We start from the raw sequence: 44243 nt of genomic DNA on the forward strand, positions 1-44243 counted from the left end.
TGGCGCAGAATGTCGATCGCGACTTGCGCAGCCAACGGCGTCGACGTGGCGCACATGCCGTTGGTCGCCATCACTGGTGACCGGCCCGGAAAATGAAAATCTCGCATGATGTCTCCCTACTTCACATGTGAAGTTTATCGGGAGTTACGGTTTATGCAACCAGTTGGTCCAAGCAGGCCCAAAAACGGTGCTTAGTCAGGGACGCGGAAGCTGAGTTCGTTGTGCCCTGTTGCGTGGCGATTGTAGCCAATGTCCTGTGCCAAAGACCGCACAAGCCCCCAGCCAAATCCACCTTCAGGCATGTCAAGAAGGTCGCGATCCAGATCAGGCATAACCCCATCCGGAAGCTGGTTGTCAGGCATCTCCGCACCATTGTCGCGCACTTCCACAAACCAACATTGGTCCGCGTAGTTGCAAGCAATCACAATTTGGCCGTCATTGCGCCCGGCCAGCGCGTGTTCCACAACATTGTTCAACACTTCGGCCAGCACAATTTCGAGCACACCCGCATTGCAGGCTGCAAACTCTTGTGCCGTCAACTTGTGACGCAGAGTCTCAAGCGCATTGCGCACCTCCGTGGGGGTGCCCTTAAGCTCGATGTGGATATCAGCCTTAGGTTTAATCAATCTGGGGTGTGTCCCTAACATCAGATCAAAAGTCAGATGACAATCGCGTCATCTAAAGAATTGTGAATACGGAACACAGTGTCCATACGGGTCAACCGGAAAACTTTATCCACATTTTCGTTAAGTCCCGCCAATTCCAACGGATTTTTACCGCCCAGCTGCTTCATGGCCGCCACAATGGCGCCCAAGCCACTGGAATCAATGAAATCCACCTCGGACAGGTTTAGAACCACGCGGCCATCTGCCGTGTCGGTTTCTTCGCGCATGCGATCTTTAAATTGAATGGCCACGGATGCATCAATCCGTGTTTCGTGAACAGATACCACCAGGGCATCACCCTCTGCCTTACTCGACAGATTCATATGACGTCTCCTTCACCTTTCGTCCTTGGCACAGTCTAGGCCGCAATGGTTACCAATGTATGAGCGCGCCCCGTGGATCTACGGAATTGCGCACCTGCCCCAATTGGCGCAAAGAACTTTGTAACATCCTTGCAAAGATTTTCAGGCAAGGCCAAGAGCAATTGATTGTGACAGGGCTGCGGAGGAGCAAAAACCATGAAAAAAGTAGTGATTGCAGGGGCGTCCAGGACGCCGATGGGTGGTTTTCAAGGCGCGTTTGATGGTGTGGAAGCTGCCGAGCTTGGCGGCACCGCGATTCGTGCGGCGCTTGCGGATGCCGGGGCCACCACCGCGGACGAAGTGTTAATGGGCTGTGTGCTGCCCGCGGGTCAGGGGCAAGCGCCCGCACGTCAAGCAGGCTTCAAAGGTGGTCTGGAAGAGGACGTTCCGGCCACAACGCTTAACAAGATGTGCGGCTCCGGCATGAAAGCCGCGATGATGGCGTTTGACAGCGTCGCGCTTGGCGACCGCGACGTTATGATTGCAGGCGGCATGGAAAGCATGACCAACGCGCCTTACGTTTTGCCAAAAATGCGCGGCGGGGCGCGGATTGGCCATCAGCAGGTGGTGGACCACATGTTCCTTGATGGTCTGGAAGATGCCTATGACAAAGGCCGCCTGATGGGCACCTTTGCCGAAGACTGCGCCGAGAGCTTCCAATTCACCCGTGAAGCGCAGGACGAATATGCGTTAAAATCTTTGGCCAACGCTCTGGAGGCGCAGAAATCCGGTGCGTTTGAAGGCGAGATTGCCGCTGTAACCCTAAAAACCCGCAAGGGGGATGTGGAAATTGCGCAAGACGAGCAACCAGGCAATGCCCGCCCCGCAAAAATCCCTCAGCTCAAGCCTGCCTTCCGCAAAGACGGCACTGTGACCGCGGCAAACAGTTCTTCCATTTCAGACGGTGCCGCGGCGCTTGTGGTCGCCTCGGCAGAAGCTGCCGAAGTGCAAGGTCTAAAAGTGCGCGCAGAGATTGTTGGTCATGCCAGCCATGCGCAAGCCCCAGGCCTGTTCACCACCGCGCCTGTGCCTGCCGCGCAGAAGCTGCTCGAAAAAATCGGTTGGAAAAAAGAAGACGTCGACCTGTGGGAAGTCAACGAAGCCTTTGCCGTGGTGCCAATGGCCTTCATGCACGAGATGGGCTTGAGCCGTGACATCGTAAACGTGAACGGTGGTGCCTGTGCATTGGGTCACCCAATTGGTGCCTCTGGCGCACGCATCATGGTGACGTTGCTGAACGCATTGGAAAAACGCGGGTTGAAGCGCGGCATTGCCGCGATTTGCATCGGCGGCGGCGAAGGCACAGCCATTGCGATTGAGCGTATTTAGGCGAAACTGCCGATAGAAATGCAAAACGCCGCGAGACTGTCTCGCGGCGTTTTTTTGTTTTTTGGCCTTAAGCCCCCAGAGCTTTGGCGATCCAAACCACCAAGACGCCCAGCGCCACGGCCATCAACCCCATAGTACGACGTTGGCCTTCGCTGAAGCTGCGCAGCATTTCCAGCAGCTCCTCAACGATAGAAGGGGCCAGTGCGTACACCAGCCCCTCCAAAACCAAAACCAACCCGAAAGCCAGAAGTGCGGTTTCAACCATCAGCGACCCTGGGAGTTGCCGAAGTAGTTGAAAAACTCGCTGTTCGGGGACAGCACCATCGAAGAGGTGCCACCGGTCAGCGATGCACGGTAGGCGTTGAGCGAACGGTAGAATTCAAAGAACTCCGGGTCCGCACCAAAGGCATCGGCAAAGATTGCGTTACGTTGCGCATCCGCTTCACCACGAGAGATCTCAGACTGACGTTTGGCATCAGACACAAGTTCCACCACGGTACGATCCGCCTGCGCGCGTTTGCGTTGCGCGGCTTCGTCACCACGGGCAATCTCGTCGGCAGCTTCCCGTTCACGCTCTGCACGCATACGAGAGAAAGTTGCTTCCAAGTTGGCTTGTGGCAGGTCGGTGCGCTTCAAACGCACATCGATCACCTCAAGACCCAGCGCACGCGCTTCGGTGATGGCGTTGTCGCGGATACGGTTCATCAGGCTTTCACGCTCTGTGGAGAGCACCTGATCAGACCGCACTGAGCCCAGCACTTCACGGGTTTGCGCCCGCAAGATGTTGTCCAGTCGACGTTCCGCCAACTCTACACCACCGGCACCAACGGCCTGACGGAACTGGTTCACGTCAGCGATGCGATAGCGCGCAAAGGCATCCACAACCAGACGACGGTCATCCAGAGGGGTTACCTCAAGCGGACCAACTTCGCGGCTCAGGATACGGTCGTCATAGGTGACCACTTCCTGAATGAGCGGAATTTTGAAGGCCAAGCCAGGATCTTCTTTCACAGTGACCACACGGCCAAACTGCAGAACCAGGGCTTTTTCACGCTCGTCCACAATGAAGATTGAGGACAGAAGGCCAGCGATCGCGATCACCAAGATTGGCAAAAGATACGTTGTCTTTTTCATATCAGTTGCTCCCCTTGCGCAGCTCGTTCAGCGGCAGATACGGCACCACACCAGAGCCACCGGATTGTTCGTCGATGATCACCTTGTCGATGTCGCCAAGAACCTCTTCCATGGTCTCAAGATACAAACGCTTGCGTGTCACTTCCGGAGCCTTTTGATACTCGGTCAAAACCGCCGAGAAACGGCTGGCTTCACCTTCGGCCTCGTTCACAACGCGCGCACGGTAGGCTTCAGCTTCTTCCAGGATTTGCGCCGCTTCACCACGGGCACCCGCTGTCACACGGTTGGAATAGGCATCCGCTTGCTTCTCCAAACGGTCCCGCTCTTGGGAAGCCGATTGCACTTCGCGGAACGCGTCTTTTACTTCCTCGGGGGGATCGGCACCGTCAAAGTTCACCCGCACGATGTTCACGCCGGAGTTATATGTGTCCAAAGTCACCTGGATCGACTCTTGCAGACGGTCGGTGATCACACCACGGTCCCGGTTGAGGATCGGCGCAAGCTCAGACTGCGCAATGATTTCACGCATCGCGGATTCAGACACCGCGCGAATGGTCTCACGTGGGTCACGTAGGTTAAACAAGAACTGCGCTGGGTCAGAAATGTTCCAAACCACCTGATAGTCGATGTCGACGATGTTTTCATCACCGGTCAGCATCAGGCCATCTGTGCCACGACCAGGAATTTCCTCGGTCTGTTCGTTTGTGACTGGCAGCACTTCGGCTGTGACCAAAGGCCATGGCGCAAAGTTCAGACCAGGCTCACCCGTTGCGGAGTATTTGCCAAGGAACAACTCAACAGATTTCTCTTCCGGTTTTACGGAATAGAAGCTGGTGGCGCCCCAGGCGACAACTGCAAGCCCCAGACCGGCCAGCACAGCGCCACGGCTGATACCGGGACCACCAGAGCCACCGGCGCTGCCGCCATTTTGGCCGCCTCCGCCTTGACCACCGCGACCGCCCATAAGCACACGCAACTGATCCTGACCCTTTTTCATCAGGTCATCGATGTCGGGAATCTGCGGGCCATCGCCCTCAGGGGGACGTCGACCGCCACCGTTTTCATTGTCGCGATTGCCGCCACCTTGGTTGCCTCCGCCTTGGTTGTTGCCGCCCCCTCCCCAGGGGCCGCCGCTGTTTCCTGCCATTCGGGATATTCCCTTCCTGTATCGTGTTTGGCGTTCCCCTAAATCTGAGGTTTGCGCCAGAAAAATCAACCCATATACGGCCTAAAGGCTGCGTACAGGGGCTTTCATGGTTACCAGTTCTTCAGACATTGTGGGATGAACCGCCACTGTCCGATCAAAGTCTTCTTTGGTTGCGCCCATCTTTACGGCAATGCCAGCCAACTGGATCATCTCACCGGCGCCCGGCGCAACGATGTGACAACCAAGCACTTTACGTGTCGCTTTGCTGACAATCAGCTTCATCAATACCCGTTCTGCACGCCCGGCAAAAGCCTGCTGCATTGGCTTGAAGCTGGTGGAATAAACCTCAACCGGCTCTTGCATTGCGGCGTCTTCTTCCGACAGCCCGACAGTGCCCATTTCCGGCTGGGTAAAGATCGCAGTTGGAATCAAATCGTGATCCACCGGTGTTGGATTGCCTTTGAACACAGTTTCCACAAAAGCCATGCCTTCGCGGATCGCCACTGGGGTCAGGTTCACACGGTCGGTCACGTCACCCACCGCATAGACAGACGGCACACCGGTCTGGCTGTACGCGTCCACAACCACCTCGCCTTTGCGGCCCAGTTTCACACCAATCTCTGCGAGGCCCATGCCGTCTGTGTTTGGCGCACGACCAGTGGCAAACATCACCTGATCAAACAGGCGATCACGCCCGTTGGAATCTGTCACCCGAATCTTGTCGCCGTCTTTCACCAGCGAGATCGCGTTGGTGTTGAGTTGCACATCAATGCCCCGTGTGACCATCTCTTCGCTGATCAGCGTGCGGGCTTCATTGTCAAAGCCACGCAGGATTTGCTCACCGCGGTAGAACTGCGTGGTTTTCACACCAAGGCCGTTCATGATGCCGGCAAACTCAGACGCGATGTAACCACCACCCACAATCAACATGCTGTCTGGCAGTTTTTCCAGGTGGAAAATTTCGTTGGAACTGATGCCCAGCTCTGCGCCGGGCAGCTCCGGCCAGACCGGACGCCCACCCATGGCCAACAAAATGTGCTTGGCGGTTTTCTGGGTGCCATCAGCGAGTTCGACAGTATGAGCGTCGACCATCTTGGCGCGCAGATCAAAGCTTTCGACTCCACTGTTTTTCAACAGGTTGCGATAGATGCCTTCAAGACGGTCAAGTTCGGCGTGTAGTTTGCCTTTAAAGGCGTCCCAGTCAAACGCGCCCGGCGTGATGTCCCAGCCATAAGCCTGCGCATCCTCAACCATGCCTGCGTATTCAGACGCAAAGACCATCAGTTTTTTTGGCACACAGCCCCGGATCACACAGGTGCCGCCATAGCGGTCTTCCTCGGCCAATGCGACTTTTACACCTTCGGCTGCCGCAACACGCGCAGCCCGTACGCCACCGGAGCCACCGCCGATGACAAAGAGATCATAATCAAAGGACATGATGTGCCTTCTTGTTAGTCCACCAGATCGGTGAACAGATTGTCTGTTTCAGCGAAGTCGAGCATCGCCTCTTCGATTGTGCCAGCGTTGATGTCGCGCACTTCCACGCGCCCATCGCCGTAGCCCACAACCACCGCATCACAAATATCGATGAACAGCCCGTTTTCAACCACACCCGGCATCTGGTTGATCACAAGTGCGAGTTGGCGGGCATCACCAATGCGGTTCAGATGCAGATCAAGGATATGGTTGCCTTCATCCGTTATGAACGGTGCGTCACCATTCATGCGCAACGTGCTGTTGCGGCCCAATACATCCATGCTCACAAGGGTTTCTTCAATCAACGCCTGTGTGGTCTGCCAGCCAAATGGCACCACTTCTACTGGCAGCGGGAAAGCCCCCAAGGTTTCGACCTCTTTGCCCACATCGGCAATCACAACCATTTGATCCGATGCAGTCGCCACAATCTTCTCTTGCAGGAGGGCGCCGCCGCCGCCTTTGATCAGGTTGAGGTCGGCATCAAATTCGTCCGCACCGTCAATAGTCACATCGAGCCATTTGGCTTCATCGAGACTGATGACCTCAATACCAACCTCTCGTGCCAGCTCAGCTGTACGGGTCGAGGTCGGCACACCTTTGATGCGCAATCCTTGTTCACGCACCATCTCACCGAGGCAGCGCACCAGCCATGCGGCGGTCGAGCCTGTGCCCAACCCAACGCGCATGCCATCCTCAACATAGTCGGTGGCGCGTTTGGCGGCGACAAATTTGGCCTTGTCGATGGGCGACAACTCTCCGGTCATTGCGGCAACTCCCTGCATGCTTTGAGACTTTATAAGAAAGAAGGGCGTCGGGCGCGAGGGGGGAATGTCGGAAATTACACGCCAAAGCCGCCTGATTGCGCCACCTCACCTCATACAAGCGCAAAAGACAAGCGGTTGACCCGCTTACCCGCGCGTGTTTCCTATCGGAAACGTCGCTTTTGCACTGCCAAGAAAGAGCGGTGCATCTTAGAAAGACTTCAAATTCCGCGCGCAGGACGAAGGACCACTTACTTATGTTTCTCTCAGTCTTTGATATGTTCAAAGTGGGTGTTGGCCCGTCTTCGTCACATACAATGGGGCCGATGGTGGCGGCTGCGCGGTTCCTCGACGCGATGCGCGCCTCTCCGTTTGAATTCCACGGGCTGCGCGGGTCTCTGCATGGCTCCCTCGCCTTTACCGGCGTCGGCCACGCCACCGACCGTGCAACGATACTGGGCCTCGCAGGCTTCCTGCCTGACAGCTATGACCATGAGCTAGCGGAAGCTGCGCTTGAACACATCCGCGAGACCGAAACGGTGCAGCCAGAAGGCTTGCCAGTTCTGAAGTTCAATCCACGCGAAGATCTGAAGTTTGACTTTGGGCCCAACCTGCCCGGCCATGCCAATGGCATGATCTTGATGGCAACCGACGCACAGGGCGACGTGACCTTACAAGAGACCTACTACTCTATTGGCGGCGGCTTTATCCTCACCGAAGCAGAACTGGCCGAAGGCAAAGCCACCGACGAAGGCACGCCGGTGCCCTACCCGTTTAAGTCTGCGGTGGAGATGCTGGAGATGGCTGAACATTCCGGCAAGACAATTGCCGAGATGAAAAAGGCCAACGAAGTGGCACGTGGCTGTCATGAGAGCCTGTCCAAAGGCTGCGCCCGTATCTGGCAGGTGATGAATGACTGTATTGATCGCGGGCTGGTCACCGACGGCACTTTGCCCGGAGGCCTAAACGTGCGGCGCCGCGCCAAAGCAATCCATGATGCCCTACAAGCCGAGCGCGGCATGAACCTGAATGCGCCACACACCATCAATGATTGGATGAGCGCCTATGCCATGGCGGTGAACGAAGAGAACGCGGCTGGCGGCCAAGTGGTGACTGCGCCGACCAATGGCGCGGCGGGCGTGATGCCCGCGGTGATCCGCTATTGGCTCGATCACGTGCCTGGCGCCACAGCATCACGCGTGGATGAGTTCCTGCTCACCGCCGCTGCGATTGGCGGCTTGGTGAAGTTCAACGCGTCGATCTCTGGAGCTGAAGCAGGGTGTCAGGCCGAAGTAGGCTCAGCTGCTGCTATGGCTGCGGCCGGACTATGCGCCGTGATGGGGGGCACGCCGGAGCAAGTGGAAAATGCAGCCGAGATCGCGTTGGAGCATCACCTTGGTATGACCTGTGATCCGGTCAAAGGCCTGGTTCAAGTGCCATGTATTGAACGCAACGGGCTGGGCGCGATCAAGGCCGTGTCGGCAGCCTCTCTGGCGTTGCGCGGAGATGGGCAGCATTTTGTGCCATTGGACTCGGTGATAGAAACCATGCGCCAAACCGGGGCCGATATGCATGAGAAGTACAAAGAGACCTCATTGGGTGGCCTCGCGGTGAACGTGCCAAACTGCTGATCTTAAGGCTGCGCAAACACGCAGCCATCTGAAATCAACTCCGGCGGTGTCATGCATAAGGCCCGTGCGACCTGAAACGCGGCAAGCACTTTGGGGACATAGGCGCGGGTCTCCGCATAAGGCGGCACCCCGGCGTGCTCTGCAATGCTGTTCTCCCCGGCATTATATCCGGCCAACACCAAAATAGGGTCGTCCTCAAATTTCTCCATAAGGAAATCGAGGAACCTCGCCCCCCCGGCAATATTGTCGGCCCCCGCAAAACTGTCTTCGACGCCAAAACGTGCGGCAGTGTCCGGCATCAATTGCATCAGCCCTTCCGCGCCCGCACCACTCACAGCATCCGACTTCCCCCCGGATTCCACCGCGATCACAGCCAACACCAACGCGGGCGAGACCTGCGTGCCAATCGTGCTGCGCAGTATGTCGATGCCATGGCCCTGCACAATGGATTGCAATGTCGTCAAGCGCGGCGTGGGCACGCCGTGCCCTACAGGCGGCTTGGACACTTTGTTCAAAGCGTTCTCCAGACGACCGGGACCGGAATCATCTAAGTTTGGTGAGACCTCTTCCCAAAACCACGCCATCGCACCAACTGCGGCTTGAGACGGGGAGTCGCCTGCGGTGCCCGCGTCCTGCGCCTCCGGCACAACCACTGTTGGCGTGATCTGGACATTGATGCGGCTGCCCTGCCCTGGCTTGGGAGGCTTCACGCGTTTGGCCGAGAAATCGGGAAAAGGCTTGGGGGCCTCGGCAAAAGCCGACTCACTGGCCGCAAAACCTACCAAAACGGACAGCGCTGCGGCCCACACACTCTTTTGTACCAACATGTTGATTGCCTGCTCAGGTCATTTTGCGCCAGTTTCGCAGATTTTGGGCATTCAGGCCAGTTTTGCTGCCTCATTGCTGCCCAAGTCTCCCGATTCGGCCCCAATCCCCTCACATTGGCAGCACCCATTAACAAGATATGAAGATTTATATTCCGATATTTCAGTCGGTTAAACGGAAAACAACAACAATCAGCATTTGATCCAAAATCGAACCACTTGCGCCCAATTCCCGCCCCATTCGAAGGGGATATTGCTGTCATACCAAGTCGAGCAGGCATGAGAGAGACACGCCAACGACGCCCGACACGGTGACACAAATTATCTGATCCTTTGGAGGGACACATCATGATCAAGTTTTTCAAAAACTTCCGTAAAGACGAAGCTGGCGCCGTAACTGTTGACTGGGTTGTTCTGACCGCAGCCGTTGTTGGCCTGGCCGTTGCAGCTTTCACCGCAATCGAAAGCACAACTTCCACACTGACAACCGAAGCTGCCGTGGCTCTGAACGCTGCTGACGCATCTTCCGGCGCAATCGCCACCGAATAATAGCAGCCTCGTTCTGCAGGGCGTGCAGGCCTGAATGGCCTGCCCCCACTTACCAAACACATCTATTTCTGGAGTATTCCAATGATCAAATTCATCAAAAACTTCCGCAAAGACGAAGCTGGCGCCGTAACTGTTGACTGGGTTGTTCTGACCGCAGCCGTTGTTGGCCTGGCCGTTGCAGCTTTCACCGCAATCGAAAGCACAACTTCCACACTGACAACCGAAGCTGCCGTGGCTCTGAACGCTGCTGACGCATCTTCCGGCGCAATCGCCACCGAATAATTCGGATGAGTTTCTAAAAAGGGCGCGATTATTGCGCCCTTTTTCCCAAACCGAGGGCCTCCCTCATCTATTGCTGGAGAACGCACATGAAACCGTTCATCAAAAACTTCCGCAAAGACGAAGCCGGCGCAGTCACAGTTGACTGGGTTGTGCTGACCGCGGGCATCGTGGGGCTGGCCGTCGTAGTGTTTGCTGCCATTGAATCCGCAACTGCGACACCGGTGACCGCCGCAGCCGTCACAATCAACGGTGCTGACGCAAACACAGCTGCCTTTGCAACTGAGTAAACACCGATTCTCAAATATTTGAGCTTTGCACAGGCGCCCAGAACGGGTCGCCTGTTTGCGTTTTGATGGCACAGCTGTTTCCGATTGCCCTCAAACCAGCGCCGTGGCTCCCAGAATTCGCCACATTTGCCACTCAGACTGACCCATGAACCATTCCCATTGCGCCCTTTGCGCGGGGATCAACATACGAGGTGGAACCCATGCGTGCTATTTTTGCAGCCGTTATGCTTTTTGGATTGGGGATCGCTGGATTCGCGGTCTACATGGCGCAGAATTATATCAAGGGCTACGAAAACGCCCTGGAACAGCAAAAAACCGAAAGCCCAACCGTTGAGTTGGTGGACGGGTATGTTGTTGCGCGCCCAATGAAATTTGGCGAAAAGCTCGCTCTGAAAGATGTGCGCCGCGTACAGTGGCCCAAAAAAGCCGCTCCCGAAGGCATGTTCACAGACGCCGAAGTGTTGTTCCCAGACGGCAACAATCGGCAGCGCGTGATTTTGCGCTCCATGGAGAAAGGCGAGATCCTGCTGGCAGCCAAGGTCACAGAACCTGACGAAGAAGCTGGCATCACCTCGCGCCTGAAAAATGGGGAGCGCGCCTTTACCATCAAAGTTGACGTGACCAGCGGTGTCTCCGGGCACATCCGTCCAGGTGACCGCGTGGACATCTATTGGACCGGCCGCATTGAGCGTGACGAAACCAACCGTGGTGAGTTCACCAAGCTGATTCAAGCCAACGTGAAGTTGGTTGCCGTGGATCAGTCGGTGAACGAAGAGCAAGCGGAAGCCAAAGTTGCTCGCACCGTCACCGTCGCCGCCACAACCGAACAGGTGCCAGCCCTGACCCAGGCGCAAAGCTCCGGTCGCCTGTCCCTGTCCTTGGTAGGCGCAAACGACAACACCGTTGCGGAAGTCATCGAGGTGGATCAACGCATGTTGCTTGGCATCGAAGAGGTGGAAGACGCCCCGGAAGTACGAAAGATTGTCCAGGTTCAACAGCCAAAAGTCTGCACAATCAAGAACCGCAAAGGCGCACAGGTTGTGGAAATTCCGATCCCCTGCACCAACTGACGCAAATTTTAACGATCTGATCGTAGTACAATTTTCAAAGGCGCCACCACCTCGGGCGCCTTTGTTTGTTTGACCAAAGCCAACTTAATCCCTGACTGCCCTGTGACACTTGTCCCACAGGGCAGCGCCTCAACAAACCGCCGGAACCCTTTGATTCTTGCAATATTTCGACACTTGGCGCAGAGTGGCTGAAAATGTGGGCAAAAGACCCGCGAACCGAGGCGTGATCGAGAGGCAGGTCACATGACACTAAAAAGTATTTTTGGGGCGGCCCTTTTGGGAGTCGCCGTTGGGGTTTTGCCAATGATGGCACCCCCGTCATTCGCGGATTCTCTGCGTGTGGTGCGAAGTGGAACATCCTCTTCGCTCAGCGTGCCGATGAACCGCGCGGTTGTGGTGGAAAGCGACGTTCCTTTTGCGGAACTGTCCATTGCCAACCCAGCCATTGCGGACATCTCGTCGCTGTCAGACCGCACCATCTACGTGCTTGGCAAATCGCCGGGACGGACCACGCTGACCTTGTTGGATGCCACTGGCAAACTCATCACCAACGTGGACGTGCGTGTGGCGCCGGATCTCTCAGAGTTCAAAGAACGCCTGAAGCAAATCTTGCCCAACGAAAAAATCGACGTGCGCTCGGCCAACGATGGCATCGTTATGTCTGGCACGGTATCTTCCTCGCAACGCCTGCAACGGGCGCTGGATTTGGCGGAACGCTACGCACCGGAACGCGTGTCCAACCTGATGGTTGTTGGCGGTGTGCAACAGGTCATGCTGAAAGTGCGCTTTGCAGAGATGCAGCGCAGCGTGTCCAAAGCACTGTCGACCGACTTCCAGATTACCGGAAACGGAAACATCCTGCAGACCGGCTTCTTTAATCAGCCAGTTGACGCCACAACCGGACAGCGGCCCCTCAATCCTGGCACCCGCGGTGCTGGTTTGTTTAACTTGAATGCGGGCGCCTTCGAAATCAATCTGATGATCCAAGCGCTGGAAAGCAAAGGCATGGTACGCACCCTTGCGGAACCAAACCTCTCCGCGCTGTCCGGCCAAGAGGCAAAGTTCCTCGCCGGTGGGGAATACCCCATCCCAGTGGCGCAAGACGGTGGCGAAATCTCTGTTGAGTTCAAACCCTTTGGTGTCGAGCTCAACTTTGTGCCCCGCGTTGTCGATGGCGACCTGATCAATTTGGAATTGGCCACCGCCGTGTCCGCACTGGATGAAGCCAATGGCTACAACGACGGCACCGTATCCATTGCAGCCTTTAGCCGCCGCGAAACCTCGACCACCGTCGAAATGCGCGACGGGGAAAGCTTTGCGATTGCCGGTCTGTTGCAGGACAACTTCCTGGACAACAACGCGCAGCTGCCTTGGCTTGGTGATGTGCCGGTTTTGGGCACCTTGTTCCGCAGCGCCGACTACTCCCGCTCCCAGTCCGAACTGGTTGTGATCGTGACCGCTCATTTGGTCACGCCAACCCGTGGCGAAGCACTTGCTCTGCCAACGGACCGGATCAAACCACCTACCGAGCAGGAACTGTTCCTGTTTGGTCATGTCACCAGCGGTGCCAAAAAGCAGCGCGGGGCGGCTGGCGAAGTTGCCAAACAAGACTTCACCGGCTCCTACGGCTACGTGATGGACTAAGGAAAGGCTGAGACATGTATCAAAAACTCGCCGCACTTGCCCTGCTGTTGATCACCGCCTGTTCAGACGGTGACAACAGCGCAGTGCCCTCTTGGGTCCGTGAATCCGGCTCCGTCATTGACAGTGGAACCTTTGGATCAGCAACATCCAACAACATTGGCATTCAAAATGGCGATAAGTCATACGTACTAAGCCTCGCCACCCGATTTGCCGAAGAAGTGCCAACCATGGTGAACTTCGACTTTGACAGCGCTGTGCTTGACCAAAACGCGCGGACCGTTCTGCGCCAGCAAGCCGAATGGATCCGTCAATTCCCGGAAGTGCGCTTTAAAGTCTACGGACACACGGACGCAGTGGGCAGCAACAGCTACAATAAGTCACTTGGTATGCGCCGCGCGCGCGCCGTTGTGTCTTACCTGTCCAGTCAAGGCATCGGCCGCAATCGACTGGAAGCCGTTGTGTCTCTTGGTAAAACCCAACCGCTGATTGCAACCGGAAACCGCGAGCGGCGTAACCGCCGTACTGTAACCGAAGTCACCGGTTTTGTGTCTAAACATCCAAACATCCTGGATGGGCGCTATGCCTCGGTCATCTACCGCGAGTATGTCGCAAGCGCGATTCCACCCGCCAAGATCACTGGCTTGTCATTGACCGGCGGCGGCGGCGAATAACACATACAAATCAAAGCACTAACAAGAGCCGGCCCCTGGGTCGGCTTTTTTGCGTTTCAGAAACGATCCGTCACATTTGAGAGGATCGTCGCACAATACCGCACAATTTCGGCTTTTTGGCCCCAATGTTGCCCAAGTTGGGGGTGATCTTCATTCCCGAGGCAAAGTGTGTCTGACGCGAGTCGGGCCGCCGGCAATCGGGGTGATTGACGGGCCAATGCCAAAAGAGGTGGGCACCTCTGCACAACAACAGGCGCAAGATGCGCCAGAGGACTTGAGGCTGAAGATGAGTAGCGAAGCGCTGCAAACCGATCAAAATCCAATCCTGGCATGTACAATCTGCCGGGATGTGCAGAATTTTGAACTTCTGATCGTGGATATGGAAGAAGCTCTTGGGGAACAATGGGGCGACCTCGGCTTTGAGGATGCCGTGCCATTCATGGCGCAACCCGAAGCGGAGCAGCTTGAATTCATTGCCATCGCGATGGATGACATGGATGAGGATTCGCTGGATGAGCTCACCGAGATCATCACAGAGGCACGCAACCGCAACATTCGCACACTTTTGATCGCTGAGGACGTGACCCCTGCGTCTTTGCACACATTGCTGCGCCACGGCGCCGATGAGTTTATCCCCTACCCGATTCCGCCCGGCGAATTGCAAGCCGCCATCGACAAAATTCGCGCCGCCGCCAAGGCCGCCGAGATTCCTGCAGCATCACAAGTGAAGCTGGCCGCCACCGAAGATTCACGTGAAGGCGTGTTGATCGCAGTGCACGGCCTTGCCGGAGGCACAGGCGCCACCACTTTGGCGACCAACCTTGGTTGGGAATTGGCCACAACAGGCAAAGATGCCCCCAGCGTATGCCTGGTGGATTTGGATCTCCAGTTTGGCACCATGTCGACATATCTGGACATGCCACGGCCAGATGCTGTGTTTGAGCTTCTGACAGACACCGAAAGCATGGATAGCGAGAGCTTTGGCCAGGCGTTGCAAACTTACGAAGAGACGCTGCATGTTCTGACGGCCCCTGCCGAGATCATTCCCTTGGATCTTGTCAGCCCAGATGACATTGCACGCATGTTGGAGATGGCGCGCAAACACTATGATTATGTGATTGTCGACATGCCATCAACGCTGGTGCAGTGGTCTGAAGTCGTGCTGCAGGCGGCTCATGTCTACTTTGCCACCATGGAAATCGACATGCGTTCGGCACAAAACGCCATGCGCCTTAAGCGGGCGTTGCAGGCTGAAGACCTGCCATTTGAAAAACTGCGCTATGTCATGAACCGGGCACCGAAATTTACCGATCTGGCTGGCAAAAGCCGCGTGAAACGTCTGGCGGAAAGCCTGGGCATCTCGATCGATTTGAACATGCCGGATGGCGGCAAACAGGTGACCCAATCTTCGGATCACGGCCAACCTCTCGCCATCAGCGCTGCGAAAAATCCGCTGCGCAAAGAAATTGCCAAACTCGCCGCCAGCCTGCACGCGCTGGATCAATCCAGCGAAAAAGCCGCGTAACAAAGGACCGTCGTAATGTTTTCCCGCTACAAAAAGTCCGAAGCAAAGCCTGATGCCGCGGTTGCCCAAAAAGTCGCCAAGGTTGATGCTAAGAAGGCCGATCCCGCGCCAAAACCTACGGCTGCTGCCCTTGAGGCGGCTGTCGCAGAGAAAAAGGTCATGCGCCGCCCGATTGTCGAAAAGACTGCGGGTGTGGTTGTCGCCGGTGACAAGGAACGCCGCCGCAAGGAACGCCTGGGCGAAATCAAGCTTGAGCTGCACCGCGAGCTGCTGGACAACCTGAACCTCGCCGCCCTGGACAAAGCCTCCGAGCGCGAGCTGCGGGCGGAAATCACTGCAATTGCCACCGAAGTGCTGCAGGAAAAAGCAATTGTGCTCAATCGCGAAGAGCGCACAACGGTGTTTCAGGAGCTCTATGATGAGGTCACCGGCCTCGGTCCGCTGGAAACCCTGCTGCAAGACGAAACCGTCAACGATATTCTGGTCAATGGTCCCAAACAGATCTTTGTCGAGCGCGCTGGTAAGCTGGAACTCACAGACATCGTCTTTAAAGACGAGCGTCACCTGCTGCGCATTATCGATAAGATCGTATCTGCTGTGGGTCGTCGGGTTGATGAATCCAACCCGTATGTGGATGCCCGTTTGGCTGATGGCTCGCGCTTTAACGCCATGGTGTCCCCCATTGCGGTGGACGGCTCACTCGTCTCCATTCGTAAGTTTAAGAAAGACAAGCTGGGCATTGATGACCTGGTGAAGTTTGGGGCGTTTTCCGAGGAAATGGCCGCCTACTTGCAGGCAGCGGTATCCACCCGCCTCAACTTGATTGTGTCTGGCGGTACGGGTTCCGGTAAAACCACAACCTTGAACGCACTGAGTTCGTTTATCGACAACGCCGAGCGCATTCTGACCATCGAGGATACAGCGGAACTTCAACTGCAACAGACGCACGTTGGCCGCATGGAAAGCCGCCCGCCAAACGTCGAAGGCAAAGGCGAAGTGTCCCCACGCGACTGTCTGAAAAACGCCCTGCGTATGCGCCCTGACCGCATCATCGTTGGCGAGACACGTGGCGAGGAAGTGATCGATATGCTGCAAGCCATGAACACCGGCCACGACGGCTCTATGACCACCATTCACGCCAACAACGCACGCGACGGTATTTCACGTCTGGAAAACATGATCGCCATGGCCGGGATCGAGATGCCACTCAAAGCAGTGCGGTCTCAGATTTCCTCAGCTGTGAACCTCATTGTGCAGGCCTCCCGTCTTCAGGACGGGTCGCGCCGCATGACCTCGATCACCGAGATCACCGGCATGGAAGGCGACGTAATCTCCATGCAGGAAATCTTCCGCTTCCAGCGCACAGGTTTGACGCCGGAAAACAAGATTATCGGCCATTTCACCGCGACCGGCGTGCGCTCGCACTTTTCCGAGCGCTTCCGTCTCTGGGGTTACGATCTGCCGCCTGAAATTTATGAACCGTCTGCGGGGTAATCAGACATGCCATTTTCACCCGAACTCATTGTTTACGGACTGATTTTTGTCGGCGTCTTTGTCTTGGTCGAAGGTGTCTACCTGACAGTATTTGGCAAATCCATCAGCCTCAATAGCCGCGTGAACCGCCGGTTGGAGATGCTGGATAAAGGCGCCAAACGTGACGAAGTGTTGGAACAACTCCGCAAGGAGATGAAACAACACAGCGAGAGCAAAGGTATTCCGCTCTATTCGGCGCTTGCAGAAAAGGCACAAAAGGCTGCCATTGCGTTTACGCCCATACAATTGATCCTCATCATGGTTGCGGTCACGATCTTTGCGTTTCTGGGCCTGACCATTGGCACCCAAACCGGCGTGATCACACGCGCAGGCATTGCGGTGATGATGGGCGTTGGTGGTGTGTACACTTGGGTTTCGATGAAGGCTGGTAAGCGCATCTCGATGATCGAAGAACAGCTGCCCGATGCCATTGAATTGATGGTGCGCTCCCTACGGGTCGGCCACCCGTTTTCTGCCGCGCTGCAAATTGTCTCCAAAGAAATCGACGACCCTCTGGCCACCGAGTTTGGGGTGATCTCAGATGAGGCCGCTTACGGCCGCGATCTGGGCGAAGCGCTGAAGGACATGGCGGAACGCCTCGATATGCAAGACATGCGTTTCTTGTCGGTTGCCGTGACCATCCAGCAGCAATCCGGTGGTAACTTGGCCGAGATTCTCGCAGGTCTTTCCAAAGTGATCCGTGCGCGCTTCCGGCTGTTTCGCCGCGTAAAAGCGATTACGGCTGAGGCCAAATGGTCCGGCAAATTTCTATCTGCCTTCCCGGTGCTTGCGCTGATCGCAATCAACGTGATGGACCCAAATTACTATGACGAAGTGAAAGATCACTGGCTCTACATCCCTGGCTGTATCGCCGTGGGCGTGTTTCTGGGCATGAACCTCATTGTCATGAAAATTCTGACCAACATCAAAGTTTAAGGAGATCCCGCGATGACCACTATGGAAGCCCTAAACATGATGCTGACCGATATGCTTGGACCACGTGGTCCGATGATAGCGATCCTGGTCCTGGGCCTGTTCTTTGCTCTTCTCGTGGCCGCCGCCGTCATGGCGCGCCAAGACGACCCCATTTCCAAACTCAACAAGTCGCAGACCCAAAAATCTTCGGCGCGGGCCACAAAAGAAGAGCGCCTGCGCCGCAAGGCGTCCAATGCCAAGCTCGACAAATACAAAGCTTTCCTTGAGCCGCAAAGCGAAGAAGAGCTGAGCTCGGTGCGCCTCAAACTGATGCAGGCCGGATACCCATCTCGCGACGCGGTCCGGGCCTTCCACTTGGCACAGATGGTGTTGGGCATTGGCGGCTTGGTGCTTGGCGTAACCTACTTTATCCTTGTGAAGCAAACCGATCAGTCCTCCACAACGGACATGTTGTTCTGGACCCTTGGCCCCGGGGGCGCTGGATATTTCCTGCCCAAATACTGGGTTACCCGCCGCGTGGAAGAGCGCAAAGAGGAGATCACCGCTGGTTTCCCCGACAGCCTTGACATGATGCTGGTCTGCGTCGAAGCGGGTCAGTCCTTGGATCAATCCATTGTGCGCGTGGCCGGTGAATTGCGCGCCTCCTACCCTGCGCTTGCTCAAGAGTTCGAAATTGTGGCCCACGAAATGAAGGCCGGTAAAGACAAATCTCAGGTTTTGGCCGACATGGGCGAACGCTGTGGTGTGCAAGACGTGTCCTCCTTTGTGACCGTTTTGATCCAATCGGCCACCTTTGGTACCTCGATCGCCGAAGCGTTGCGGGTCTATGCTGGCGAGATGCGTGACAAACGGGTGATGCGCGCCGAAGAAGCGGCAAACAAGTTGCCAACAAAGATGACATTGGCCACTATGGGGCTCACTGTACCGCCGCTGTTGATTATCTTGGTCAGCCCTTCTGTGATTGGGATCACCCAGCTCGGCCAGTGAGGCAAAAACGAGCAAAAAAGCGTCCCAAATGACACACCTCCGGGCTTTGGCCCTGATGACCCTGACTTGTGCTGTAGCCGCCTGTGACCCAGGCGGCTTTGGCGCGTCAAACGACAGCCCTTACGCCCCATCCGTTGATCACGGAGGTGAGGCCGTTGATGGGCTGGTTGTTGGCTGGCGGCTTATGGAAGCTGGCGAAACCGAGTTGGCAATGGACGCCTTTGTCCGTGCAGGACTTGAGCAAGGCCGCACCCCGGATGTGCTGGCCGCCGTGGGCACTGCGAACCTTGTCATGGGACGTCTGGGCCAGGCCGAAGATCTTTTGCGCGCGTCTATCGAGGCTGACAACTCCCACCCTGAAACGTGGAACAACCTTGGCATCACGCTTCTGGAGCAGGGCAAGTTTGGCGAGGCAGAACAGATCCTGCGCCGCGCTTATGCGCTGGACAATGGCGAAAGTGACGCAATCCGCGATAATTTGCGCTTGGCACTCGCAAATTCGAATCAACCCGTCTATGGTGACGTAAAAGAACAAGAATATAAATTGGTGCGGCGGGGTAGCAGCGACTACGTGATCCGCCAGACGCCATGAATTGAGAGCAAGAGCAGCAAAGGACGCAAACATGCGCCATCCTGTTTTGGGGACTATTTGTGTGGCCGGGCTAGTCGCGTTGACAGCTTGCGCTGACAAGAGTGATGAAAGCGTTGAACGGGCCATTCAGGACGTGAACGCGGTGGATGAGGCGAACCTGTCTGACGTGATGTTGACGGTTGCCGATCCCAATGAAGGCATCGCCTATTTCCAACGCACCTTAAAAGGCAACCCCGACCGCATTGATATTCAGCGTGGCTTGGCTGTGTCTTATGTCCGCGCCAAGCGCTTCACCGAAGCCGTGCCAGCATGGAAACAGGTTACCAAGCACAAAGACAGCACGGCCAACGACCGCGTGGATATGGCCGACGCACAAATCCGTGCAGGTATGTGGGACGACGCTGAGAAAACACTCGACAGCATCCCGCCGACCCATGAAACCTTCAAGCGCTACCGCCTTGAAGCGATGATTGCTGACAGCAACAAAGAGTGGAACCGGGCTGACAGCTTCTATGAGATTGCTGTAGGCCTGACAACGCGCCCGGCTGGTGTGATGAACAACTGGGGCTACTCCAAGCTGACCCGCGGGGATTATACCGAAGCGGAGCGTCTGTTTGGTGAAGCCGTGCGTCAGGACAGCACACTGTTCACCGCCAAAAACAACATGGTTCTGGCCCGAGGTGCCCAACGTCAATACACGTTGCCAGTGATTCCGATGGTGCAAACCGAGCGGGCACAGCTTCTGCACACGCTGGCACTGTCTGCGATCAAGCAGGGCGACACCGAAACCGGAAAAGTGTTGTTGCGCGAAGCGGTGGAAACCCATCCGCAACACTTTGAGGCCGCGGTGCGCGCCTTGGATGCACTCGAAAACGGCTAAGGTTTCTTGATGCAGGTTTCCAGCACATTTGCGCTCTGGGCTTTGATCCCAGCGTTGCCGCTTTGTGTCTACATTTTTTGGGTGGACATGAAGTATAAGAAGATCAGCAACCTGTCCGTCTGGGCGCTGTTTGCGATCTTTGTTGTGGTAGGCTTAACCACTTTGCCGATCATGGAATTTGCCTGGCGTTTCGCCAATTATGGCGTCGTGTTTGCGGTGCTTCTGCTGATGTGGATGGCACGTCAGGTCGGTGCTGGTGACGTAAAAATGGCCGCTGTGGTCGCGCTTTTTGTCGACAAAAATGATGCCAGCTACATGTTGATCATCACATTTGCATCCATTGTTGTGGCCGTCTTGGCCACGTTGATTGTCCGCGCGACGCCTTTGCGCAAGCTTGCACCGGATTGGGCCGCTTGGAAGCTCAAAGCCTCTGAGAACAACATCAATGTTGGCAAAGGCGATCAGATCACCATTCCGATGGGCACGGGCATTGGATTGGCCCTCTGCACCTACCTTTTGTTGGGCGTTCTGCACGGTCAATAGACGGCGCGCACCTTGATACTGGCCCGATGCGGCCCAAAAAACGCCACCTTTTGATTGTTTATGGGATGGAAACAGACCGAGGGCTAAACGGCCCTCTCTCAGGAGTGTTGCGTCGATGAATATGCAGACCGCCAACGTGATGGCCCCCCCGCCCCCCAAGCGGATTGAGGAGATGAAACTCCCACGGGTGATGATGCGCGACATCCTTCTGAAAACAATGTTCCGCAAAAACGTGGATATGGTCACCGACATTTCCAAAGCCATCTGCCTACCTTCTGCGGTGACGCAAGAGCTGGTGGATATGGCGCGTGAGCAAAAACTGCTTGAGGCCACCGGCACGCTGAACGCCAACTCCGGCAATGAAATGGGTTATCAACTCACCGATGCGGGCAAGAACCGCGCTTTGGACGCTTTGGCCCAGTCTGAGTACTTTGGCGCGATGCCAGTGCCGCTGGATGTGTACCGCGAGCAGGTGAAACGCCAGTCGATCCGCAACATTCAAATCTCCCGCGATCAGCTCACCGGCGCGATGGGCCACCTGATCCTGCCGCCGGACCTGCTCGATCAGCTTGGCCCTGCTGTGGGCGCAGGTCGCTCGATCCTGATGTATGGCCCTCCCGGCAACGGTAAATCTTCGATTTCCAATGGCATTCGTGACGCTATGGGTGACAAGGTCTACGTGCCGCACGCCATCGAATATGCCGGTCAGGTGATCACCGTCTATGACCCGATTGTGCACTCTGCCGCTGAAGGTGATGAGCAAGACATGTCAAGCCTGCGCCGCGTTGCCAGGTTTGACAGCCGCTATGTAAAATGTGACCGCCCAACCGTGATCACCGGGGGCGAATTGTCCCTGAACATGCTGGACCTGGTCTACAATCCAACAGCCCGCACCTATCAGGCGCCGCTGCAACTCAAATCCACCGGTGGCATTTTTATCGTGGACGATCTGGGCCGCCAGGAAGAGTCGCCTCAATCCTTGGTGAACCGCTGGATTGTGCCGCTGGAAGAAAGCAAAGACATTCTTGCGCTTCAGTCTGGTGAGAAATTTGAAGTGCCCTTTGACACGTTGGTTATCTTCTCCACCAACTTCCATCCAAACGAGATTTTTGACCAAGCCGCCCTGCGCCGGATTTTCTACAAGATCAAAATCGACGGCCCAAGCCAGGAGAACTTCCTGAAAATCTTTGCGCTGGTCGCCAAGAAAAAGGGTCTGCCGCTGGATGAGACATCTCTCATTCACCTGCTCAAAACCAAATACCCCACCATCGACAACACCTATGCCAACTATCAGCCGGTGTTCCTAATTGATCAGATCATCTCGATCTGTGAGTTTGAGGGCATTCCTTACCAAATGCGGCCCGATCTGATCGACCGCGCCTGGGCCAATATGTTTGTGAAAGACGAGCACATCGTCAAGTAATCCCAAAAGGCCGCATACCGCGGCCTTTTTTATGCGCGCCACTTCGCCTACATAACGCGCATGTCTCCGCTTGCACATATCGCCGCCCTTCCCGTTCGCCTGTATCGCTTGGTGTTCAGCCCGTGGGTTGGCTTTAATTGCCGCTATCAACCAACATGTTCAGCCTATGCGCTGGAAGCGCTGGAAAAACATGGCGCGATCAAAGGCAGTTGGTTGACCCTGCGCCGCATTGGCCGGTGTCATCCCTTTGGTAGTAGCGGATATGACCCCGTCCCTCCCTGCCGCTGCGACAGCGAAGACAAGCCGTAACCCTGCGACCAAACACACACAAACACGTCTGGACACCCGCCATAAGAGTGCTAGCCTGACGCCATTCAATTGTCCTTCAGGAGATTTCCCATGCGCCTTTCTCATATTTTGGCCACCACGGCCGCACTAGCCCTGGGCAGCACTGCCGCCATGGCTGACAAATTTGTCGGATACGGTGCGGTTGATGGCTGGAACGTGCACATCGACACGGAAAAAGGCACCTGTATGGTGGAAACCAAAGACGGCTTGGACAACGTCATCCAAATGGGCCTGACCAAAGATCGCGCCATTGGCTACATCGGTATTTTCACCAAGGCCGACACCAACATCCGCACCGACGTCAAACAGGATGTGGCGCTGTTGATTGGTGAAAACCTCTATGTTGGCGAAGCCACCGGCATGCGCGGCAACATCACCAAAGGCTACAGCGGCGGCTATGTGCTGACCGACGACCCTGAGGTGTACGACGCCATTCGCCGTGCGCCCACCATGACCGTGTTCCCGGAAAAAGAATACTCGTTCATTGTTGATCTGGCTGGCACCGCCAAGGCGCTGGATCTGGCCAAGAAATGCAACGAAGATCAACTTCAGTAATCGGCAAATCATAGGCTGTGCGTGGTTTGTGAACACGCGCAGCCCCCGCCAAAAAGGAAACAAACTGTTTCCCTGAGCCCTTTCAAGCTCATGTTGTTAAGCCCTCCCCATCTCGGACCCATTTGAGAGCGCTATCAATTCGGCGCTGACACGGCAGAAGCCCAATAAAGGCAGGCTTTCGCAAGACACTGTCTCAGTCAATCACGCCTGCAGCCCATCACTATGATATCGTGTGCCTCAAATCACACGGGGTCTGGTTTTCCTTACGAGCGCTTGCGGTCCGATGCCAACCTGTGGATATCCTTGGGGATAGATTGACCCTGGACGATCCTTTCGCATAAGGCACGGCATGTTAGACGACCTCAATGATATCCATCCGCTGTTTCAGGACGCGCCTTCTTCGACCAATTTCAAGAAGTTGCGCAAGCGAATCGTGCGTCAAACGCGCGAGGCCATAGAACAGTACGGCATGATCGAACGCGGTGCGAAGTGGCTCATATGCCTTTCCGGCGGTAAGGATTCCTATACCCTGCTCGCAGTTTTGCATGAGTTGAAATGGCGCGGATTGCTGCCGGTTGAACTTCTGGCCTGCAATCTGGATCAGGGACAGCCCAACTTCCCGGCCACAGTTCTGCCGGCGTTTCTGGAAAAGATGCAGGTGCCGCACCGCATCGAATACCAAGACACTTACTCGATTGTGAAAGACAAAGTGCCCGAAGGACGGACCTTTTGTGCGCTGTGTTCCCGTCTGCGCCGCGGCAACCTCTATCGCATCGCCCGCGAAGAGGGGTGTAGTGCCGTGGTCCTTGGACATCACCGGGACGACATCCTCGAAACCTTCTTCATGAATCTGTTCCATGGTGGCCGTCTGGCCACCATGCCGCCCAAGCTTGTTAACGAAGAAGGCGATCTTTTTGTCTATCGCCCGCTGGCACATGTGGCCGAACAGGATTGTGAGAAATTCGCCAAGGCCCTGAATTATCCCATCATCCCGTGTGACCTATGCGGGTCTCAAGATGGCCTGCAACGCCAACAGGTTAAGCAGATCCTTGATCAGTGGGAGGCCAACAGCCCAGGACGTCGCCAAGTGATGTTCAAAGCTCTAACCAACATCCGTCCAAGCCATATGATGGATCCAAAACTGTTCGATTTTACCGGATTAATTCGAGAATCAGTAAAATTTGAGGAAAATTCGGATACCATCCCTAAGCTACGTTAACTGAACACTTAAGAGAATCGATGACACTAAACTAAGATTTATGCGTCATAGGACACCACATATGCAGTCTCGACTGGATACATTCTTGGCTTCGTTCCGGGCTTACTGGGCTCGGGAATCTTCTGTGCGACGTGTGGTGCCTCTGCTGTTTCCCCTGGTGACGTTGGCGGCCTGGCTTGGATTTGGCGAAGTTGGGCTTTTGGTCTGTGCGTTCCTGTTGCCGGTGCCGTTTTTGATGCTCTCTCCGTTTGCGACAGGCAAACGGCGCAAGAAGAGCGAAGTGGACGGCTTGACCGGGCTGCTCACGCCGGCTGGTTTTGAACGCCAGATGCAGGAAAAAATGGAAACCCTTGAAGAAGACGGGCGCACCACCGCTTGTTTCTCGATCAAGATCGACAATTTTGCACGCCTGCGTGAAAACCACGGGGATCAAGCCGCCGAAGAGGTGTTGCGCTATGTCGCTGAACGCCTAAAAAACGCGCTGCGGTCCGGCGATTTAGTGTCTCGTTCTGGCGATGCGTCGTTTGCCGTGGCTTTGGAGCCCATTGCCTTTTTTGACATCGAAAGCGGCATTCAAATGGCAACACGCTTTCAAACCGCTATCGAAGAGCCCATGCCGCTGCAGATGGCGTCCATTTACGTCAGCTGCTCCATTGGTTTCTGCCTGTCCTCCCGCCTCAACCGCCCCTCCGCAACGGCGATGGTTCAGGCCGCAGACATGGCCATGTGTGAAGCCCAGCTGACCGGCGACAGCAACATCCGCGCCTATTCCACAGATATGGGCCGCAAGGTGATTTCCCGCCGCAAAACCCAAAGCGAAGCAGCGCGCACCTTGCAGCGCGACCAAATTCGCGCCTGGTTCCAACCGCAAGTGTCCACAGACACAGGCCTTGTGACCGGTTTTGAGGCCTTGGCCCGCTGGGAACACCCAGAACGCGGCATTCTGGCGCCCATCCAGTTCCTCGATGTGCTGCACCAGACTGGTCAAATGGGCCAGCTGGCGGACCTGATGCTGCGCCAATCGCTCGACGCAGTGCGCGCCTGGGACGACGCAGGGTTCACGGTGCCAATGGTCGGCGTGAACTTTGCCGGTGAAGAACTGCGCAGCCCCACGTTGGTGGAGCGTATCCAATGGGAATTGGACCGCACTGAGCTCGAAGCAAAGCGTTTGGGCATCGAAGTGCTTGAAAGTGTTGTTGCTGGTACGCCGGATGACATGGTCGTGCGCAATGTCGAAGCCATCAGCGCTTTGGGCTGCACCGTGGATCTGGACGACTTTGGCACAGGTCACGCCTCGATATCTTCAATCCGCCGCCTGCCAGTCAAGCGCATCAAGATCGATCGGTCTTTTGTGACCAACATCGACAAAGACCCCGATCAACAGCGCATGATTGCCGCAATTGTCACCATGGCTGAGCGTTTGGGCCTGGAAACATTGGCCGAAGGTGTTGAAAACTCAGCAGAACACGCAATGCTGGCGCAGCTTGGCTGCTCTCATGTGCAGGGGTACGGCATCGCCCGCCCAATGCCGTTTTATGAGACCATCAAGTGGATGACCGAGCATCAAGAAAAGATTGGTCCCGCGCTTCAGATTGGCAACAAGCCACAATAAGCGCCGCAGCGCCCTTGCATCTACGGTATCCACACACGCAACGAACCGCCGCGTTTCGTGCCAATTGGGCCGAATCCCCTTGACCTTTGGCCGCCACCTCTGTTGAACCTCCCCAACCTTTCAATGACAGATGGCTTGCGGCAATGGACGATCAGAACAAGAACCTCATCCTCGCGACGGCGCTCAGCTTTGGCGTCATCCTGATCTGGTTCGTCTTGTTTCCCCCTCCTGAGGCCACTCAGGATCCAAATGCACTGACTGCAGTCGAAAGCATCGACGCGGTCACGCCATCCACCGCACCGGCCACTGCCACCACAGATGCCGCGGACTCTGGCGCGGCCACATCCGTTGAGGCCACAGCCGTTGCCAACGCGCCACGTGTGGAGATCGACACGGCGCGTCTGTCGGGCTCCGTCTCCCTGCTGGGTGGCCGTCTGGATGATCTGAAACTCAACGACTATCGCGAGACGCAGGAACCGGATTCACCCATCGTGACCTTCCTGTCGCCCAACGGTGAACCAAACGCCTACTACGCGCTTTATGGCTGGGCACCAGGTGCCGGCCTGTCTTTGGATCAAGTGCCGGGTTCCAACACGCTTTGGGCCGTCGAAAGTGGTGAAACCCTCACCGTTGAGACCCCAATCACTTTGAAATGGGACAATGGCGCTGGCCTGATCTTCCGTCGCACCATTTCGGTCGACAAAGACTACATGTTCTCCGTTGAGCAGACCGTGGAAAACACCGGCGCAGGCACTGTTGCTCTGGCACCCTATGGCGTTCTGGCGCGCTACGGCGAGCCGGATGATCTGAAGAACTTCTTCATCCTGCACGAAGGCCTGATCTCCATGGCCGACGGCGAGCTGACCGAAACTGACTACGATGGCATGACCGACTACACCTTCGATCAGCGCGAAGGCGCGCCCGCGGAAGTGTCCCAGGTCGAAGCCAACGGCTGGATCGGCTTCACCGACCACTACTGGATGGCCACATTGATCCCTGAACAGGGCAAGCCGTTTAAATCTGTGGCAAAATACGACGCATCGCGCGACATCTACCAAACCGAAGCGGTGATGCCGACCATGCAGGTGGCCGAGGGTGAAACCGCTTCCGTCAACTCGCGCCTGTATGCGGGCTCCAAAGACTGGGGCAAAATTCGCGCCTACCAGAACGACGAAGGTGTTGAAGGCCTGCTGGAATCCATCGACTGGGGCTGGTTCTCTTTCCTGACCAAACCAATCATGTGGCTCCTGATGTGGCTCTATGGTGTCATTGGCAACATGGGCTGGGCGATCATTGCGCTGACCGTTGTTCTGAAAATCATCGTCTTCCCGCTGGCGTACAAATCTTATGCCTCTATGGCGAAGATGAAAGAGCTTCAGCCACAGATGGAGAAGCTCAAGGAAAACGCGGGCGACGACCGTCAGAAGATGCAGCAAGCCATGATGGAGCTGTATAAGAAGGAAAAGGTCAATCCGGCGGCTGGCTGTTTGCCAATCCTGATCCAGATCCCAATCTTCTTCTCGCTCTACAAAGTGATTTTTGTGACCAAAGAGTTGCGTCACGCGCCGTGGTTTGGCTGGATCACCGATCTCTCCGCGCCGGACCCAAGCTCAATTTTCAACCTGTTTGGCATCTTGCCCTACGGCGTACCGGAGCTCGGCTTCTTTGAAATCTTCTCCTTGGGCATCCTGCCAATCCTGCTGGGTATCTCCATGTGGCTGCAGCAGAAGCTGAATCCGGCCCCAACCGATCCAACGCAGAAAATGATTTTTGCCTGGATGCCATGGGTCTTCATGTTCATGCTTGGCAGCTTCGCCTCTGGTCTGGTGGTGTACTGGATCACCAACAACGTGATCACCTTCATCCAGCAGTACGGCATCATGCGTCAGCATGGCTATAAGCCGGATGTGTTTGGCAACATCACATCCAGCTTCAAGAAGAAGCCGCCGGAAGAGGACGCCAAGTAATGGGAACCGTCTCCGCACTTTGGCGACACCCGATAAAGGCCCACGGACGCGAGTCCGTGGGTCATATCTCTTTGGTGGAGGGGCAAACCTTCCCCTGGGATCGTCGTTACGCCGTTGCACATGAGCGCGCCAAAACCGAAGGCGGCGAATGGGCCCGCTGCGTCAATTTCTCCCGCGCAGCCGGCGCCCCTTCCCTGCAGGCAATCACTGCCAAGGTCGACGCAGCCAGTGGTAAGATCACCTTGCAGCACCCGGACCTTTGGGAGCTGACCTTTGATCCGGAAACCCAAGGCGACAAGCTGATTGATTGGGTTCGCCCCATCATGCCCAAAGACCGTGCCGCAAGTGCCAAACTGGTGCCCGCCGGGGAATTTGGCATGACCGACAGCCCCTTCCCATCCATCTCGATCCACACCACAGCCAGCCATCGCGCCATCGAAGGCCGTCTGGGGCGCAAGCTCGCCACCGAACGCTGGCGCGGCAACATCTGGCTCGATGGCTTTGCCCCATGGGAAGAGTTTGACTGGATTGGCAAAACACTCCGCATCGGCGAAACCGAAATTGAGGTGCGTGAACGCATCACGCGCTGCAAAGCGACCACGGCCAACACCGACACAGGCCTGCGCGACGCGGACACTTTGGGTGTTCTGAACGAAGCCTTTGGCCATCAGGACTTTGGCGTCTACGGTGTGGTGACCAAATCCGGCGATATTTCTGTCGGCAACACAGCAGAGGTGCTCTGATGCAGCTTCCCTTCCCCTTTGTCGAAGATCCTGAACCAATCGCGTATGAGCGTGGCCGTAAGCTGTTTGACGGCTCCAACTCCGAGTTCCTCAAAGGTGTGGTGGCCATGGATGGCCTGCCGGCGGGTGACCGCATTGAGGTCTGCTTTGCGGGCCGCTCCAATGTCGGCAAGTCCACGCTGATCAACGCGCTGACCAACCGCAGCCGCCTGGCACGCGCGTCCAACACACCGGGTCGGACGCAGGAGATTAACTTCTTCACCTTGACCGACAGCCACTATCTTGTGGATTTGCCCGGCTACGGCTACGCCAATGCGCCTCTGGCAGTGGTGGAGAAATGGCAACGCCTGCTGAAACGCTACCTCTCTGGCCGCGCCAACCTGCGCCGCGCTTTTGTGCTGATCGACACCCGTCACGGCATCAAAGATGTCGACGAAGAGATCATGTCGCTGATGGACAGCTCCGCTCTGACGTTTCAGGTCGTGATGACCAAAGCGGATAAGGTCAAAGAGAAAGACCGCGAGAAGATCTTCAAGCAGGTCCGTGAGAAGCTCTCCAAGCATCCGGCAGCCTTTCCCGAGATTGTGCTGACCAGCTCTGAAAAGGGCGACGGCATCGCCACGCTGCGCTCGATCATCGCGGGTCTCGAATAACCCATGCGCTTTGTGACGTCTTTGGTGCTTCTGCTGGCCATTATGGCCTCAGCGGCCATCCCTATGGGATGGATGCCAAAGACGTTGGCGGATGGCCAAATGGTGCTGGTGATCTGTACTGGCGATAATTTTGCAGAAGTCATCGTCGATGAAACCGGGACACCAGTGCCGTTCCACGAACAGACTGGCGAAGAGCGCAGCCCCTGTGCTTTCTCCGCCATTGCCGAGGCCGTTCAGGTTCTGAATGGCCCCTTCCCGATGCCGCTTTCTGCGTCCCTGACAGACCGCTGGCAGCATCAGGACTTCACCAACAATAGTGCTGGCTTTCACCGCCGATATGACGCCCGTGGTCCCCCAACTCTCTCCTGAGTTCTCAACACAATCAAACACAACATAAGCCGCCTTGCAGTGCCAAGCGCGGCCCATCAGGAGATGTTCCCTCATGGCCAAGGACAGCCAATTTGCCGACGTGCGCGCAGAGCAACCCAGCGCAACGTCTCTTTCTCAAAAACTTTATTTCGCCGCCTGGCGCTGGCACTTCTACGCCGCGCTATACGTGGTGCCTTTTTTGATCATGTTGGCGGTGACCGGCATGATGATGATGTTCATCACTCAGTTTGACGGCCGCGACGGTGAAAAAATCACGGTTACGCCTCAAGAGACCGCGTTGAGTGTCTCCGACCAAGCCACTGCCGCCACATCCGCGGTGCCCGGCTCTGTAGTCGAATACATCGGCCCCAAATCCGACGCCCTTGCCACCGTGTTCCGCATCAACACTGGCGACAATCACCAGATGGTGGCCGTGGATCCCTACACTGGCGCGGTGCTGGGCAACTGGGACCGTCGCACCGGCTGGTATGATTTTGCTGACAATGTGCACGGGTCCCTGTTGCTGGGCGATACCGGGGATCGCCTGATCGAAATCGCAGCGGGCCTTGGCCTCGTGCTGGTGCTCACCGGGCTTTACCTCTGGTGGCCGCGCGGCGGCGACACCTCGGTGTTTATTCCCAACTTGAAGGCCCGAGGCCGTGCACTTTGGAAGAGCCTGCACGCGGTCACCGGGTTTTGGATCTCGGCGTTGTTGGTGGTGTTCCTGATCTCCGGCCTGGCTTGGGCAGGCATCTGGGGCGGCAAATATGTACAGGCCTGGTCCACCTTCCCGGCTGAAAAGTGGAACAACGTGCCACTCTCAGACAGCACCCACGCCAGCATGAACCACGGCAACCAAAACGATGTGCCTTGGGCGCTGGAGCAAACCCCAATGCCGGCCTCTGGATCTAATGTAGGCGTTACCGGCACCGCTGAAGGTGCACCTGTTGACCTCAACAGCCTTGTTGCCTTGGGCCGCGACCTGGGACTCGAAGGTCGTTTCCGTGTGGCTTATCCGCGTGACGACACCGGCGTCTGGACCATCAACCAGGACAGCATGAGCGGCGACAGCGCAACCCCAACCGTTGATGCAACCATTCACGTGGATCAATACACCGGTAAAATCCTCGCCGAAGTCCGTTTTGCAGACTATTCGGTTGCGGGCAAATCCATGGCGGTGGGCATTCCGCTGCATATGGGCCTCATGGGGCTGTGGAACCTGCTCTTGAACACCGTGTTCTGCCTCTTGGTGATCTTTGTCTGTGTCTCCGGCGTGGTCATGTGGCTCAAACGCCGCCCCGCCAAGGCCCTGCGCCTGGCTGCGCCTCCCGCGCCTTCAGACATGCCCCTGTTCAAAGGTGTTTTGTTGATCGCGGCCTTGCTCTCCGTGGCATTCCCGCTGGTAGGCGTGACGCTGCTGGCTGTGTTGGCGTTTGACGTGTTAGTGGTGGGCAACATTCCCGCGCTGAAACGCGCTCTGTCATAACCTACCCGCCCTGCCCGCACCGGTGGGCGGGGCAATTTGAGGACCTTGCATGCAGCTCACAGGAATTGGTGTCGCAGGATGTGGCCGCATGGGTGGACCGATGCTGGCTGCGCTGCGCAGCGCAGGGTTTGACGCCTTTGGCTACGATGTCCGGGCTTCATCAGAGTTCGGCGACCTCGCCCCCCAAATGCGAGCACTAGACACCTTCCGAAAAGACCTGCAAATCTTGATCACAGTGGTGCGCGACATCACCCAAACCGATGACGTGCTGTTTGGCATGCAAAACCTGATCAACACCGCACCCAAGCTGCAAACAGTGATCATTTCGTCCACCCTGTCCCCCAAATACGTCCGCGCTCTACGGGACCGCGTACCAACGCACATCACCCTGATCGACGCCCCGATGTCCGGTGCCGCCATTGCCGCAAAGGAGGCGCGCCTGTCGTTTATGTTGGGAGGAGACACAGAGGCTCTGGCCCATCATCAACCACTGTTTGACGCCATGGGCGCGCATTTCCATCCCATGGGCGACTACGGCGCAGGCATGCAAGCCAAGGTGCTCAACAACCTGCTCGCCGCCTCCAACACCGCCATGACGCGGCTGGTGCTCGACTGGGCGGATCAAGCGGGCATCGACGAAGAGGCGCTCTTGAGCCTGATCCACACCTCTTCTGGTCAAAACTGGCTGGCCTCCGGTTTCAACAACATCGAATTTGCCCGCGATGGCTGGGACCAGGACAACACCATAGGCATTCTGACCAAAGACGTGGCCTCCGCATTGGACGCCGCCCCGATGGGCGCTGACACCACCCTACCAGAGACCGTGCGCAAGGCGATTTTTGCGCTCAAACCGCGGCCCTGACGCGCAGGGCTTCATTTGGCTCAAAATATCCCCGCCGGAGGCACCTGTCCTTGCCGCCCTCAAACCGCCGCTTCAGGCGCACACCCGTTGCACTCCGCCCCCATTTCCGGCATGACACCCCAATGAACATTCGTACCCGCGCCCTCGCTGTCCACCTCCTCACCGCCACCGGGGCGGTTTTTGCAATGCTGGCCATGCTGGCTGCTGTGGATGGCAACTGGAGCCTGATGTTCCTCTGGCTGGTGGTGGCGTTTTTTGTGGACGGCATCGACGGTCCGCTTGCGCGCCACTACCATGTAAAGAAAAACGCACCTGAGTTTGACGGGGTCTTGCTCGACCTGATCATCGACTACCTCACGTATGTCTTCATCCCGGCTTATGCGCTGTTCAAATCCGGGCTGATGGACGGCTGGACCGGCTGGTTTGCGATCATCATCATCACTTTTGCTTCCGCGCTCTACTTCGCGGATACGCGCATGAAAACCAAAGACAATTCTTTCTCCGGCTTCCCCGGATGCTGGAACATGCTGGTGATTGTGATCTTTGCAGTGGAGCCTAATTTCTGGGTCAGTCTGGGCCTTGTGACCGTGCTTGCCGTCACCATGTTCCTGCCGATCAAATTTGTGCATCCGACCCGCACGGAGCGCTGGCGTTTGGTGACTTTTCCAATGGCATTGGGCTGGACCTTCTTTGCCGGTTGGGCCGCCTGGGTCGATTTCCATCCGGAAAGCTGGGCGCATTGGGGGTTGGTTGCAACCTCGGTTTACCTGACCCTCGCGGGTGCCGCGCAACAGCTCATATACCGCGAAACGCTCTGATTAAATCAGCAGGCCACCGGCCCGCTCATGTTTGAGCAACCAGACCTTGGTCTCCACGCCACCTAAGCCAGAAAACCCGCCCAATCCATTTGCGCCGAGCACACGGTGACAGGGAATGATCACCGGGATTGGATTGCCGCCGCAGCCCTGTCCAATCGCCTGTGCAGGCACGCCCAAGTCCTTTGACAGCTCACCATAGGTGCGCGTCTCACCCAGCGGAATCGCCGACATCGCGTCACAGACCCGTTGTTGAAACGCGGACGCCTCAACCTTCAAAGGCAAGTCAAACCCCTGCGCCGGATCGTCAAAATACGCCACCAATTGCGCCGCCGCCGCGCGCAACAACGGGGTGTCATCTGCGCCGCCGCTCTCCCATTCAGCGCGCACAATCGCGCCGTCTTTCTCAGTCAGGGTCATGGGGCCGGTTGGCGTATCTACGGTCATTTGTAACATGACGCCACACTGCCCAAGCAAAAGGCGCCCCGCAAGCGGGACGCCTCACAATGCGCATCATTTGGAGCGCAAATTAGCTCAGCGCGTCGTTACAGCGACCGCAAACGCCCGCATGGCTGTGCTGGCCGACGTCTGGCAGGATCTTCCAGCACCGCTGGCATTTCTCACCATCAGCCTTCTCAAACACCACACCCACGCCTTCGATTTCCGGCAGGCGGAAGGCTTCGGCGGGCATCGGGTCGTTGCTGACTTCGATGGTGGAGGTGATGCAGATGTCGGCAAAGTTCACCGATTTGAGCGCCTCAACCACATCCGCGTCGCGCACATGCACCACAGGTGCCGCTTCCAGCGACGCGCCGATCACCTTGTCGGTCCGCTGGATTTCCAACGCGGCGGTCACCACGCGGCGCACGTCCCGCACACCGGCCCATTTTGCCGCCAACGGCTCGTTGAGCCAATCCGCCGGTGTCTCAGGGAAGTCAATCAAGTGCACAGAGCTGTCCTCGCCCGGGAAGCGCTCCAGCCAGACCTCTTCCATGGTGAACACCATCACCGGCGCCAACCATGTGGTCAGGCGGTGGAACAGGATGTCGAGCACGGTGCGGGCCGCACGACGGTTCAGCGTGTCACCATCACAATAGAGCGCGTCTTTGCGCACATCGAAGTAAAACGCGGACAGCTCCACAGTGGCAAAGTTGAACACGGCAGAGACTACGCCCTGGAAATTGAACTCCGCATAGCCCTTGCGCACCTGGTGGTCGAGCTCGGCCAGACGGTGCAGCACCCAACGCTCGAGCTCCGGCATGTCCGCCACGTCCACACGATCCGCCTCGGTGAACTCAGACAGGGAGCCCAGCATAAAGCGCATGGTGTTACGCAGACGACGATAGCTATCCGCCACACCTTTCAGGATCTCTGGTCCAATGCGCTGATCTGCGGTGTAATCGGTTTGGGCAACCCATAGGCGCAGAATATCGGCACCGTACTGCTGCACAATCTTTTCCGGCACAATCGTGTTGCCCAAGGACTTGGACATCTTGTTGCCCTTGGCATCCAGCGTGAAGCCGTGCGTCACAACATTGCGATAGGGCGCGTGGCCCTTGGTGCCACAGGCCTGCAACAGCGAACTGTGGAACCAACCGCGGTGCTGGTCGGTGCCCTCCATGTAGACATCCGCAATGCCGTCGGCCACGCCGTCTTCGCGGTCGCGCAACACAAAGGCGTGGGTCGAGCCTGAGTCAAACCACACGTCGAGCACGTCAAACACCTGCTCCCACTCATCGGCGTTGTACGTGTCACCCAGGAAGCGTTCTTTTGCGCCATCCATGTACCAGCAATCCGCGCCTTCTTCTTCAAAGGCAGCTTTCACACGCGCGTTCACCTCAGGATCACGCAGCAGGAAGCCTTCGTCGGTTGGCAGCAGGCCCTTTTTGACAAAACAGGTCAGCGGCACGCCCCAGGCGCGTTGACGCGACAGCACCCAATCCGGACGGTCTTCGATCATCGAGTACAGGCGGTTGCGGCCCTTTTGCGGGGTCCATTTCACCAGCTCATCAATCGAGCGCAGTGCGCGTTCGCGAATGCTGTCGCCCATTTCGCTTTTGCCGTCATCCAGCTTACGATCCACAGAGGCAAACCACTGCGGCGTGTTGCGATAGATGATCGGCGCTTTGGAGCGCCAGCTGTGCGGATAGCTGTGCTTGATCTTGCCACGCGCCAGCAGACCGCCAACTTCAACCAGCTTCTCGATGATGGTCTTGTTGGCGTCGCCTTCCTTGCCCTTACGGTTCAGGATGTAGGTGCCACCAAAGAATGGCAGCTCTTTGCGGAAACCACCATCGTCCATCACGTTATAGGTGATCATCTGTTCCAGCATGCCGAGGTCACGGTAGAGTTCAAATTCCTCCATACCGTGAGACGGCGCACAATGCACAAAGCCGGTGCCTTCGGTGTCGGTCACAAATGGCGCCGCGCGGAAGTCACGCAATCCGTCCCATTCGCCTTCGCCACCTTCAGCCCCATGCAGCGGGTGCTTCAGGTCCAGACCAGACAACTCATCCGCAGGCACGTCACGCACGCGGGTCCACATGTCCGCATCCAGACGTGCGCGAGTCATCACATCAGCGGCGAGATTGTCAGCCAGCAGGAAGCGATCGCCAACATTGGCCCAGCTTTCCTCCGGCGTGCCGGTCACTTCATAAAGGCCGTACGCAATGTCGGCGCCATAAACGACCGCTTTGTTGGACGGGATGGTCCAAGGTGTTGTGGTCCAGATCACAACCTGCGCGTCTTTCAGATCGCTGCCTTCATTGGCGACCTTAAACTTCACCCAGATCGTGAAGCTCTCTTTGTCGTGGTATTCCACCTCAGCTTCAGCAAGCGCGGTCTTTTCAACCGGCGACCACATCACAGGCTTGGAACCTTGATACAGCGTGCCGTTCATCAGGAACTTCATGAACTCATCGGCGATCACGGCTTCGGCGTGATAGTCCATGGTGATGTAAGGATCAGGCCAGTTGCCGGTGATGCCCAGACGTTTGAATTCCTCACGCTGGATGTCGATCCAACCCTCAGCAAACTTGCGGCATTCCTGACGGAACTCGACAATATCAACCGCGTCTTTGTCTTTACCTTTTTTGCGGTATTGCTCTTCGATCTTCCACTCGATGGGAAGGCCGTGACAGTCCCAGCCCGGCACATAACGCGCGTCGCGGCCCATCATCTGATGGGAGCGTACAATCATGTCTTTGATGGTTTTGTTCAGCGCGTGGCCAATGTGCAAGTGGCCATTGGCGTAGGGCGGGCCGTCATGCAGGATAAACGGCTCGCGGCCTTCTTTCTCACGCAGGCGGTCATACACGCCCATTTTTTCCCAACGCTCCAGCCACGCAGGCTCACGCTTGGGCAGGCCAGCGCGCATCGGGAAATCAGTTTTTGGGAGGTTCAGCGTTTGTTTGTATTCGGGTGTATCGGCACACATCTGTCCGGTCCTTCTCGGGCGGTCTTAGCGGAAAATCGAGGGGCGGCGCGGCAGTCCATGCGCCTTGTCCCGGCGGCTCGTAGGTTCAGAGCGCCGGGCTGATAATTCGAATAATAATTGCGAATATCTGCGTCATAAGCGCCTTATAGGGCGCTCTGGTCATATGGTAAAGCGGCGATACTTGTCGCCCGCGCACCGATCCCCTATCTCTCGCGCAACAGGGAGAGACCCATGGCGACACTGCCTCCGAAATTTGATGTGACACGAGACGACATCGCCCGCGTTGTGGCTGCATTCTACGCGCTTGTACGTCAGCACCCCGGACTGGGCCCCGTTTTTGCCGTGCACGTCGACGATTGGCCCACACATGAAGCCAAAATTGTCGACTTCTGGGCCAACGCCATTCTGCATGAGCGCTCCTATGATGCGAATCCTCTCAAGGTGCATCGCGACGCGGGCAATGTGCGCCCCGGCATGTTTGAAGGCTGGCTGGCTCTGTTTGACTTGACCCTACGCGAAGAACTGCGTGAGGATCAGGCCGCAGCTTGGTCCGCACTCGCGCATCGCATTGGCCGCAGCCTGCGCGCCGGTGTGGTCGAAAAGATGAAAGGCCAAGGTGGCGTGCCAATCCTGCGCTAATCGCGCTTAGCTCTCCTTGGAGAACAACCCGGTCAACGCCCGCTTTACCAGCCCGGCAACACTTGGGCGACGCCCCGCACCAAACGGCAAGGGCCGGCAGACTTCCATCGCAGCCACGCCCACCCGCGCGGTCAATGCGCCGTTGACCAGCCCCTCCCCAAACCGACGGCTCAGCTTTGCCAAAGCCCCACCGCCCGCGATGGTCCCAATCAGATCATCCCCCGCCGCAACCGCACCGGTAGCAACAAGATGGGTCATCACCGCCCGGAACAAGCGCCAGCTGCCCAATGTGCCTGAGCGCCCACCATAGATCTCTGCAATCCTCCGGATCATACAGATGTTGGATGTGAGCGCCGCCACAACATCCGCCAATGCCAATGGCACCAAGGCGGTCACCGCCGCCACCTGCCGCGCCGCCGCCTCGACCTCGCGCTGCGCTGCCTGATCCAAAGGCAACATCAACTCGCTCTCCGCAAGCGTCATGAGGGCGTCCGCATCCAACACGTCATTGCGCTGCTTGGCCAAGCTATCCCGCCCCCAGGCGAGATCCTCGCGGCCCCGATAAAATCGCAACAGCTCGTCAACAATGTCACGCGCCTGCCCCATCTCGCGGCTCTGCGCCGCCGTATCCGCGCGGGCTTTTAAGCCGTCCACGCGTTTTAGCCGCGCCAGACCTGCCAGTTCTTTTAGAATGATCAGCAACGCCAACAAAAGCGCCGCCCCACCAATCGCTGTGACCGCCCAGCCGAGGTATTGATTGCGTGCCACCATGCCCGTGGCAAAATCCCAAGCCGCCATAGACACAGCCGCGCTCAGGAACATGCCCACCAGCGCCCAGAACCACCGCGTCAACCGGCTTGGCTTGCGCGCGGCCAGCCGTGCCGCCACCTGCATCGCCTGCCCGCTTGGCGCTGGCGCATGTAGCTCCGGAACCGGCGCCGCATCCGCCACTTCTGGTGCCGCCTGATCTTCAAGCTCAATCAAAACCGGTCCATTGGTCACAACATATCCCCAATCAAAAACTGCGCCGCGCGATCCATGCGGATATGCGGCGGGCCGTCACCGGGCCGCAATGTGTTGGCAGCAGGGGCAAACTTCATCACCTGATAGTCCCGCTCTAGCCAACGCTCGGCGCCTTCTTTGGCTGGGTTGAGCAACGCGCTGGCATCCTGCGGCAAAGCCCCCGGATAAAACGCCGCCTGCCGCCCATCTTCCAACAAACGCCCGCGCACACAGTCGAGCTTTTGTCCTTCATGTGTCACCGTTTCTTCCACCGTTGCGCGCAACGCCGCCAAGGAAAGCGCCTCCGTGCTGGCCCCGGCAAACTGCGCTCGATCCGCCGCCTCGCGCGTCAACGCCTGCATGATGTTGGTCAACTGCGGGTGCTGGCTGTGATGCAGATGATCCGCCTTGGTCGCCGCAAACAGGATTTTCTCCACCCGTTTGCCCATCAACAACCGTTTCAGAAACGCATTTTTTCCGGGGCGAAACGCCGCCAGAGTATCCGCCAGCCCGCCGCGCATGTCCTCCACGGCGCGAGGGCCTGCATGGATTGCCCCCAGCACGTCGACCAGAACCACCTGCCGGTCGATCCGCGCAAAATGGTCGCGAAAGAACGGCTTCACCACCTGCGCCTTATAAGCTTCAAACCGCTTCTCAAAAGTGCGCCACATAGACCGCCGCCCCGGCTTCTCCACCGCCACCATGGGCGCAAAGGTCAACACAGGTGATCCGGCCAAATCCCCCGGCAACAAAAAACGCCCCGGTGTGCAATCTGAAAACCCTGCGCCACGCGCCGCGTGCAGATACTCGGTAAAGGCCGCCGCCAAAGCCTGTGCCTTCGGCTCATCAAGCTCCGCCGCGCCATCCATGGCCGACACTAGCCCCAGATACTCCGCCGCCTCATCGCGCCCTTTGAGGCGCTCCAAAACCTCCACGCTCCATTGCGCAAAGCTCTTGTCCATCAAGCCAAGATCCAGCAGCCACTCCCCCGGATAATCGACAATATCCAGATGCACCGTGCGCGCGCCCTGAAAGCCAGACAACAGCCCATTGGGCCGCACCCGCAACGACACCCGCAGCTCGCTGATCGCGCGTGTACTTTCCGGCCAATGCGGCGTTTGCCCGGTCATCGCCGCCAGATGAGTCTCAAAATCAAAGCGTGGCACCAGATCATCCGGCTGCGGCTGCAAAAACGCCGCCTCGATACGCCCTTCGGCATTGGCCACCAGCTGCGGCATGCGCCCGCGATCCAGCAAATTGGCCACCAGCGAAGTGATAAACACCGTCTTGCCCGAGCGCGCCAGACCTGTCACGCCCAGCCGCACCACCGGCTCAAATACGCCGGTGACGGCATCAGAGGCCGCTTCAATTTGACGGGCCACCCCGTCCGCAAGTGTGGAAATGACCAAGCTTTTGGCCCCTTTGCCTGTTTCGCCCTCAACCTATGCGCGGCCCAGCGTCATTTCCAGTGGGCAGAAAGGCTTCAATTTCCCCGCCCAATGGTCTATCGCACGCCCCATGCCCAGATACGCCTTGCAAGTTGAATACCACGGAGCCCCTTTTGCCGGATGGCAAAGGCAGGCAGACCAGCCTTCTGTGCAAGGCGCCATCGAGGCTGCCTTGGCCAAGCTGGAGCCGCGTGAGCACACCATCGCTGCCGCCGGGCGCACCGACGCCGGGGTGCATGGGCTTGCGCAAGTGGCCCATTGCGACATGGAAAAAGACTGGGACCCGTTCCGCCTCTCGGAAGCGCTGAACTTTCAGCTCAAACCGGCCCCGGTGGCGATCATTAACTGCGCCAAAGTTGCCGATGATTGGCACGCGCGGTTCTCGGCCACCGAACGCCGCTACCTGTTCCGCATCCTGATGCGCCGCGCGCCAGCGACCCATCAAGCCGGCTTGGTCTGGCAGGTCAAACATGAGCTGGACCCAGAGGTCATGCAGGCCGGGGCTGATCGCCTGATTGGCAATCACGATTTTACGACGTTCCGGAGCTCGATTTGCCAGGCCGCCAGCCCGCAGAAAACCCTCGACGAACTGCGCATCGAACATGTCGACACCATTGGCGGACCGGAAATACGCTTCCACGTCCGCGCCCGCTCCTTCCTGCACAATCAAGTCCGCAGCTTTGTTGGTACGCTTGAACGTGTCGGCGCTGGTGCCTGGTCCCCCGACGACGTGACTGCCGCGCTGGAGGCCAAAGACCGCGCTGCCTGTGGCCCGGTCTGCCCGCCACAGGGCCTATATTTGGCAGGCGTCACCTACCCCGACGCACCTTTCGACTAGTCCGCTTTCTCCTTCCTCAAATATCCCGGTGGAGCGATTTCGACCGTAAGCGCGGGGTGGCCCTTGCTTCTCCGCAGATCAGCGAAACAAGGCTGACGACGGATCTGCCCTAGGGGAAACTCTTGACCTTTTGGCGTAAATACCGCCTAGCTGCGCCCCACCAGAACTTTGTGAGGCCAAGTATGTTCAAGCCTGCCATCACCGGCACCGGTGTTTTCACCCCCGAGCAGATCATCACCAACGACGAGCTTGTGGAAGCTTTCAACGCGTATGCTGACAAGATGAACTCTCAGAACGCCGAGGCAATTGCTGCAGGCGAGATGGAGTCGCTGCCACATTCCTCCAGCGAGTTCATCTTTAAGGCCTCAGGCATCGAGCAACGTCATGTTCTGGACAAAGAAGGTGTGCTGAACCCGGACGTGATGCACCCACAGCTGCGCCAACGCAGTGATGACGAGCCCGGTGTGATGACTGAAATGGCATTGGATGCCTGCACAAAAGCGCTTGCCAAAGCTGGTATTGACGCCTCCGAAATTGATCTGGTGATCTGTGCCGCCTCCAACATGGAGCGCGCCTACCCAGCTGTGGCGATCGAAATTCAGAAAGAACTGGGCGCAGGTGGCTTTGCCTTTGACATGAACGTCGCGTGTTCCTCAGCCACCTTTGGCATTCAAGCTGCCGCTGACATGGTCCGCTCCGGATCTGTGCGCAAAGCGATTGTGGTGAACCCCGAAATCTGCTCCGGCCATCTGGAATGGCGCGACCGCGATTGTCACTTCATCTTTGGCGACGTCTGCACCGCGACGGTGATTGAGCGCGACGAGGACGCCAAAGGCGCCTACTTCGAGATCATCTCCACCCGCTGCGCCACGCAATTCTCCAACAATATCCGCAACAACAATGGCTTCTTGCGCCGCTCCCGTCCGGCAGGCGTGGAGGATCGCCGCGACATGCAGTTTATGCAAAACGGCCGCAAAGTGTTCAAAGAGGTGGTGCCCATGGTCTCCGCCCACATGCTGGCCCACATCGAGGCCGAAGGGGTGGCTCCAGACAATCTGAGTCGCCTGTGGCTGCACCAGGCCAATAAGTCGATGAACGACTTTATTGGCAAAAAGGTCTTGGGCCGCACGCCAGAAACGGAAGAGCAGCCCAACATCTTGCAGGACTACGCCAACACGTCGTCCGCTGGTTCAATTATCGCTTTTTCCAAGTATTCCGATGATTTGGCCGCTGGCGACCATGGTGTGATCTGCTCTTTTGGCGCCGGTTACTCCGTTGGATCTGTGCTTGTGAAGCGCCATTAACACGCGAACGATTCGAAAACTTCGGTATACCACGGTGCGCAGACTGTCATTTATGACTGTCTAGCAGACGAAACCTATCGTAATTGGCAGGTATCGTAACAATGGTTGCTAAGTTGTGCCCAAGAGACAGCCAGACCAATTTGCGCTAGCATGGTCTGTGGAGGGAGCCGTTGTCTCGTCGTGATGCTTCCCCAGGCATTCTGAGACAATGGGTTCGAGAGGTGATTTTTACTGATCCCCTTCTACTCTGCGCTGTCCCGTGCGGAGGTTTGTATGCACACCCGTGCACTTTTTTCCCTAAAGGTCTTTTCATGACGCTTGGGTGGCCCAGATCGCTGGGCCACCTTTTTTTGTCCCACACTTTATAGCTGTTCGTCGGCCCACCGGAATGGCGACGGCCTATTTGCGCCGATGCCGATATCGAGTCTTGCCAATGGACGGCACTCCCATCTCCACCAGGATACTGCCATCATCGTCACTCTTGCGATGAAGCGGATGTTCAACCAGCCCGGCACTCATCGCCAACGCCGCCAGATCTGCCCGATTGGACAGGCCAGTTTTGTTCAGGATATTGTTCATCCGCTGCCGCACAGCGGACACGGACACACCCAACTGCTCAGCAATCACCTTGTCCTGCAACCCGGCGCCCACCATCTCAAGCAGCTCACGCTGTTTGTCGGAAATCTTGTTCCGTTCGGTAAATTCTGCTGCAAAATGGCCGTGATAGGCTTGATGGCCCATGGTCGCGACCGCTTGCAACACCCAGCCATGGGTCTGAATGATGTGCTTCATCTCCCGCTTGCTGTGATCCCCACAAAAAGTGATCAGCCCCGCCTGCGGAGGCGCATGCCATCGCAAGGGGATGGAAAACCCCGCGCGCATGCCGCGACGCGCCGCTTCTTGCAGCACAACATGGCGCGCCTCTGGCATGTGATGGTATTCGTCGACAAATTCGATCCCCACGGCAACCGGCGTAAGGTGATGCACGGCATGCGTTCGGAAATAGCTCCACTTGGACACATCCGGGTCTTCATTCACCGTATTCAGCCAGGTGCTGTCATAAGACGTGCGAATGAAGAGCGTTTTTTTCCAATCCGCAAAATTACTCGCAGAAATGAAATCGATGTAGGGCAGGTTCAACAACCGCCCCACCTCAACAATCAAAGTCCACACCTCCGCCGAGCTCTGCGTGGTTTCCAGGTCCACCAGAAACCCTTGCAACAACTCCGGAATGTGGCGCTCGGCCTGCAACAGCGGCCGACGCCGGGAGGGGTCGCGCATGGCTTAGACCGTTTCTTCTTCCAGATGCAGCTTCATATCCACGAGCACCTGCTGTAACGCCACAGTTTCCCGCAAAAGGCGCTTGGCTTCGGCCATCGTGATAATGCCGTCTTCAATGGACTGAGTGTATTCGCCCATCAACATCGCAAACCGCTGGCTCAACGCAATCACATCAGAGTTGACGCCACCTTTGTCCGCAGAATTGCGCCGCCGATTGTCATGGCTCAAAGAATTGCCTTTGAGCTCTGCCAATGCCGCTGTGACATGTGGATAAGACGCCGCCTCTTCCAGCGCGGCAACCGCATCGATTGGCATAAACCGATCCGCGTGTTCGTCATGACTGGAATAATAGCGGCCCAGAGTGGCCTTGGATTTCCCGGTCAGCTCACAGGCCGCCTCAATTCCTACGTCTTTTACCAAAGCCTCGGAGTGTTTCTTAAGATAGCTGTCCACGACGCTCATATGTATTCCCCAAACCGTTTACTCATTAGACCTCCCCCGGAAACGCGGTCTGACGCCTCTAAGGGGAAAGCGGTCAGTCTTTTCCCATATTCGGCTTAACCTGAATTTGGCATTTGAGAAAGACCGGATGCATTACATCCGACTGTGAGTGACTCGGATACTTATCCGAACGTATTAGTTTCCGGCGGGTGAGGCCGGACCCAGGAAAGCGGTGTGTGATCTGTCACTCACATTCCGCTGGCCGTTTGGCCACGCGACCCGGCCTCATCATCCCCATGGCAATGCCAAGATGCGACGGGTCGCGTTTCACATTTAGGGTGCCCATATCGAGACCCCAATACGACGCTTCAAATTTTCCGCAACGATCTGAGCAGCACAGCCTTGATCCCCACGCCAAATGCGGCTTATCACGCGGCCATGGCCAAACTTTACTACAACTACTCCACCATGAACGCCGGCAAATCGACTTTGCTGTTGCAGGCATCTTACAATTACCGAGAGCGCGGCATGGACACCTACCTGCTGACTGCGCAGTTGGATCACCGCGCAGGCGAAGGCCATATTGCCTCCCGCATCGGCATTTCTGACAAAGCGGATACGTTTGACGCCAACTCTAACCTGCTCGACACCATCAAAACCCGGCTTGCAAAAGGTCCGCTGGCCTGTGTGTTCATTGATGAAGCGCAGTTTTTGAACGAGGATCAGGTTTGGCAACTGGCCCGTGCTGTGGACGATCTAAAAGTACCGGTCATGTGTTACGGGCTGCGCGTCGACTTCCAAGGCAAACTATTCCCGGGCTCCGCCGCGCTTCTGGCCTTGGCGGATGAGATGCGCGAAGTGCGCACCATCTGTCATTGCGGCAAGAAGGCCACCATGGTGGTGCGCCAAGACGAGCAGGGCAATGTGCTGCAAGAAGGCGCACAGGTGCAGATTGGTGGCAATGAGAGCTATGT

The 44243-nt window shown here is 57.1% G+C and carries 45 protein-coding genes; 31 read left to right on the forward strand and 14 right to left on the reverse strand.

Features of this window, described 5'->3' with window-relative positions; all coding sequences use genetic code 11:
* Positions 1-191: 191 nt before the first annotated feature.
* Positions 192-626, reverse strand: a complete 435-nt coding sequence (locus tag QZ517_RS07000) for an ATP-binding protein (protein WP_294224214.1) — start codon at positions 624-626, stop codon at positions 192-194.
* Positions 627-658: 32 nt separating this feature from the next.
* A complete protein-coding gene (locus QZ517_RS07005; RefSeq protein ID WP_294224219.1) occupies positions 659-988 on the reverse strand; it encodes an STAS domain-containing protein in 330 nt (109 codons plus the stop codon).
* 195 nt (positions 989-1183) lie between these two features.
* On the opposite strand from QZ517_RS07005, the gene QZ517_RS07010 reads away from it, so the two are divergent.
* Positions 1184-2356 carry an acetyl-CoA C-acyltransferase gene (locus QZ517_RS07010; RefSeq protein ID WP_294224221.1) on the forward strand — a complete coding sequence of 391 codons (1173 nt, stop codon included), beginning with the start codon at positions 1184-1186 and terminating at the stop codon, positions 2354-2356.
* Positions 2357-2423: 67 nt separating this feature from the next.
* On the opposite strand, the gene QZ517_RS07015 is transcribed toward QZ517_RS07010, so the two are convergent.
* The 5 genes from QZ517_RS07015 to rpiA form a co-directional block, all read right to left on the reverse strand.
* Positions 2424-2621, reverse strand: a complete 198-nt coding sequence (locus QZ517_RS07015; protein WP_164645370.1) for a DUF2065 domain-containing protein — start codon at positions 2619-2621, stop codon at positions 2424-2426.
* Entirely contained in the window at positions 2621-3490 is an 870-nt protein-coding gene (locus QZ517_RS07020; RefSeq protein ID WP_294224226.1) for a protease modulator HflC, read from the reverse strand. Before QZ517_RS07020 ends, QZ517_RS07015 begins: the two co-directional genes overlap by 1 nt.
* 1 nt (position 3491) lies before the next feature.
* Positions 3492-4637 (reverse strand): FtsH protease activity modulator HflK, encoded by a 1146-nt coding sequence (gene hflK / locus QZ517_RS07025; protein WP_294224232.1) that lies wholly within the window; start codon positions 4635-4637, stop codon positions 3492-3494.
* A gap of 81 nt (positions 4638-4718) precedes the next feature.
* The gene (gene gor / locus QZ517_RS07030; protein ID WP_294224235.1) at positions 4719-6074 is read right to left on the reverse strand and encodes a glutathione-disulfide reductase; all 1356 of its coding nucleotides are present in this window, start codon (positions 6072-6074) and stop codon (positions 4719-4721) included.
* Positions 6075-6088: 14 nt separating this feature from the next.
* A complete protein-coding gene (gene rpiA, locus QZ517_RS07035; protein WP_294224238.1) occupies positions 6089-6877 on the reverse strand; it encodes a ribose-5-phosphate isomerase RpiA in 789 nt (262 codons plus the stop codon).
* A 254-nt stretch (positions 6878-7131) separates the two neighbouring features.
* On the opposite strand from rpiA, the gene QZ517_RS07040 reads away from it, so the two are divergent.
* Positions 7132-8505: an L-serine ammonia-lyase gene (locus QZ517_RS07040; protein ID WP_294224240.1), complete on the forward strand. Its 1374-nt coding sequence runs from the start codon at positions 7132-7134 to the stop codon at positions 8503-8505.
* A gap of 2 nt (positions 8506-8507) precedes the next feature.
* Here QZ517_RS07040 and QZ517_RS07045 read toward each other — a convergent pair whose 3' ends face one another.
* A complete protein-coding gene (locus QZ517_RS07045; protein WP_294224243.1) occupies positions 8508-9332 on the reverse strand; it encodes a lytic transglycosylase domain-containing protein in 825 nt (274 codons plus the stop codon).
* A 345-nt stretch (positions 9333-9677) separates the two neighbouring features.
* On the opposite strand from QZ517_RS07045, the gene QZ517_RS07050 reads away from it, so the two are divergent.
* From QZ517_RS07050 to QZ517_RS07170, 25 genes are all read left to right on the forward strand, one after another.
* Positions 9678-9878 (forward strand): hypothetical protein, encoded by a 201-nt coding sequence (locus tag QZ517_RS07050; RefSeq protein ID WP_283426603.1) that lies wholly within the window; start codon positions 9678-9680, stop codon positions 9876-9878.
* An 81-nt stretch (positions 9879-9959) separates the two neighbouring features.
* Positions 9960-10160 (forward strand): hypothetical protein, encoded by a 201-nt coding sequence (locus QZ517_RS07055; RefSeq protein WP_283426605.1) that lies wholly within the window; start codon positions 9960-9962, stop codon positions 10158-10160.
* An 86-nt stretch (positions 10161-10246) separates the two neighbouring features.
* Positions 10247-10447 carry a hypothetical protein gene (locus QZ517_RS07060; RefSeq protein ID WP_294224248.1) on the forward strand — a complete coding sequence of 67 codons (201 nt, stop codon included), beginning with the start codon at positions 10247-10249 and terminating at the stop codon, positions 10445-10447.
* 200 nt (positions 10448-10647) lie between these two features.
* A complete protein-coding gene (gene cpaB, locus QZ517_RS07065; protein WP_294224251.1) occupies positions 10648-11517 on the forward strand; it encodes a Flp pilus assembly protein CpaB in 870 nt (289 codons plus the stop codon).
* Between the two features lie 243 nt (positions 11518-11760).
* Entirely contained in the window at positions 11761-13161 is a 1401-nt protein-coding gene (locus QZ517_RS07070; RefSeq protein WP_294224254.1) for a type II and III secretion system protein family protein, read from the forward strand.
* A gap of 14 nt (positions 13162-13175) precedes the next feature.
* Positions 13176-13832, forward strand: coding sequence for an OmpA family protein (locus QZ517_RS07075; RefSeq protein WP_294224255.1), 657 nt, complete (start codon positions 13176-13178; stop codon positions 13830-13832).
* A 286-nt stretch (positions 13833-14118) separates the two neighbouring features.
* Positions 14119-15357: an AAA family ATPase gene (locus tag QZ517_RS07080; protein ID WP_294224338.1), complete on the forward strand. Its 1239-nt coding sequence runs from the start codon at positions 14119-14121 to the stop codon at positions 15355-15357.
* 15 nt (positions 15358-15372) lie between these two features.
* Positions 15373-16851: a CpaF family protein gene (locus QZ517_RS07085; protein WP_294224258.1), complete on the forward strand. Its 1479-nt coding sequence runs from the start codon at positions 15373-15375 to the stop codon at positions 16849-16851.
* Between the two features lie 6 nt (positions 16852-16857).
* Entirely contained in the window at positions 16858-17826 is a 969-nt protein-coding gene (locus QZ517_RS07090; RefSeq protein ID WP_294224262.1) for a type II secretion system F family protein, read from the forward strand.
* 12 nt (positions 17827-17838) lie between these two features.
* Positions 17839-18813, forward strand: a complete 975-nt coding sequence (locus tag QZ517_RS07095) for a type II secretion system F family protein (protein WP_294224265.1) — start codon at positions 17839-17841, stop codon at positions 18811-18813.
* A 28-nt stretch (positions 18814-18841) separates the two neighbouring features.
* Positions 18842-19405 (forward strand): tetratricopeptide repeat protein, encoded by a 564-nt coding sequence (locus QZ517_RS07100; protein ID WP_294224269.1) that lies wholly within the window; start codon positions 18842-18844, stop codon positions 19403-19405.
* A 31-nt stretch (positions 19406-19436) separates the two neighbouring features.
* A complete protein-coding gene (locus tag QZ517_RS07105) occupies positions 19437-20285 on the forward strand; it encodes a tetratricopeptide repeat protein (RefSeq protein ID WP_294224272.1) in 849 nt (282 codons plus the stop codon).
* A 9-nt stretch (positions 20286-20294) separates the two neighbouring features.
* Positions 20295-20828, forward strand: coding sequence for a prepilin peptidase (locus tag QZ517_RS07110; RefSeq protein ID WP_294224275.1), 534 nt, complete (start codon positions 20295-20297; stop codon positions 20826-20828).
* Between the two features lie 115 nt (positions 20829-20943).
* Positions 20944-22251: an ATPase gene (locus QZ517_RS07115; RefSeq protein WP_294224279.1), complete on the forward strand. Its 1308-nt coding sequence runs from the start codon at positions 20944-20946 to the stop codon at positions 22249-22251.
* Positions 22252-22311: 60 nt separating this feature from the next.
* On the forward strand, positions 22312-22560 hold the full coding sequence (gene yidD, locus QZ517_RS07120; RefSeq protein ID WP_294224281.1) for a membrane protein insertion efficiency factor YidD: 249 nt from the start codon (positions 22312-22314) through the stop codon (positions 22558-22560).
* Positions 22561-22650: 90 nt separating this feature from the next.
* Positions 22651-23154: a hypothetical protein gene (locus tag QZ517_RS07125; RefSeq protein ID WP_294224284.1), complete on the forward strand. Its 504-nt coding sequence runs from the start codon at positions 22651-22653 to the stop codon at positions 23152-23154.
* 349 nt (positions 23155-23503) lie between these two features.
* Positions 23504-24373, forward strand: coding sequence for a tRNA 2-thiocytidine(32) synthetase TtcA (gene ttcA, locus QZ517_RS07130; protein ID WP_294224287.1), 870 nt, complete (start codon positions 23504-23506; stop codon positions 24371-24373).
* A 61-nt stretch (positions 24374-24434) separates the two neighbouring features.
* On the forward strand, positions 24435-25985 hold the full coding sequence (locus QZ517_RS07135; protein ID WP_294224290.1) for a bifunctional diguanylate cyclase/phosphodiesterase: 1551 nt from the start codon (positions 24435-24437) through the stop codon (positions 25983-25985).
* A gap of 143 nt (positions 25986-26128) precedes the next feature.
* Positions 26129-27952, forward strand: coding sequence for a membrane protein insertase YidC (yidC, locus tag QZ517_RS07140; protein ID WP_294224293.1), 1824 nt, complete (start codon positions 26129-26131; stop codon positions 27950-27952).
* Positions 27952-28695, forward strand: coding sequence for an MOSC domain-containing protein (locus QZ517_RS07145; RefSeq protein ID WP_294224296.1), 744 nt, complete (start codon positions 27952-27954; stop codon positions 28693-28695). The genes yidC and QZ517_RS07145 overlap by 1 nt, the downstream gene beginning before the upstream one ends.
* Positions 28695-29348, forward strand: coding sequence for a ribosome biogenesis GTP-binding protein YihA/YsxC (gene yihA / locus QZ517_RS07150; protein ID WP_294224299.1), 654 nt, complete (start codon positions 28695-28697; stop codon positions 29346-29348). The genes QZ517_RS07145 and yihA overlap by 1 nt, the downstream gene beginning before the upstream one ends.
* A gap of 3 nt (positions 29349-29351) precedes the next feature.
* Positions 29352-29717, forward strand: a complete 366-nt coding sequence (locus tag QZ517_RS07155; RefSeq protein WP_294224301.1) for a DUF2946 domain-containing protein — start codon at positions 29352-29354, stop codon at positions 29715-29717.
* A gap of 73 nt (positions 29718-29790) precedes the next feature.
* Positions 29791-31203 carry a PepSY domain-containing protein gene (locus QZ517_RS07160; RefSeq protein WP_294224304.1) on the forward strand — a complete coding sequence of 471 codons (1413 nt, stop codon included), beginning with the start codon at positions 29791-29793 and terminating at the stop codon, positions 31201-31203.
* 49 nt (positions 31204-31252) lie between these two features.
* Positions 31253-32065 (forward strand): NAD(P)-binding domain-containing protein, encoded by an 813-nt coding sequence (locus QZ517_RS07165; protein WP_294224307.1) that lies wholly within the window; start codon positions 31253-31255, stop codon positions 32063-32065.
* Between the two features lie 122 nt (positions 32066-32187).
* Positions 32188-32883, forward strand: a complete 696-nt coding sequence (locus QZ517_RS07170) for a CDP-alcohol phosphatidyltransferase family protein (RefSeq protein WP_294224310.1) — start codon at positions 32188-32190, stop codon at positions 32881-32883.
* Here the strand turns inward: QZ517_RS07170 and QZ517_RS07175 are convergent, their stop codons facing one another.
* Both QZ517_RS07175 and ileS read right to left on the reverse strand, forming a co-directional pair.
* The gene (locus QZ517_RS07175) at positions 32884-33336 is read right to left on the reverse strand and encodes a methylated-DNA--[protein]-cysteine S-methyltransferase (protein WP_294224313.1); all 453 of its coding nucleotides are present in this window, start codon (positions 33334-33336) and stop codon (positions 32884-32886) included.
* Positions 33337-33409: 73 nt separating this feature from the next.
* Entirely contained in the window at positions 33410-36316 is a 2907-nt protein-coding gene (gene ileS / locus QZ517_RS07180; protein WP_294224316.1) for an isoleucine--tRNA ligase, read from the reverse strand.
* A gap of 231 nt (positions 36317-36547) precedes the next feature.
* On the opposite strand from ileS, the gene QZ517_RS07185 reads away from it, so the two are divergent.
* Positions 36548-36955 (forward strand): group III truncated hemoglobin, encoded by a 408-nt coding sequence (locus QZ517_RS07185; RefSeq protein WP_294224319.1) that lies wholly within the window; start codon positions 36548-36550, stop codon positions 36953-36955.
* Positions 36956-36961: 6 nt separating this feature from the next.
* Here QZ517_RS07185 and QZ517_RS07190 read toward each other — a convergent pair whose 3' ends face one another.
* A complete protein-coding gene (locus tag QZ517_RS07190) occupies positions 36962-37957 on the reverse strand; it encodes a YcjF family protein (RefSeq protein WP_294224322.1) in 996 nt (331 codons plus the stop codon).
* A complete protein-coding gene (locus QZ517_RS07195) occupies positions 37954-39366 on the reverse strand; it encodes a YcjX family protein (protein WP_294224327.1) in 1413 nt (470 codons plus the stop codon). The genes QZ517_RS07190 and QZ517_RS07195 overlap by 4 nt, the downstream gene beginning before the upstream one ends.
* Positions 39367-39475: 109 nt before the next feature.
* Between QZ517_RS07195 and truA the strand changes: the two genes are divergently transcribed.
* Both truA and QZ517_RS07205 read left to right on the forward strand, forming a co-directional pair.
* A complete protein-coding gene (truA, locus tag QZ517_RS07200) occupies positions 39476-40243 on the forward strand; it encodes a tRNA pseudouridine(38-40) synthase TruA (protein WP_294224339.1) in 768 nt (255 codons plus the stop codon).
* A gap of 182 nt (positions 40244-40425) precedes the next feature.
* Positions 40426-41547 carry a beta-ketoacyl-ACP synthase III gene (locus QZ517_RS07205; RefSeq protein WP_294224329.1) on the forward strand — a complete coding sequence of 374 codons (1122 nt, stop codon included), beginning with the start codon at positions 40426-40428 and terminating at the stop codon, positions 41545-41547.
* 399 nt (positions 41548-41946) lie between these two features.
* Here the strand turns inward: QZ517_RS07205 and QZ517_RS07210 are convergent, their stop codons facing one another.
* Together QZ517_RS07210 and QZ517_RS07215 are read right to left on the reverse strand one after the other, a co-directional pair.
* On the reverse strand, positions 41947-42828 hold the full coding sequence (locus QZ517_RS07210; RefSeq protein WP_294224331.1) for a LuxR C-terminal-related transcriptional regulator: 882 nt from the start codon (positions 42826-42828) through the stop codon (positions 41947-41949).
* 3 nt (positions 42829-42831) lie between these two features.
* The gene (locus QZ517_RS07215; protein WP_294224334.1) at positions 42832-43290 is read right to left on the reverse strand and encodes a hypothetical protein; all 459 of its coding nucleotides are present in this window, start codon (positions 43288-43290) and stop codon (positions 42832-42834) included.
* A 417-nt stretch (positions 43291-43707) separates the two neighbouring features.
* Between QZ517_RS07215 and QZ517_RS07220 the strand changes: the two genes are divergently transcribed.
* Positions 43708-44243, forward strand: a 536-nt coding sequence (locus QZ517_RS07220) for a thymidine kinase (protein ID WP_294224342.1), incomplete at its 3' end; no start/stop codon positions are given.

It is taken from the genome of uncultured Shimia sp., assembly GCF_913054185.1.
In the GTDB taxonomy this organism is placed as follows: domain Bacteria; phylum Pseudomonadota; class Alphaproteobacteria; order Rhodobacterales; family Rhodobacteraceae; genus Shimia.

Bases quoted from the DNA above. Each gene is read 5' to 3' on its own strand.
- QZ517_RS07005 (WP_294224219.1), bottom strand. From the start codon at position 988: ATGAATCTGTCGAGTAAGGCAGAGGGTGATGCCCTGGTGGTATCTGTT.
- QZ517_RS07010 (WP_294224221.1), top strand. From the start codon at position 1,184: ATGAAAAAAGTAGTGATTGCAGGGGCGTCCAGGACGCCGATGGGTGGT.
- QZ517_RS07015 (WP_164645370.1), bottom strand. From the start codon at position 2,621: ATGGTTGAAACCGCACTTCTGGCTTTCGGGTTGGTTTTGGTTTTGGAG.
- QZ517_RS07020 (WP_294224226.1), bottom strand. From the start codon at position 3,490: ATGAAAAAGACAACGTATCTTTTGCCAATCTTGGTGATCGCGATCGCT.
- hflK (WP_294224232.1), bottom strand. From the start codon at position 4,637: ATGGCAGGAAACAGCGGCGGCCCCTGGGGAGGGGGCGGCAACAACCAA.
- gor (WP_294224235.1), bottom strand. From the start codon at position 6,074: ATGTCCTTTGATTATGATCTCTTTGTCATCGGCGGTGGCTCCGGTGGC.
- rpiA (WP_294224238.1), bottom strand. From the start codon at position 6,877: ATGACCGGAGAGTTGTCGCCCATCGACAAGGCCAAATTTGTCGCCGCC.
- QZ517_RS07040 (WP_294224240.1), top strand. From the start codon at position 7,132: ATGTTTCTCTCAGTCTTTGATATGTTCAAAGTGGGTGTTGGCCCGTCT.
- QZ517_RS07045 (WP_294224243.1), bottom strand. From the start codon at position 9,332: ATGTTGGTACAAAAGAGTGTGTGGGCCGCAGCGCTGTCCGTTTTGGTA.
- QZ517_RS07050 (WP_283426603.1), top strand. From the start codon at position 9,678: ATGATCAAGTTTTTCAAAAACTTCCGTAAAGACGAAGCTGGCGCCGTA.
- QZ517_RS07055 (WP_283426605.1), top strand. From the start codon at position 9,960: ATGATCAAATTCATCAAAAACTTCCGCAAAGACGAAGCTGGCGCCGTA.
- QZ517_RS07060 (WP_294224248.1), top strand. From the start codon at position 10,247: ATGAAACCGTTCATCAAAAACTTCCGCAAAGACGAAGCCGGCGCAGTC.
- cpaB (WP_294224251.1), top strand. From the start codon at position 10,648: ATGCGTGCTATTTTTGCAGCCGTTATGCTTTTTGGATTGGGGATCGCT.
- QZ517_RS07070 (WP_294224254.1), top strand. From the start codon at position 11,761: ATGACACTAAAAAGTATTTTTGGGGCGGCCCTTTTGGGAGTCGCCGTT.
- QZ517_RS07075 (WP_294224255.1), top strand. From the start codon at position 13,176: ATGTATCAAAAACTCGCCGCACTTGCCCTGCTGTTGATCACCGCCTGT.
- QZ517_RS07080 (WP_294224338.1), top strand. From the start codon at position 14,119: ATGAGTAGCGAAGCGCTGCAAACCGATCAAAATCCAATCCTGGCATGT.
- QZ517_RS07085 (WP_294224258.1), top strand. From the start codon at position 15,373: ATGTTTTCCCGCTACAAAAAGTCCGAAGCAAAGCCTGATGCCGCGGTT.
- QZ517_RS07090 (WP_294224262.1), top strand. From the start codon at position 16,858: ATGCCATTTTCACCCGAACTCATTGTTTACGGACTGATTTTTGTCGGC.
- QZ517_RS07095 (WP_294224265.1), top strand. From the start codon at position 17,839: ATGACCACTATGGAAGCCCTAAACATGATGCTGACCGATATGCTTGGA.
- QZ517_RS07100 (WP_294224269.1), top strand. From the start codon at position 18,842: ATGACACACCTCCGGGCTTTGGCCCTGATGACCCTGACTTGTGCTGTA.
- QZ517_RS07105 (WP_294224272.1), top strand. From the start codon at position 19,437: ATGCGCCATCCTGTTTTGGGGACTATTTGTGTGGCCGGGCTAGTCGCG.
- QZ517_RS07110 (WP_294224275.1), top strand. From the start codon at position 20,295: ATGCAGGTTTCCAGCACATTTGCGCTCTGGGCTTTGATCCCAGCGTTG.
- QZ517_RS07115 (WP_294224279.1), top strand. From the start codon at position 20,944: ATGAATATGCAGACCGCCAACGTGATGGCCCCCCCGCCCCCCAAGCGG.
- yidD (WP_294224281.1), top strand. From the start codon at position 22,312: ATGTCTCCGCTTGCACATATCGCCGCCCTTCCCGTTCGCCTGTATCGC.
- QZ517_RS07125 (WP_294224284.1), top strand. From the start codon at position 22,651: ATGCGCCTTTCTCATATTTTGGCCACCACGGCCGCACTAGCCCTGGGC.
- ttcA (WP_294224287.1), top strand. From the start codon at position 23,504: ATGTTAGACGACCTCAATGATATCCATCCGCTGTTTCAGGACGCGCCT.
- QZ517_RS07135 (WP_294224290.1), top strand. From the start codon at position 24,435: ATGCAGTCTCGACTGGATACATTCTTGGCTTCGTTCCGGGCTTACTGG.
- yidC (WP_294224293.1), top strand. From the start codon at position 26,129: ATGGACGATCAGAACAAGAACCTCATCCTCGCGACGGCGCTCAGCTTT.
- QZ517_RS07145 (WP_294224296.1), top strand. From the start codon at position 27,952: ATGGGAACCGTCTCCGCACTTTGGCGACACCCGATAAAGGCCCACGGA.
- yihA (WP_294224299.1), top strand. From the start codon at position 28,695: ATGCAGCTTCCCTTCCCCTTTGTCGAAGATCCTGAACCAATCGCGTAT.
- QZ517_RS07155 (WP_294224301.1), top strand. From the start codon at position 29,352: ATGCGCTTTGTGACGTCTTTGGTGCTTCTGCTGGCCATTATGGCCTCA.
- QZ517_RS07160 (WP_294224304.1), top strand. From the start codon at position 29,791: ATGGCCAAGGACAGCCAATTTGCCGACGTGCGCGCAGAGCAACCCAGC.
- QZ517_RS07165 (WP_294224307.1), top strand. From the start codon at position 31,253: ATGCAGCTCACAGGAATTGGTGTCGCAGGATGTGGCCGCATGGGTGGA.
- QZ517_RS07170 (WP_294224310.1), top strand. From the start codon at position 32,188: ATGAACATTCGTACCCGCGCCCTCGCTGTCCACCTCCTCACCGCCACC.
- QZ517_RS07175 (WP_294224313.1), bottom strand. From the start codon at position 33,336: ATGTTACAAATGACCGTAGATACGCCAACCGGCCCCATGACCCTGACT.
- ileS (WP_294224316.1), bottom strand. From the start codon at position 36,316: ATGTGTGCCGATACACCCGAATACAAACAAACGCTGAACCTCCCAAAA.
- QZ517_RS07185 (WP_294224319.1), top strand. From the start codon at position 36,548: ATGGCGACACTGCCTCCGAAATTTGATGTGACACGAGACGACATCGCC.
- truA (WP_294224339.1), top strand. From the start codon at position 39,476: ATGCCCAGATACGCCTTGCAAGTTGAATACCACGGAGCCCCTTTTGCC.
- QZ517_RS07205 (WP_294224329.1), top strand. From the start codon at position 40,426: ATGTTCAAGCCTGCCATCACCGGCACCGGTGTTTTCACCCCCGAGCAG.
- QZ517_RS07210 (WP_294224331.1), bottom strand. From the start codon at position 42,828: ATGCGCGACCCCTCCCGGCGTCGGCCGCTGTTGCAGGCCGAGCGCCAC.
- QZ517_RS07215 (WP_294224334.1), bottom strand. From the start codon at position 43,290: ATGAGCGTCGTGGACAGCTATCTTAAGAAACACTCCGAGGCTTTGGTA.